Origin of the sequence: Sporocytophaga myxococcoides (assembly GCF_000775915.1) — a bacterium.
Taxonomy (GTDB): domain Bacteria; phylum Bacteroidota; class Bacteroidia; order Cytophagales; family Cytophagaceae; genus Sporocytophaga; species Sporocytophaga myxococcoides_A.
In genome coordinates, this window is sequence record NZ_BBLT01000002.1 from 115,343 (window position 1) to 173,013 (window position 57,671).

Annotated in this window: 49 protein-coding genes, 3 tRNA genes and 1 pseudogene; 40 read left to right on the forward strand and 13 right to left on the reverse strand. The window is 35.7% G+C overall.

The window, feature by feature from the left end:
• Positions 1-235: 235 nt before the first annotated feature.
• Both MYP_RS04740 and MYP_RS04745 read right to left on the reverse strand, forming a co-directional pair.
• Positions 236-309, reverse strand: a tRNA-Asn gene (locus MYP_RS04740).
• A 124-nt stretch (positions 310-433) separates the two neighbouring features.
• A tRNA-Asn gene (locus MYP_RS04745) sits at positions 434-507 on the reverse strand.
• Positions 508-697: 190 nt separating this feature from the next.
• On the opposite strand from MYP_RS04745, the gene MYP_RS04750 reads away from it, so the two are divergent.
• The 4 genes from MYP_RS04750 (at position 698) to MYP_RS04765 (ending at position 5,027) form a co-directional block, all read left to right on the forward strand.
• Positions 698-1,216: an Hsp20/alpha crystallin family protein gene (locus MYP_RS04750; RefSeq protein WP_197060011.1), complete on the forward strand. Its 519-nt coding sequence runs from the start codon at positions 698-700 to the stop codon at positions 1,214-1,216.
• Positions 1,217-1,323: 107 nt separating this feature from the next.
• Positions 1,324-2,835, forward strand: a complete 1,512-nt coding sequence (locus tag MYP_RS04755) for a Do family serine endopeptidase (protein WP_045459402.1) — start codon at positions 1,324-1,326, stop codon at positions 2,833-2,835.
• 130 nt (positions 2,836-2,965) lie between these two features.
• A complete protein-coding gene (gene amaB, locus MYP_RS04760) occupies positions 2,966-4,534 on the forward strand; it encodes an L-piperidine-6-carboxylate dehydrogenase (protein WP_045459403.1) in 1,569 nt (522 codons plus the stop codon).
• A 79-nt stretch (positions 4,535-4,613) separates the two neighbouring features.
• Positions 4,614-5,027: a response regulator gene (locus MYP_RS04765; RefSeq protein WP_028981213.1), complete on the forward strand. Its 414-nt coding sequence runs from the start codon at positions 4,614-4,616 to the stop codon at positions 5,025-5,027.
• Between the two features lie 6 nt (positions 5,028-5,033).
• Here MYP_RS04765 and MYP_RS04770 read toward each other — a convergent pair whose 3' ends face one another.
• From MYP_RS04770 to MYP_RS04780, 3 genes are all read right to left on the reverse strand, one after another.
• Positions 5,034-6,473: a hypothetical protein gene (locus tag MYP_RS04770; protein WP_045459404.1), complete on the reverse strand. Its 1,440-nt coding sequence runs from the start codon at positions 6,471-6,473 to the stop codon at positions 5,034-5,036.
• A gap of 470 nt (positions 6,474-6,943) precedes the next feature.
• A tRNA-Ala gene (locus tag MYP_RS04775) sits at positions 6,944-7,017 on the reverse strand.
• 46 nt (positions 7,018-7,063) lie between these two features.
• Positions 7,064-7,609 carry a C40 family peptidase gene (locus MYP_RS04780; protein ID WP_045459405.1) on the reverse strand — a complete coding sequence of 182 codons (546 nt, stop codon included), beginning with the start codon at positions 7,607-7,609 and terminating at the stop codon, positions 7,064-7,066.
• Between the two features lie 44 nt (positions 7,610-7,653).
• On the opposite strand from MYP_RS04780, the gene MYP_RS04785 reads away from it, so the two are divergent.
• The 5 genes from MYP_RS04785 (at position 7,654) to MYP_RS04805 (ending at position 14,343) form a co-directional block, all read left to right on the forward strand.
• Positions 7,654-9,051: an FAD-binding oxidoreductase gene (locus tag MYP_RS04785; RefSeq protein ID WP_045459406.1), complete on the forward strand. Its 1,398-nt coding sequence runs from the start codon at positions 7,654-7,656 to the stop codon at positions 9,049-9,051.
• A gap of 19 nt (positions 9,052-9,070) precedes the next feature.
• A complete protein-coding gene (gene asnB, locus MYP_RS04790; protein WP_045459407.1) occupies positions 9,071-10,972 on the forward strand; it encodes an asparagine synthase (glutamine-hydrolyzing) in 1,902 nt (633 codons plus the stop codon).
• A 130-nt stretch (positions 10,973-11,102) separates the two neighbouring features.
• Positions 11,103-12,215 carry a GDP-mannose 4,6-dehydratase gene (gmd, locus tag MYP_RS04795; protein ID WP_045459408.1) on the forward strand — a complete coding sequence of 371 codons (1,113 nt, stop codon included), beginning with the start codon at positions 11,103-11,105 and terminating at the stop codon, positions 12,213-12,215.
• A gap of 1 nt (position 12,216) precedes the next feature.
• Positions 12,217-13,143, forward strand: coding sequence for a GDP-L-fucose synthase (gene fcl, locus MYP_RS04800; RefSeq protein ID WP_045459409.1), 927 nt, complete (start codon positions 12,217-12,219; stop codon positions 13,141-13,143).
• 102 nt (positions 13,144-13,245) lie between these two features.
• Positions 13,246-14,343 (forward strand): DegT/DnrJ/EryC1/StrS family aminotransferase, encoded by a 1,098-nt coding sequence (locus tag MYP_RS04805; RefSeq protein WP_045459410.1) that lies wholly within the window; start codon positions 13,246-13,248, stop codon positions 14,341-14,343.
• A gap of 10 nt (positions 14,344-14,353) precedes the next feature.
• On the opposite strand, the gene MYP_RS04810 is transcribed toward MYP_RS04805, so the two are convergent.
• The 3 genes from MYP_RS04810 to MYP_RS04820 are packed head-to-tail and all read right to left on the reverse strand — an operon-like array spanning position 14,354 to position 17,104.
• A complete protein-coding gene (locus MYP_RS04810) occupies positions 14,354-15,391 on the reverse strand; it encodes a Gfo/Idh/MocA family protein (protein WP_045459411.1) in 1,038 nt (345 codons plus the stop codon).
• Positions 15,392-15,398: 7 nt separating this feature from the next.
• Positions 15,399-15,977: an acyltransferase gene (locus tag MYP_RS04815; RefSeq protein WP_045459413.1), complete on the reverse strand. Its 579-nt coding sequence runs from the start codon at positions 15,975-15,977 to the stop codon at positions 15,399-15,401.
• 5 nt (positions 15,978-15,982) lie between these two features.
• Positions 15,983-17,104: a DegT/DnrJ/EryC1/StrS family aminotransferase gene (locus MYP_RS04820; protein WP_045459415.1), complete on the reverse strand. Its 1,122-nt coding sequence runs from the start codon at positions 17,102-17,104 to the stop codon at positions 15,983-15,985.
• A 199-nt stretch (positions 17,105-17,303) separates the two neighbouring features.
• Here MYP_RS04820 and MYP_RS04825 point away from each other — a divergent pair, with 199 nt between their 5' ends.
• From MYP_RS04825 to MYP_RS04890, 14 genes are read left to right on the forward strand one after another with little or no spacing between them, the layout of a single operon-like run.
• Complete coding sequence (locus MYP_RS04825) at positions 17,304-18,083, forward strand: 2OG-Fe(II) oxygenase (RefSeq protein ID WP_045459417.1); 780 nt, start codon at positions 17,304-17,306, stop codon at positions 18,081-18,083.
• A 2-nt stretch (positions 18,084-18,085) separates the two neighbouring features.
• Positions 18,086-19,237 carry an acyltransferase family protein gene (locus MYP_RS04830; RefSeq protein WP_197060012.1) on the forward strand — a complete coding sequence of 384 codons (1,152 nt, stop codon included), beginning with the start codon at positions 18,086-18,088 and terminating at the stop codon, positions 19,235-19,237.
• A 4-nt stretch (positions 19,238-19,241) separates the two neighbouring features.
• Positions 19,242-20,087 carry an ABC transporter permease gene (locus tag MYP_RS04835; RefSeq protein WP_045459421.1) on the forward strand — a complete coding sequence of 282 codons (846 nt, stop codon included), beginning with the start codon at positions 19,242-19,244 and terminating at the stop codon, positions 20,085-20,087.
• A gap of 5 nt (positions 20,088-20,092) precedes the next feature.
• Complete coding sequence (locus MYP_RS04840) at positions 20,093-21,343, forward strand: ABC transporter ATP-binding protein (protein WP_045459423.1); 1,251 nt, start codon at positions 20,093-20,095, stop codon at positions 21,341-21,343.
• A gap of 44 nt (positions 21,344-21,387) precedes the next feature.
• Positions 21,388-22,122, forward strand: a complete 735-nt coding sequence (locus MYP_RS04845) for a DUF268 domain-containing protein (protein WP_052430020.1) — start codon at positions 21,388-21,390, stop codon at positions 22,120-22,122.
• A complete protein-coding gene (locus MYP_RS04850; RefSeq protein ID WP_045459427.1) occupies positions 22,119-23,003 on the forward strand; it encodes an alpha-1,2-fucosyltransferase in 885 nt (294 codons plus the stop codon). Before MYP_RS04845 ends, MYP_RS04850 begins: the two co-directional genes overlap by 4 nt.
• A gap of 5 nt (positions 23,004-23,008) precedes the next feature.
• Positions 23,009-24,025: a glycosyltransferase family 2 protein gene (locus MYP_RS04855; RefSeq protein ID WP_081990401.1), complete on the forward strand. Its 1,017-nt coding sequence runs from the start codon at positions 23,009-23,011 to the stop codon at positions 24,023-24,025.
• A complete protein-coding gene (locus tag MYP_RS24735) occupies positions 24,022-24,969 on the forward strand; it encodes a glycosyltransferase family 2 protein (RefSeq protein WP_052429953.1) in 948 nt (315 codons plus the stop codon). The genes MYP_RS04855 and MYP_RS24735 overlap by 4 nt, the downstream gene beginning before the upstream one ends.
• Positions 24,966-25,961, forward strand: coding sequence for a glycosyltransferase family 2 protein (locus tag MYP_RS04865; RefSeq protein ID WP_045459430.1), 996 nt, complete (start codon positions 24,966-24,968; stop codon positions 25,959-25,961). Before MYP_RS24735 ends, MYP_RS04865 begins: the two co-directional genes overlap by 4 nt.
• Positions 25,961-26,977 carry a glycosyltransferase family 2 protein gene (locus tag MYP_RS24740; protein ID WP_052429954.1) on the forward strand — a complete coding sequence of 339 codons (1,017 nt, stop codon included), beginning with the start codon at positions 25,961-25,963 and terminating at the stop codon, positions 26,975-26,977. The genes MYP_RS04865 and MYP_RS24740 overlap by 1 nt, the downstream gene beginning before the upstream one ends.
• On the forward strand, positions 26,974-28,134 hold the full coding sequence (locus MYP_RS04875) for a glycosyltransferase family 61 protein (protein ID WP_045459432.1): 1,161 nt from the start codon (positions 26,974-26,976) through the stop codon (positions 28,132-28,134). Before MYP_RS24740 ends, MYP_RS04875 begins: the two co-directional genes overlap by 4 nt.
• Positions 28,121-29,341 (forward strand): glycosyltransferase, encoded by a 1,221-nt coding sequence (locus MYP_RS04880; protein ID WP_045459434.1) that lies wholly within the window; start codon positions 28,121-28,123, stop codon positions 29,339-29,341. Before MYP_RS04875 ends, MYP_RS04880 begins: the two co-directional genes overlap by 14 nt.
• On the forward strand, positions 29,308-30,438 hold the full coding sequence (locus MYP_RS04885) for a glycosyltransferase family 4 protein (RefSeq protein ID WP_045459436.1): 1,131 nt from the start codon (positions 29,308-29,310) through the stop codon (positions 30,436-30,438). Before MYP_RS04880 ends, MYP_RS04885 begins: the two co-directional genes overlap by 34 nt.
• A gap of 14 nt (positions 30,439-30,452) precedes the next feature.
• On the forward strand, positions 30,453-31,400 hold the full coding sequence (locus tag MYP_RS04890; RefSeq protein ID WP_045459439.1) for an FkbM family methyltransferase: 948 nt from the start codon (positions 30,453-30,455) through the stop codon (positions 31,398-31,400).
• Here MYP_RS04890 and MYP_RS04895 read toward each other — a convergent pair.
• Positions 31,392-32,747: a hypothetical protein gene (locus MYP_RS04895; protein ID WP_052429955.1), complete on the reverse strand. Its 1,356-nt coding sequence runs from the start codon at positions 32,745-32,747 to the stop codon at positions 31,392-31,394. The two genes, MYP_RS04890 and MYP_RS04895, sit on opposite strands and share 9 nt — an antisense overlap.
• A 12-nt stretch (positions 32,748-32,759) precedes the next feature.
• Here MYP_RS04895 and MYP_RS04900 point away from each other — a divergent pair, with 12 nt between their 5' ends.
• From MYP_RS04900 to MYP_RS04915, 4 genes are all read left to right on the forward strand, one after another.
• Positions 32,760-33,824: a glycosyltransferase gene (locus MYP_RS04900; protein WP_045459442.1), complete on the forward strand. Its 1,065-nt coding sequence runs from the start codon at positions 32,760-32,762 to the stop codon at positions 33,822-33,824.
• A 9-nt stretch (positions 33,825-33,833) separates the two neighbouring features.
• On the forward strand, positions 33,834-34,820 hold the full coding sequence (locus MYP_RS04905) for a polysaccharide deacetylase family protein (protein ID WP_045459444.1): 987 nt from the start codon (positions 33,834-33,836) through the stop codon (positions 34,818-34,820).
• Entirely contained in the window at positions 34,817-35,590 is a 774-nt protein-coding gene (locus MYP_RS04910) for a formyl transferase (RefSeq protein WP_045459445.1), read from the forward strand. The genes MYP_RS04905 and MYP_RS04910 overlap by 4 nt, the downstream gene beginning before the upstream one ends.
• 161 nt (positions 35,591-35,751) lie before the next feature.
• Complete coding sequence (locus tag MYP_RS04915; RefSeq protein ID WP_045459447.1) at positions 35,752-36,225, forward strand: Lrp/AsnC family transcriptional regulator; 474 nt, start codon at positions 35,752-35,754, stop codon at positions 36,223-36,225.
• 50 nt (positions 36,226-36,275) lie between these two features.
• Here the strand turns inward: MYP_RS04915 and MYP_RS04920 are convergent, their stop codons facing one another.
• A complete protein-coding gene (locus MYP_RS04920; protein ID WP_045459450.1) occupies positions 36,276-37,469 on the reverse strand; it encodes a tetratricopeptide repeat protein in 1,194 nt (397 codons plus the stop codon).
• Positions 37,470-37,648: 179 nt separating this feature from the next.
• Between MYP_RS04920 and MYP_RS04925 the strand changes: the two genes are divergently transcribed.
• From MYP_RS04925 to dnaJ, 6 genes are all read left to right on the forward strand, one after another.
• Positions 37,649-38,566: an aminopeptidase gene (locus MYP_RS04925; RefSeq protein WP_045459452.1), complete on the forward strand. Its 918-nt coding sequence runs from the start codon at positions 37,649-37,651 to the stop codon at positions 38,564-38,566.
• 114 nt (positions 38,567-38,680) lie between these two features.
• The gene (gene hpt / locus MYP_RS04930) at positions 38,681-39,208 is read left to right on the forward strand and encodes a hypoxanthine phosphoribosyltransferase (RefSeq protein ID WP_045459454.1); all 528 of its coding nucleotides are present in this window, start codon (positions 38,681-38,683) and stop codon (positions 39,206-39,208) included.
• A gap of 49 nt (positions 39,209-39,257) precedes the next feature.
• On the forward strand, positions 39,258-39,836 hold the full coding sequence (locus MYP_RS04935) for an adenylate kinase (protein ID WP_045459457.1): 579 nt from the start codon (positions 39,258-39,260) through the stop codon (positions 39,834-39,836).
• 48 nt (positions 39,837-39,884) lie between these two features.
• Entirely contained in the window at positions 39,885-40,874 is a 990-nt protein-coding gene (gene obgE / locus MYP_RS04940) for a GTPase ObgE (RefSeq protein ID WP_045459460.1), read from the forward strand.
• A gap of 110 nt (positions 40,875-40,984) precedes the next feature.
• The gene (locus tag MYP_RS04945) at positions 40,985-41,548 is read left to right on the forward strand and encodes a nucleotide exchange factor GrpE (RefSeq protein WP_045459463.1); all 564 of its coding nucleotides are present in this window, start codon (positions 40,985-40,987) and stop codon (positions 41,546-41,548) included.
• Positions 41,549-41,552: 4 nt separating this feature from the next.
• On the forward strand, positions 41,553-42,695 hold the full coding sequence (dnaJ, locus tag MYP_RS04950) for a molecular chaperone DnaJ (protein ID WP_045459465.1): 1,143 nt from the start codon (positions 41,553-41,555) through the stop codon (positions 42,693-42,695).
• Positions 42,696-42,803: 108 nt separating this feature from the next.
• Here the strand turns inward: dnaJ and msrB are convergent, their stop codons facing one another.
• Positions 42,804-43,295: a peptide-methionine (R)-S-oxide reductase MsrB gene (gene msrB / locus MYP_RS04955; protein ID WP_081990402.1), complete on the reverse strand. Its 492-nt coding sequence runs from the start codon at positions 43,293-43,295 to the stop codon at positions 42,804-42,806.
• Between the two features lie 240 nt (positions 43,296-43,535).
• Here msrB and MYP_RS04960 point away from each other — a divergent pair, with 240 nt between their 5' ends.
• The 7 genes and pseudogenes from MYP_RS04960 (at position 43,536) to MYP_RS24745 (ending at position 56,539) form a co-directional block, all read left to right on the forward strand.
• On the forward strand, positions 43,536-49,889 hold the full coding sequence (locus MYP_RS04960) for a gliding motility-associated C-terminal domain-containing protein (RefSeq protein ID WP_045459468.1): 6,354 nt from the start codon (positions 43,536-43,538) through the stop codon (positions 49,887-49,889).
• Positions 49,890-50,048: 159 nt separating this feature from the next.
• The gene (locus MYP_RS04965) at positions 50,049-50,459 is read left to right on the forward strand and encodes a hypothetical protein (RefSeq protein WP_156140323.1); all 411 of its coding nucleotides are present in this window, start codon (positions 50,049-50,051) and stop codon (positions 50,457-50,459) included.
• Positions 50,460-50,972: 513 nt separating this feature from the next.
• Complete coding sequence (locus MYP_RS04970; RefSeq protein WP_045459473.1) at positions 50,973-53,285, forward strand: SBBP repeat-containing protein; 2,313 nt, start codon at positions 50,973-50,975, stop codon at positions 53,283-53,285.
• A 307-nt stretch (positions 53,286-53,592) separates the two neighbouring features.
• Positions 53,593-54,063 (forward strand): DUF4040 domain-containing protein, encoded by a 471-nt coding sequence (locus MYP_RS04975; RefSeq protein ID WP_045459475.1) that lies wholly within the window; start codon positions 53,593-53,595, stop codon positions 54,061-54,063.
• Positions 54,064-54,394: 331 nt separating this feature from the next.
• Positions 54,395-54,604 (forward strand): hypothetical protein, encoded by a 210-nt coding sequence (locus tag MYP_RS04980; RefSeq protein ID WP_045459477.1) that lies wholly within the window; start codon positions 54,395-54,397, stop codon positions 54,602-54,604.
• Positions 54,605-54,976: 372 nt separating this feature from the next.
• Positions 54,977-55,213, forward strand: a pseudogene (locus MYP_RS04990) (RHS repeat-associated core domain-containing protein); the annotation flags it as partial.
• Between the two features lie 144 nt (positions 55,214-55,357).
• A complete protein-coding gene (locus MYP_RS24745; protein ID WP_156140328.1) occupies positions 55,358-56,539 on the forward strand; it encodes an RHS repeat protein in 1,182 nt (393 codons plus the stop codon).
• 349 nt (positions 56,540-56,888) lie between these two features.
• On the opposite strand, the gene MYP_RS24750 is transcribed toward MYP_RS24745, so the two are convergent.
• Both MYP_RS24750 and MYP_RS26000 read right to left on the reverse strand, forming a co-directional pair.
• Positions 56,889-57,125 carry a hypothetical protein gene (locus tag MYP_RS24750; protein WP_052429958.1) on the reverse strand — a complete coding sequence of 79 codons (237 nt, stop codon included), beginning with the start codon at positions 57,123-57,125 and terminating at the stop codon, positions 56,889-56,891.
• On the reverse strand, positions 57,113-57,253 hold the full coding sequence (locus MYP_RS26000) for a hypothetical protein (RefSeq protein ID WP_156140330.1): 141 nt from the start codon (positions 57,251-57,253) through the stop codon (positions 57,113-57,115). Before MYP_RS26000 ends, MYP_RS24750 begins: the two co-directional genes overlap by 13 nt.
• Positions 57,254-57,671: the final 418 nt, after the last annotated feature.

Sequence of the window (57,671 nt, forward strand, 5' to 3'; positions counted from 1 at the left end):
TTTTAGGCTGAGCCGTCTTTAAGTTTATTCCGCAGGAAGATCAAATCATAATTCTTAAGGATTAAAAGAAGGGAAGACGAAGCGCTGTTAGATCAATTTTTAGGATCTGTTTGTAATAAGTATTACAGGTTAAACTTATCAAACCCTATTCTAGGGTGGTAGTAAACTAATTTGTCAGAATCAATATCGGCAGGGATAAAAATGAAAAAGCCCTCAGAATTTCTGAAGGCTTTTGCTCCCCCTGCTGGACTTGAACCAGCGACCCTCTGATTAACAGTCAGATGCTCTAACCAGCTGAGCTAAGGAGGAATATTATTGCTAAAGGATGCAGTTTTCGAGAAAATGTATCAAAATACCCTAATAATTTTTATTATTCAATTCTTTATTAGAATTGAATAATAAAAAGGCCTTCAGAATTTCTGAAGGCCTTTTGCTCCCCCTGCTGGACTTGAACCAGCGACCCTCTGATTAACAGTCAGATGCTCTAACCAGCTGAGCTAAGGAGGAATGTTATTCGCTAACGGAGTGCAATATTAGCCGATTGGATTTAATTATGCAATACCTGTTGAAATATTTTTTTAAATATTTTTTAACTTCTTAATAATGAGTATATATTTTTGGATGTTGAAAATTAAAAAAATACAGTTGTGTCATTTTGTCTTATCTGTAATAAGAGAAGATAGTCGAAATGGACAATTTGGCATTGATTTTTTTAGGAAAAAATGAGTGGCATATTTTTTTCTTATTGTCAATTAAATCAAAAATGGAAAAAATTATGACACTATTAGTAAAAGAAAACAGAGAAAAAGATTTCACTCCAAAATCATTTTCCGATTTTATCGATAGCTTTTTTAATGAAGCATCAGCAGTGCAAAGTAATCAGGCAAAATATTTTTCTCCCAAAGCTGATATATTAGAAGCTGATAAAGAATTTCAGATTCAGCTGGCATTACCAGGACTAAAAAAAGAAGAAATCAAAGTTGATTTTCATGATAAAAGATTAACGGTTAGTGGAGAGAGAAAAGCTGAATTTAAAGAGCAAGGCAAAAAAGTACATGCTTTGGGAACTGCCTATGGGCAATTTCACAGATCATTTGTCTTGCCTGATGAAATTGCGCATGAAAATATTCAGGCAGAGTTTAAAGATGGAATTTTATTCATTACAATTCCAAAAGCTGAAAAAATTGAAAAGAAGTCAGTGATTGAAGTGAAATAATTTGATCAAAATCCGGAGAAAAATTTTAAATCTCCGGATTTTTTTAGTTAAAATACTTGTTGCATTTTTTCGTTAACGTGAAATAACTCTCATTTTCTAAACTAAGTATGAAAGCAAAACACATTATTATTTTGGCTCTTATCACGTCTTTGCTTGGGGGAGCCGTATCTATTTTCGGATATAAATATCTGATCGGAGAAAAGTATATTTATTCTGTACAAAACAGACCGCCGGCTGTTCTTTCTAATTATACTGCTGATACAACCTCAGTAGTAGTGCCGGAAGGTCTTAACTTTATTCATGCTGCTGATGCTGCAAGGCCCGCAGTAGTTCACATTAAGACATCTTATGAACCCAAGAGTCAAGGACAGTCAAGAGTATATCCGGGAGGACCAATGGATCAGATGTTGAAGGAGTTTTTTGGAGACGGATTTTCAATGCCAGAAGGTAATTATCAAAATGGAGGAGCTCGGGAAGCATCCGGCTCAGGAGTGATCATTTCTGCAGATGGCTATATCATTACCAACAATCACGTTGTAGAAAATGCAGATAACATAGAGGTCGTTCTCAATGACAAAAGAAGCTTCACAGGAAAACTTATTGGAACAGATCCTTCAACAGATCTGGCTCTTGTGAAAATAGAAGAAAAAGATCTGCCAACTGTAATTTATGGTAATTCAGATAATGTAAAAATCGGTGAGTGGGTTTTAGCTGTAGGTAATCCGTTTAATCTTACTTCAACTGTTACAGCTGGTATCGTAAGTGCTAAAGCCAGAAATATCAATATTCTGAAGAGTAAAGATAATCTGGCAATAGAGTCCTTTATTCAGACAGATGCTGTTGTAAATCCGGGAAATAGCGGAGGTGCGCTTGTTAATCTTAGAGGTGAATTGATAGGTATCAATACTGCCATCGCATCTCCGACCGGTTCATATGCAGGTTATTCTTTTGCAGTGCCAGTCGCTTTGGTAAAGAAAGTTATAAAGGACCTTGCCGAATATGGAACTGTTCAAAGAGCCTTACTTGGAGTTAGTATAATGGAGATTAATTCAACTCTCGCCAAAGAGAAGGGGCTTAAAGGTGTTACGGGAGTTTATGTCGCCTCTGTAAATCAGTCAAGCGCTGCTGATAAAGCTGGTTTAAAAGAAGGAGATGTTATTACTCATGTTAACCAGATCCCTGTAAATTCATCGGCTTCATTGCAGGAAAATGTGGCAAGATTCCGCCCTGGAGATAAAATTAGAGTAAAGTATGTACGTGATGGAAAAGAGCAAGAAGTTGATGCTATACTTATGAATACCAAAGGAAATACTGCGCTTGTGAAGAAGGAAGATATCACTGCTTCAACAAAATCTGTGGGAGCCAGCCTGATTGATCTTTCAAAAGAAGAAATGAAAAAGTTAAGAATTGATGGAGGAGCAAAAGTAACTAAGCTGCTTCCTGGTAAATTCAAAGAAGCAGGTATTAAAGAAGGCTTCATCATTACTTCTATAGACAAACAGAAGGTTAAAAATGCCGAAGACCTGATGCACTATCTTGATAGCAATAAATCAGAAGGTACACTTATTGGAGGTATTTATCCGAACGGTCAAAAAGCATATTACGCAGTTGCGTGGTAAGAGTTTGGGTTGCTAATAAATAAATTTGAAAGGCGCCGAATAAGCGCCTTTCTTTTTTTGTTTTACTTTAAAATCAAAACAATTTTTTACAGATTAGCATTTATATTGGTCAATCGAAAATTCTTCATTAATGAAACTGAATTTAAAAGGAGCAGAAAAAATCGACTTTGCAGGTATCCTGTCAGAACTGGGTTTAAAAAATATTAATCCGGCCTTTAGTACAGGAAAGCTTGATGCTGGTAAAGGTAAAAGGACTATTAAAGAGATATTTTCCCCGGTAGATGGTGGTTCAATATCCAAAGTATATTTTGCAAATGATGAAGATTATGATCATGTAATTGTAACAGCGCAAAAGGCATTTGAAGAATGGAGGCAATGGCCTGCTCCAAAAAGAGGAGACATTGTAAGGCAGATAGGAAACAAACTAAGAGAGCATAAAGACGCTTTGGGCAAATTGGTTACCTGGGAAACTGGTAAAATAATGCAGGAAGGATGGGGAGAGGTGCAGGAGATGATAGATATCTGTGATCTAGCCGTCGGTTTGTCAAGACAGCTACATGGATTTACAATGCATTCAGAACGTCCGGAACACAGAATGTATGACCAGTATCATCCGCTTGGACTTGTTGGAATTATTTCTGCATTTAACTTTCCGGTGGCTGTATGGTCCTGGAATGCCATGCTGGCAGCAGTTTGCGGAGATGTATGTATATGGAAACCATCTGAGAAGACACCTCTTACAGCTGTGGCTTGTCAGAATATAATAAAGCAGGTGCTTAAGGAAAATCAGGTTCCTGAAGGTGTATTTAACTATATTATTGGAGGAGCGGAGATTGGAGCAAGGCTCTCTGAAGATTCAAGGATTCCTCTTATTTCAGCTACAGGTTCGACAAGAATGGGAAAAAAAGTTGGAGAAAAGGTTGGAGCAAGGCTTGGACGATCTTTGCTGGAACTAGGTGGAAATAATGCCATCATTGTTACTGAAAAAGCAGATCTTGATCTGGCAATCAGAGCAATTGTATTTGGAGCGGTTGGTACATGTGGCCAAAGATGCACAACAACCAGAAGAATAATCGTTCATGAAAATGTCTATGATGTTGTAAAAAGAAGGTTAAAGAAGATTTATAATGATCTGCCTATCGGTAATCCGTTTAAGCAAGGTATTTTAGTCGGACCACTGATTGATAAAGCTGCAACAGAAAATTATCTTGCTGCTCTTAAAAGAGTTGTAAAGGAAGGGGGAAAACTTATAACGGGAGGTACCGTAATTGAAAGCAGGGAATTCAAAACAGGAACTTATGTAAATCCTGCATTGGTAGAGGCAAAAAACGAGTTTTCTACAGTTCAGGAAGAAACTTTTGCTCCGATTTTATATATGATTAAATATTCAGGTCCGGTAATAGAGGCAATAAAAATCCAGAATGATGTTAAACAGGGATTATCTTCATCAATATTTTCAAATGATATAAGAGAAACTGAAACATTTCTTTCACATTTTGGTTCTGACTGTGGTATCGCCAACGTGAATATAGGGACCTCCGGCGCAGAAATTGGCGGAGCATTTGGAGGAGAGAAGGAGACAGGTGGAGGAAGAGAGTCTGGTTCAGATGCGTGGAAAGTTTATATGCGAAGACAAACAAATACTATCAATTTTAGCTCAAAACTTCCTCTGGCTCAGGGGATAAAGTTTGATTTATAAGTATTTTAATAAAATTATTATTTTGAAGTGTCTATTTTGTTTCTAATTTAGCGAGATATTTAAAAAGTTAAGATTTTTTATGGCTTCCAATGGAAAGAAGTATTACGCTGTAATGCTTGTTGATGACAACGAAATCGATAATCTAATCAATCAGAAGATGATTGAAGCTGCAAATATCTGTGAGCACATTTTCGTACATTCGGGAGCAAAAAGCGCGATAGAGTTTTTGAAAAATATTGAAAAGCTCGCAAAAGGCCCGCTGGATCTTTACCTTCCTGAAATTATTTTTCTGGATATTGATATGCCTCTTATGGATGGATTTCAATTTCTGGATGAATTCGAAAAATTGAGCGACAGTATTAAAGCACACAGCAAAGTGATCATGCTTACTTCATCTCTGAATCCACAGGATATGAATAAGGCTAAGAAAAATCAATATGTTTTAAAATATATCAATAAACCGCTAACTCAGGAGAATCTAAAAAAACTTTAGATTCTCTTAAGTTAATCTGTTTATAAAGTCCTCATCCAGCTTCAGATATTTCAATGGCGAGAAATACGGAGGATTGATGGCTTTAATTTTTTGTATATATCCATGAATCTTTCCTGACTTACTCTTCTTTACATCATTCAATGATGTCTTTAGTATTTTTGTAAATAACAGGATGTGAACGCAATTCCCTTTACCTAATAATCTTACCTGACGCTGAATACTATTTACAAGCTGATTGAATAAATCATAATCTTTCATCAGACAATATTGTAAAGCAAGGAACAGCTTTATTTCTAATTGTGTGTATGGATACTTTTTCAGACTCAAATCATTCAGCATGTTATTCACATATTTCGCTGCCTCATCATATTTGTCTCCATAGTAACAGGAAATAGCACGGTAAAGCACATAAATGATGTACTGAGGAACATTATTTTTGTCGATATCAAAATCTTCGAAAATGGATTTATTTTCTTCGTATAATAAATTCTCATTTTCAAGTCGCATGTGTCTTTCCAGTTTTGTGAGAAGAAACTGGGGGGTAAAAGTATACAGGTTGTAATTTGAAATAAAGATGGCTGCCGTCTCATTCACCTCTTCATAATATTTTTCCGCTTTTCTATATACTGCGACATTGGTGTAATATTCAAGCTTCAGATATTCAAAAACCAGCTTTAAATGATAATAAATCGGATCAAGGTAATACGAGTCGAAGATATTCTGAACCTTGTCAAATATATCTTCAATAGGGTCCTGCTGGCCTTCAGAATTTATGCTCTTTTCTACAAATAACCAATGGTAGATATTGAGACAGGACATGTATATATATAGACGGTGAGACTGATAAAGATTGGAAACATTCTCCAGCTCTTTTTTCAATAGTGTTAACCCAAGTTTCTCGGTCTCGTCATAAGTGAGGAAATATATTCCCAGTTTCTTAAAATACTCAGCAAGCAGGTCTTCCGCTTTGTCAACGGCAAGCATATAGGCAACGTGCCTGTTATATAGCTGAGAATAGTTAAATTGATCAGGACTGTTGATCTGAAGTTTTTTCAGAGTCTTATAAATGATCGTCAACTCGTTTGAAAGGTCATAATCGAGCAATTCTTTTTCGAGTTTTCTTAATGTCGCAAGCGCAATTGCTTTCTTTTTGGTAAAGACTATCTCATTGATCGTGGCTACTTTTTTCAAAAGAGTAGTCCTTGGACTTTCCATTTGATGAAGTAAATACTCCTCAATTTTTTGATTAAGTCTGGAGCGTAAAGTGTAATATGCATTAGTATTAACATCCAACTCCTCCATAATTTTTGTGTCAGATAATTGCTTTTCCCTCATAAATTTGAGGAGATAAGCCGACTTTTCCGCATTACTTTCGATCAAGGAATCATAAATAGAATTATAATCCTTGGGGGAAAGCTGTTTTATAATATTCTTGAGCTTTGACATTTGATTTTCCTAGGGGATAAGGATGTTATCACGCTTAAACTGGTCAAATCTACTAAAAAAAACATCGACTGGAAAGAGAAAAACCTTTAAAAGTTACATTTTTAAGGTTGAAGAGGAAAGTTCCAGGAAGAATGTAATTTTTAGAAAATGAAATAATAGAAATTAAAGTAAGAAAACATGGTGAAAATGAGTTATGTAAGATTGGTGTAATGGGATTTTTCACAAATAATCTCATAAAAATATTAACGTACAATAATTTAGATAATATTTTTTTTATACGCTTAAAAACGGAAAAAGGTAACAACGTCTGAAATTTTAATTTCAAATTAAGCTGAAAATGTCACTTTTTTTTAAGTAGAAACCAGGAAATCTAAAACGGCAATTATAAAAATAGTATAATTTAATGCAAAAACTGCCAGTTTTTTAGGGGGTAAAAAAAATAAAAGCCCCTGAACTTCAGGAGCTTTTTGTGGAGAATACCGGATTCGAACCGGTGGCCTCTTGCATGCCATGCAAGCGCTCTAGCCAGCTGAGCTAATCCCCCGTTTGCGCTGCAAATATATTAAAAAGGTAGAATAAACAAGAAAACTTTAGTTTATTATCCTGATCGCTTTTACAAAACGTGGATGATAATAATCGGAGTAAAGGTCATCTTCAATAACCCCCATCTTAGTTGTTGAATGAATGAATTTTACACTATTGCTCTTTACTTCAGTAACAAGACCAACATGGTTTATTTTATTGCCACCCTTATTATCGCTGAAGAATAATAGGTCGCCTTCCCTTACATCGCCTATTTTAACAGATTTTCCATATTCACTTTGAGCGGTTGAAGTTCTGGGCAGGGTAATGTCAATTGTTTTGAAGGAATTGCAGACAAGCCCTGAGCAATCAATGCCGGACTTTGTTGTTCCTCCATATTTATAGTGAGTGCCAAGATAAGACCTTGCTGAATTAATAACCTGTTGAGCTTTGTCTTCACTGGGCTTGCCTGTCTTTATTACCTTAGTTTCCGATTGACTATTTTTCCCGGATGTATTATGTTTTGATGGCTTACAAGAAACCATCGCAACAGCAAAAATCGTTGAGAATAAGATTGGTTTAACTATCGATTTGATAACTTTGAAGAAATGCATACCAAAGTTTTTGTAAATTTAATAGATTAAAATAAAGGGCTACAATGAATACGCAAACGCTTACGGAAAATTTTATTGACGAGTTGGTAAAAATTACCGGTCCTGAGTATGTGTTTACAGATTCTGAGTCATTGGAAAAATATGGTCAAGATGAAACAGAAGATCTAGTTTTCCTTCCTCATGTAGTTGTAAAGCCGGCAAATGCTCAGGAGATCAGCTTGATTATAAGACTCGCCAATAAACATAAAATTCCTGTTACACCCAGAGGGGCTGGCACAGGCCTGAGCGGTGGGGCATTGCCTGTTGAAAAAGGCATTCTACTTTCTACCGAAAGACTTAATAAAATCATTTCTATAGATGAGAAAAATTTCCAGGCAACAGTGGAAACAGGTGTAGTAACTCAGGTATTCCAGGAAGCTGCAATTGCTAAAGGTCTCTTTTATCCACCAGACCCATCAAGCAGAGGAAGCTGCTTCATTGGGGGAAACCTTGCAGAATCTTCTGGTGGTCCCAAAGCAGTGAAATATGGAGTAACCAGAGATTATGTTCTTAATCTTGAGGTCGTATTGCCCACAGGTGAAATTATCTGGACCGGTGCCAATGTCCTGAAAAATGCTACCGGATACAACCTTACACAACTGATGATTGGAAGTGAAGGGACTCTTGGTATTATCACTAAAGTTGTTTTCAGGCTTATTCCTCATCCTCCTAAAGATATTGTAATGCTAATTCCTTTTAAGTCTGCCGAACAGGCCTGTGAGGCAGTCAACAGCATATTACATACAGGTGTAAGGCCTTCTGCTCTTGAGTTTATGGAAAGGGATGCCATTGAGTGGAGTGCCCGATACCTTAATTTGGATTTAGATCTACCAAAAGATGTTGAAGCACATCTTCTGGTGGAAGTAGATGGAAATGATCTTGACCTTCTTTCCCGTGATGCTGAAAAGGTTTATGAGGCTGTAAGTGGATTTGATATTTATGAGCCTTTGTTTGCAGATTCTGCTCAGCAAAAGGAAGACCTATGGAAAATAAGAAGAAATGTGGGGCATGCTGTAAAGTCAAATTCAATTTATAAAGAAGAAGATACTGTAGTCCCGAGAGCTGAACTTCCTGCACTTATAACGGAAATTAAAAGGATATCGACTAAGTATAATTTTAAGTCTGTCTGCTATGGTCATGCAGGTGATGGAAATCTTCATGTAAATATTGTACGCGGTAATCTTAGTGAAAAAGAATGGAATGAAAATATTCAGGAAGGTATTAAAGAATTATTCAGATATACAGTTGCAGTGGGAGGCACTATTTCCGGTGAACATGGCATTGGCTATGTACAGCGCCCTTATATTGAAATCGCCATTGGAGAAAAACAGCTCGAGCTGATGAGACAGATCAAAACAGCTTTTGATCCTAATGGAATATTAAATCCGAATAAAATTTTTTAAGTCAAAGGAAATAATTTAAATGTGCGGAATAACAGGAATATTTGCCTATAATCAGATTGGAAGCCTATACATGATCAACCTTGTAAAGGCAATGAACAAGCTCGAAAACAGAGGCCCTGACTGGAGAGGCAGTTATATAGATGACAATTTCGGATTAGGTCACAGAAGGTTATCGATAATAGATACTAGCAGAAGCGGCGATCAGCCGATGAAAGATGAAACCGGCAGATTTATTCTGGTTTATAATGGAGAGATTTTTAACTATCAGGAGTTGAGGGCTGGACTTATTAATAAAGGTGTTTCATTTAATTCCAATTCCGATACTGAAGTTTTACTGAAACTTTTGATTTTTGAGGGGCCTGCATGTCTGGAAAAACTTATCGGTTTTTTTTCATTTGCCCTGATTGATACAGCAGAAAATTCAATATTGCTGGCAAGAGACAGGTTTGGAATAAAGCCTTTATACTATTATGAAGATGAAGATAAGTTCCTGTTTGCTTCTGAGTTAAAGTCTTTACTGGCTTATAATATTGAAAGAAATGTAGATAATACTGCTGTGCTGCAATATCTGCAGTTCGGTTTTATTCCCGCGCCGCATTCTATCATAAAAGGGGTTAGAAAACTTGAGCCTGGCACTTATCTTAATGTAAAGAAGAGGGATTTAAAGGTTTGTAGATATTATGACCTGACTGAAAAATCAATTCCTATAACCGACAATTATGATACGGCGAAGAGAAAGATTATTGAAATGTTAGACGATTCAGTGGAGAAAAGAATGATTTCAGATGTGCCTCTCGGAGCTTTTCTAAGTGGAGGAATAGATTCTTCTGTCATCGTTGCATTGGCAAGCAATTATAACAAATATCTGAATACCTTTTCAATTGGATTTAAAGATGAACCATTTTTTGATGAAACAAAGTATGCTAAACTAGTTGCAGATAAATTCCAGACAAACCATACTGTATTTACACTAACCAATGAAGACCTCCTTGAAGAGGTCTATAATGTGCTGGACTATATAGATGAGCCATTCTCTGACTCATCGGTGCTTCCATTTTATATTTTGAGCAAACGCACTTCTAAGAAGATGAAAGTAGCATTGTCCGGAGACGGTGGAGATGAGGTGTTTGGCGGCTATAATAAACATTTTGCAGATTACAAGATAAGGCAGGGCGGTTTTCTGATGAATGCTGCCACCGCATTGTTGCCGTTGCTTAAGCAATTACCCTCTTCCAGAAACTCTCCTTTTTATAATAAGGTTCGTCAGGCAATCAAGCTTGCAGAGGGAGCAAAGTTGAGAGAGGCAGATAGATATTTGCTTTGGTGTTCGTTAAATAATGCCAAAACATTGTCCGAAATATTTACCAAAAACTTTTGGGCAAATGCTGATGAGGGGGAATTGGAACAGAGAAATAAATACTATCAGAGGTTTTTCAAAGGAAAGCCAGATATTAATCAGGTGCTATTGTCTGACATAAATTTTGTACTTCCAAATGATATGCTGTTTAAAGCAGATATGATGTCTATGGCCAATAGTTTGGAAGTCAGAACTCCATTTCTTGATCATCGTCTGGTAGAATATGTAAACGGCTTGCCATCATCCTTTAAGATCGGCGAGTCTATGCAAAAAAGAATTTTGCAGGATGCCTTTAAGGACATTTTGCCTAAAGAATTGTATCGTAGACCGAAACAAGGGTTTGATGTCCCGATGATGAAATGGTTTAAATTTGAATTACGGCCATTGATTAAAGAACAACTTCTTGAAGACGAATTTATTAAGGAGCAGGGAATTTTCTCTCCTGAATACATCAAGGGCATTAAAGAGCAGCTATTTGGAGGAAAATCCATAGATCAGGATAAAGTTTGGAATTTACTAGTCTTCCAATATTGGTATCGAAAATACATTTTCAGATATAATTAATTAATTTACTATTTTTGACGATCATTAATTTAAATAGTAGCTTTTGACATCGTCAAAGCCAGAAAATAAATATTTTAAAACAGGAGAGGGATTTTCAGCGTAAGGTTGAAAGTTTCGATATTTTTAAAAAATGAAAAAAGCTTTAATTACTGGAATTACAGGTCAGGATGGTGCATATCTGGCAGAACTTCTTCTTAAAAAAGGTTATGAGGTTCATGGAATAAAGAGAAGAACATCTCTTTTTAATACAGACAGAATAGATCACCTTTACATGGATCCTCATGAAAAGAATGTCAATATGAAGCTTCATTATGGTGATTTGACAGATTCAACAAACATTATCAGAATTATCCAGGAAGTGCAACCTGATGAGATTTACAATCTTGGTGCAATGTCTCATGTGAAGGTTAGTTTTGAAACACCTGAATATACAGCAAATGTTGACGGGCTCGGAACATTGAGGATACTGGAAGCAGTTCGTTTGCTGGGGTTGACAGAGAAAACCAAGATTTATCAGGCATCTACTTCTGAGCTTTATGGTTTGGTGCAAGAAGTGCCCCAAAGTGAAAAAACTCCTTTCTATCCAAGATCTCCATATGCAGTAGCTAAAATGTATGGTTACTGGATTACTGTAAATTACAGAGAGGCTTACAATATGTTTGCGGTAAACGGAATTTTGTTTAATCACGAATCTCCGCTTAGGGGTGAAACTTTCGTAACAAGAAAAATCACAAGAGGGGTTGCGCGTATTGCACTTGGCCTTCAGGATAAATTGTATCTTGGTAACCTTGACGCGAAAAGAGATTGGGGACATGCTAAAGATTATGTGGAAGCAATGTGGCTGATGCTTCAGCAAACCAAACCTGAAGACTTTGTAATTGCAACGGGCATTACAACTACAGTTAGAGATTTTGTAATTCTTGCATTTAAAGAAGTGGGTATAGAGCTTGAGTTCAAAGGCAAAGGTGTTAAAGAAGTTGCGAAAGTAAAATCATGCTCTAACAAAGCATATCAGTTGAAAAAGGGAACAGAGGTTTTGGCAGTTGATCCAATGTACTTCCGGCCTACTGAAGTAGAGTTATTAATTGGAAACCCAGCCAAAGCTAAGAAAAAGCTTAAATGGAAGCCTCAGTACAATTTGAAATCTCTGGTTAAGGAGATGGTAAAGTCAGATGTTGAACTATTCAAGAGAGACGAATATCTGAAACAGGGTGGACATAAGATTCTGAATTATTTTGAATAGCATGCAGAAGGACAGTAAAATTTTTGTTGCCGGGTCTAGAGGAATGGTAGGATCTGCTATTGTGAGGAAATTGCAGAAGGAAGGTTTTACCAATCTGATCATTAGAACCTCTAAGGAACTGGATTTGAGAGATCAGAAACAGGTTCAGGATTTTTTTGAAAAGGAAAAGCCCGATTACGTATTCCTTGCTGCAGCCAAAGTAGGAGGAATATTAGCGAACAATACTTACCGTGCTGATTTTATTTATGAAAACCTGATGATCCAGAATAACGTGATCCATCAGGCTTATTTAAATAAAGTGAAAAAACTAATGTTCCTCGGCTCTTCCTGTATTTATCCTAAACTGGCGCCGCAGCCTTTAAAGGAAGAGAGCCTTTTAACAGGTTTGCTTGAGTATACCAACGAACCTTATGCTATTGCAAAAATTGCTGGTATTAAAATGTGTGAGGCCTACAGAGATCAGTATGGGTGCAATTTTATTTCTGTAATGCCTACTAATCTTTATGGTCCGAATGATAATTATGACCTGAAGAATTCTCACGTATTACCGGCATTGATCAGAAAGTTCCACACTGCTAAAAAAGAAGGACAAAAGACTGTTGAGATTTGGGGGACCGGCTCTCCAAAGAGAGAGTTCCTGCATGTAGATGACCTGGCGGATGCATGTTTCTTTCTGATGCAAAACTATAATGAAAAAGATTTTCTGAATATAGGTGTTGGGGATGATATCACTATCAAGGATCTGGCACTGCTTGTTAAAAAGATTGTTGGGTTTGAAGGTGAGTTGGTTTTTGATACTACTAAACCTGACGGAACTCCAAGGAAATTAATGGATGTGGGCCGCCTTAACCAACTAGGTTGGATGGCCAGAATTCCTCTTGAAGAAGGAATCGCTTCGGTTTATAATGAAGTTAAGTCAATCCTTTAAATAATTTGAATGCTGCCTGCGACCATAGAATTACAGGTCCAGGCAGCGTTTATTCTTCTGATATTTTTTATAATCATAAATCCATCTCAGTATCAAATATAAATGGACTTCATCCCTTTCCTTGATTTAAGCAGGCAATATCAAAAAATAAAGCAAGAACTGCTTAAGGCAAGTGAAGAGGTTTTTGAAGCTTCAGCATTTTCACTTGGATCCAGGGTTGAAAGATTCGAGAAACAGTTTGCTTCTTTTTGTCAGGTAAAACATGCTGTAGGTGTTGATAATGGTACATCAGCAATTGTTCTAGCGCTGAAGGCGTCAGGGATTAGTGAAAATGATGAAGTCTTAGTCCCTGCGAATTCATTTATAGCGACTGCTGCTGCCGTTTCCAACATTGGTGGAGTGCCTGTATTTGTAGACTGTACCCCAGACACATGGCAGATAAGTCCTGATGATGCAATGAGGAAAATTACTTCAAAGACAAAAGCGATTATCGGGGTGCATCTTTATGGAGCACCATTTGATGTCAACAGTATTTTGAAAATTGCCGAGGAAAACAATCTTATAGTCATCGAGGACTGTGCTCAGGCACAAGGTGCAACATACAACGGAGTGTCTGTAGGCAATTTCGGTAAAGCAGGTACCTTTAGTTTCTATCCTGTAAAAAACCTTGGTGCATATGGTGAAGCAGGAGCTCTGGTGACGAATGATGAAGAGGTTTCTGAAAGAGTAAGAAGACTAAGAAATCATGGCAGTATAGAAAAATATGTGCATGAAGAAATCGGTTTTAACATGAGGATGGATGCGCTTCAGGCAGCATTTTTATCAGTAAAATTAAATCACCTGGATGAATGGAATTTAAGAAGAAGGGAGATTGCGGCATTTTATAAAAGTGCAATCTGGAATCCTAAGCTTAATTTTCAGTATGTACCTGAAAATTGCCATTCAGTATATCATCTATATGTAGTAACTACTAAGGATAGAGATGGTTTCCGGGAATATTTAAATCAACACAAGATTGGAAGTGGGCTTCACTATCCAATACCTTGTCATCTTCAGAAAGCTTTCTCTTCTTTAGGTTATTTAAAAGGAGATCTGCCAAATTCAGAATATTTAGCAGAACATTGTCTTTCTCTCCCAATGTTTCCTGAGCTAAGGCAGTCAGAGATCGAGTATATTGCAGAGGTGATTAATAACTATTAAGATTGTTATTTTAGAAAGGCAGTAAATGTTTTTTACCGGCTTTAATCATTCTTTCAATCATATCAACAACCTGTAACCCTTCTTCAGCAGTAGTGGTAGCGTGGCCTCTGCCTTTTAATGTATCCACCACATTTTCTATAATGAAATGGTGATTTGCAGCAGAACCCTTGTAGGAACCATAATCATTAGGAGGGTTTGATGGTGCAAGTTCAGGCATATTATAACCTTTGATGTTGCAGTAAACCACTTCATTCATATATTGTCCGCCTACTTTTACTGTACCTTTTTCACCGATTATAGTAATACTGCTTTCAAGGTTTTTTTCATAAACGGAGGTGGTAAAATTAAAAGAACCTGTTCCTTCTCTCACAAAGTCAAAGTTGATATATCCGGAGTCTTCGAATTCTGTAAGACCATTATGTGAAAAATTATGAAAAGTAGAACGGATATTTTTGATGTCGCCGAAAAGCCAGAACATCATATCTATAAAGTGAGAAAATTGAGTGAATAGTGTTCCTCCATCAAGTTTTTTCGTCCCTTTCCAGGTGTGTTTATGGTAATAACGTTCATCTCTGTTCCAGAAGCAATTGATTTGCACCATGTATATTTTGCCAAGGCGATTTTCTTCCATGATATTTTTCAACCATACAGAGGGTGGACTATATCTGTTCTGCATGACACAGAATACCTGCTTGTTCATCCTCCTGCTTTCTAGGATCACCTCGCGGCATTTTTCAGAAGAAATGTCCATAGGCTTTTCTATTACTACAGATTTATTTGCCTGAAGAGCAATTAATGCCTGATCTGCATGAAGTGCATTAGGAGTGCAGATATTAATTACACGGGATTCCGGATGATTTTTTAAGAGAGCATTTATAGAGTTATAAAAAGGAAGACGACTAAAGCCGACCAGATCTAATTTTTCTTTAGGTTTTATATCGCAAAGGGCGACAACTTCAGCCTCAGGATGTTGCTCAATCATTGCAGCATGTCTTTTACCAATATGCCCGCAACCTACGATTGCAAATTTTATCGTTTCTTCCTTCACTATAATATTAACTAATTCTCTTAACTGTACTGTTTTTTAACTCGTATTGTTGTCCGCTTTCTTTGCAAACAGCAATTCCGGCATCATTAAACTGTAATTTATGGCCGTATTCACTCATCCAGCCCTTATGCCTACCTGGGTTTCCTGTAATCAGGGCAAAAGGCTGAACTGATTTTGTCACAACTGCACCTGCTCCGATAAAGGCAAATTCTCCTATTGTGATACCACAGATAATAGTTGCATTGGCACCAATCGTTGCACCTCTTTTAACAAGAGTCTTTTGGTATTCGCTTTTCCTGACAATAGCGCTTCTAGGATTTATTACGTTAGTAAAAACCATTGAAGGGCCCAGAAAAACATCATCTTCACATTCCACACCTGTAAATACGGACACATTATTCTGAACTTTTACATTATTGCCGAGAATTGTCCCTGGAGATATAACAACGTTTTGACCCAGCGAACAATTGTCCCCGATCTTGGAATTGGGCATAATATGACAGAAATGCCAGATTTTAGTGCCTTCACCAATAATACAACCAGGGTCTACAACTGCAGTTTCGTGTACAAAATATTTCTCAGACATAAAAATCAGGCTTTGAAGAACGCCAGTAATTTATTTGCAATATAAGATAATTCCTCGGTATTAAGATCCGGATGCATAGGAAGAGAAAGTACCTCCTCTGACAGCTGTTCGGCCACTGGAAAATCTCCTTTTTTGTATCCTAAATACGAATAAGCTTTCTGAAGGTGAAGGGGAACCGGATAATATATCATAGAAGGAATTCCATTTTCTTCAAGAAACTTCTTCAGGTCATTCCTTTTTTTCTTAATTCTTAATGTATATTGATGAAAAACATGGGTGGTTCCTGAAGAAATGACTGGAGTGACAATTTCTTCAATACCTACTAATTTTTCATTATAGAATTCTGCCGCTTTTTGTCTTTTTGAAATATCTTCGGTGAGATATTTCAACTTTACAGACAAAACTGCAGCCTGAAGTGTATCCAATCTTGAATTTACCCCGATGATCTCATGTTGATATTTCTGAGCCTGTCCATGATTAGCTATCATTTTGATTTTTTGAGCAAGGTTATTATCAGAAGTGAAGATTGCCCCTCCATCGCCGAAGCACCCTAAAACTTTAGATGGAAAAAAGGAAGTGGTACTGATTTCTCCAACAGAACCGGTTTTGATTTTTTTGTGATTTAAATTGTGTTCAGAACCAAAGGACTGGGCATTATCTTCTATAATTTTGATTCCTGCTTTTTCAGAAAGTTTTTTTATTGGTTCCATATTACATGCCTGACCAAACAGGTGAACCGGAATAATAGCTTTAGTCTGCGAAGTAATCAGTGATTGAATTTTTTCCGAATCTAAGTTAAATGAAGTCGGATCAGAATCTATAAGCACAGGCTTTAATTTCAATAGTGCCGCAGCTTCCAGAGGCGCAACATAGCTGAATGCAGGGATAATAATTTCAGCATTTTCCTGCAGTTCACAAGCCATCAAAGCGATCTGAAGTGCATCAGTACCATTTCCACAACTGATGCAGAAAGGAATATTTATAAATTTAGAAAGTTCAGATTCAAAAGCTCTTACCTCTGGTCCCTGAATGAAATTGGTAGCAGAGATAGTATTCTGAATAGATCTATCAATTTCATCTTTATACCTTAAGTACTGTCGTTCCAGGTCGACAAGTTTAATTTGCATAAAATAATGCTCCGGTTTTTCTGTTATTCCCCTAACTGTCCTCTCACAATCCTATTAATCGCGTTGGATTTTATTCTTTTTTTAAGAAAGAAAGAGTAATTTGTAAAGTTATCGAAAAGAATGATAATACAGATCCTAAATATTTGAACTCCGTTTAATCTAAAAAATGAGCAGAGTTTAAATTTAATAAATCTCTGAAATGAAATATATTGATATAGAAGGCATTAAGGGTGTGGCAAATGAGCTGAAAGAAAAATTCAGAGCACAAAAGCCATTTAAATATGTTGTTTTTGAAAATTTTTTTCTTGCGGAAAAAGCTGAGGAAATATATCAGAGTTATCCAACTATAAAAGAAGGGAAGTGGGATGGTACTACTTACATTGATCAAAAGAATAAGTTTCAAAAGACTGATTTTGAAAAAAATAGCACTTTTGACAAGGTCTTCAGAGAGCTCAATTCTGCCGAATTTCTTAAATCCATAGAAAATATCACAGGACTTGAGGGGTTGAAAGGTGATGATGAATTATTTGGCGGCGGACTGCATCAGTCAGTTAAGGGGGCATTTTTAAATGTCCATGTTGATTACAATATTCATCCAAAAACGAAGTATCACCGAAGACTTAATATTATCATTTACTTAAATAAAGATTGGAAAGATGAATATGAGGGGCACCTGGAACTTTGGGACTTTACTGAAGGCAATAAGATTTTACTGGACAGGATTGCTCCGACGTTTAACAGATGTGTAATATTCGAAACCAATGAAATTTCTTATCATGGTCATCCAAAGAAATTAAATACTCCTGAAGGTGTTAACCGGAAATCACTCGCTGCATACTATTATACAGAGACAAGGCCGGAAGTTGAAATAGCTGAGGAGCATAATACTGTATATATAAATACTGAAGGAGTAACAGGTTCTTTGAAAAGATTCAGGTCTGGAATTAAAGCTCTGATTGAAAGAATAAGAAGTAAATAGATTTGACAAATTTGTCTATAAAATCTTCCGAAAATTTAAGTAATCTCCATATTCTGAGAGGACTTACTGCTTTGTATGTTTTGATCTATCATGCAAAGTTTATCCTTTGGTGTGGGGGAAACGAATATATAAAGGCATACCCTATGCATAATTGGGGTATCGGGGATTATCTTGTATTTGCCTCTGATATATTCAGTAGTGCAGGATTTGAGATGGTTTTGGTCTTTTTTGTTTTGTCGGGTTTTTTTATTGCTAAAAGTTTTAATAAGAAAAGGTGGTCCCTTAGAGACTTTTATCTTAAGAGAATAGCTAGAATTTATCCACCTTACCTATTTTCATTATTATTTTCGGTCATTGTAATATTGCTGATAGGTCAAATAAATGCTGATTTATATTCCCTTGATATTCCTTTTGAAAGGAATCAAAGGTTAAAGGTCGCATACGAAAATCTGAATTTCAAATCAATAGCATATTCATTATTCTTCATATCTACCAAAGAGTATATAGGAATGAATATAGTTTATTGGTCCCTGTTAATTGAAGTTGTTTTTTATATAATAATACCTTTTGTCATTGTCAGACCAGTAATATACTTTATTTTGTCTCTCATTTGTGCAATCTTTATGAGATATACACCATTGGCTTATTTTACTTTTCTTTCTGAATATAGTATATACTTTGCTTTAGGGGTTTTAATTTTTAAATACAAAGACATAAGTGTTGTGACTATTATAGAAAAGTCTAAATATATATTTCTGATACTTATAATAACATTAATTTTTTCAGTGGTCATATTAAGTGCTTTGAAACTGAAATACTATAGTTCATTTACAGCTGCATTGTTAAGTCTGTTTTCGATTTTCTTTTTGTTGAAAGTTCAACTTCATGAAGGTTGGGTTTTAAAGAGACTTAAATTTCTTGGAGAGATAAGTTATAGTCTATATTTATTTCATTTTCCTGTGCTTCTATTAATATATGCATTGTTAACAAAATATACAGGATCATATAATTTTTATTCAAGAGTATATTGGGTTTCAATTCCTATAGCCTTATTGGTCGCTTATTGTTGTTATGGGTTCATAGAGAAAAGATCAAAGCTAATGATCGATGTTTTTAGAAATAGACGAAGTTTGAGAATGGAGATCGAAGAATAATAAGATGGAATCAACGAATTATCATAGTGATATTGAGTATGAAATAAAACCAGCTGGAAAGCTGGATTTAAATTTCAAGGAGCTTTGGCAGTATAAAGAGCTTTTTTATTTTTTCACATGGCGAGACATAAAGGTAAAGTACAAACAAGCCTATTTAGGAATACTTTGGGTTGTTCTTCAGCCATTGTTTATGATGATGGTCTTCTCCTTTTTCTTTGGGAAGGTATTACGAGTTCCTTCAGATGGAATACCATATCCCATATTTGTTTATTCAGGAATGATGTTTTGGAATATTTTCTCCTCTGGGCTATCAAGCTCCGGAGATTGTTTAGTTTCCAATGCTAATATCATTAAGAAGATATATTTCCCCCGGCTTGTAATCCCTATTTCTGTAATTTTTGTTTCTGTATTCGATTTTATAATCACCTTTGCGTTATTTATTGGGCTTATTCTGTTTCTTCAAATCAAGATCGATTATTTAAAATTTATAGAGCTATTTCCTTTGGCTTTTTTAATTACAATTGTGACCACATTTGGCTTGGGGACTCTATTGTCTGCTTTAAATGTAAAGTACAGGGATTTTAAATATATTATTCCTTTTCTAATTCAGGCAACCTTGTTTATAACTCCCGTTATTTATCCTATTTCAGTATTGCCATTCCCATGGATAAAATATGTTTTGGCACTAAACCCATTAACGGGAGCGATTGCCTTAAGCAGAGCGGCAATTGCAGGAAATGTAATTGATTGGAATATTATAATGATTAGTGTAGTAACTTCTTTGCTACTTTTAGTTGCAGGCCTTTTAGTTTTTAAACGAACGGAGGCATATTTTGCTGATTTGGCTTAAATACTATGAAACCAATACTTGAAATAAATAATATATCCAAAAAATATTATATAAACGATGATGGTGGTGCTCCATATCTCTCCTTGAGGGATACTATATCAGCCTATTTTAAAGGAAGCAATAAGAAAGTATCCAAAGAGGAATTTTGGGCGTTAAAGGATGTCTCTTTTACTGTAAACCCTGGTGAAAGCATTGGAATTATAGGAAGGAATGGAGCTGGTAAATCAACTTTACTAAAAATACTGTCTAAAATTACACCCCCAACTAATGGAAAAATACTTTCCAGAGGGAGAATTGCGAGTCTCCTTGAAGTCGGCACAGGCTTTCATGCAGAGCTCACAGGTAGAGAAAATATATTTTTAAATGGGTCAATCTTGGGACTTAAAAAACATGAGATCTTAAAGCAGTTTGACTCAATCGTTGAATTCAGCGGAATAGAAAAGTTTCTTGATACACAGCTAAAACATTATAGCAGTGGTATGCAACTTCGCTTAGCTTTTGCAGTTGCAGCACATTTGGAGCCAGAAATATTGATAATAGATGAAGTGCTGGCTGTTGGTGATGCGACATTTCAGAAGAAGTGTATGGGAAAGATGGGAGAGGTAAGCAAAAGCGGTAGAACTATATTATTTGTAAGCCATAATTTAAACGCTGTTGAGGAAATTTGTAATAAAGCTATTCTTCTTCAAAATGGACAGTTAAAAGCAGTAGACAGTGTTCCTAATATTGTAAGAAATTATTTGTCAAACAATGAAGAGATTAATTCATGTTGGGTAAATAAAGATAAAAAAGCATTTATAAATCCCTATTTTACTCCAACTTCTATTAAAATTGTAGATGAAGATTTTCAACTGATTTCAGGAGAAGTGCCTGCGGATAAAAAAGTGGGAGTCATGATTTCAGGAGAGGTAAATGAATTTAATAATTTGCTTACTGTAGGGTTTTGTGTAACAACTCTGAGCGGTACGGTCATTTATTGGGCTTACCAGACAGATGTAGCGGAAGAATCATGGCCCAAAATGCAAAAAGGAGAAAATCGATTTGTGGCTTGGTTGCCTACAAATTTTATTAACGAAGGAGATTACTATATTGAATTAATTGCTAGTATTCATTTTTCCCATTGGATTTGTGAACCACAAAAAAATTCTCCTTCTGTCAGATTATCAATTAGGGGAGGGTTGAGCAAGTCACCATATTGGATGATGGCCCGGCCGGGGCTTATGGCACCAATCATTAAGTTTGAATCATTACCTTAATAGCAAATCTTTTCTGAAATTTGGACTGATGTATTATGATAAATATGTTGAAGAGTATAGTAAAAAAACTATTGAGGATCGAAAAAAGAAAAGCATATAAACAATTTGACATCTTTAATGAAAAGATTGTCAACAGCCGATTTGAGATAAGAAAAGAGGATATTTATTTTTTCAGTGAAGGCACTTCGAAAACTGATTTTGACAGGCACTACGTATATCATACCGCCTGGGCAGCGCGAATGCTTGCAAAGACCAATCCTTCAAAGCATATAGATATATCGTCTTCCTTATACTTTTCAGCAATTGCTTCATCATTTGTTCCTATTGAGTTTTACGATTACCGCCCTGCAGACATTCATCTGCCAAATCTGAAATCAGCTTTTGGGGATTTACAGAAATTGCCCTTTCCTTCAGAATCAGTTCAATCTCTATCTTGCATGCATGTGATAGAACATATCGGTTTAGGTAGGTACGGAGATCTAATGGATTATGATGGCGATTTAAAGGCAATTAAAGAACTGATAAGAGTTCTGGCACCTGCAGGAAATTTGTTTTTTGTAACACCCATCGGACATAAAGCAAGAATAGTTTTCAATGCTCATAGAATTTATACTAAAGAACAAATTGTAAATTATTTTGATGAACTTGAATTAGAGGAATTCTCCTTGATCTCAGAGCATTGGGAAGATGGAGGTATAGTTATCAATCCTAATAAAGCTTTGATCGAACGTCAGAGTTATGGATGTGGTTGTTTTTGGTTTAAAAAAGGAGTGAAATGATAATTGTCCGGTTAATAGGAGGATTGGGTAATCAAATGTTTCAATATGCTGCTGCAAAGGGACTTGCAGAGATGAAAAAAGTACCACTAAAACTCGATATCACCGACTTTCTTACCCACTATAACTTGCGTAATTTCGAACTCGATAAATTTAATATTTCTTCAGAGGTTGCGCTGGAGAAAGAGATGCTCTATTATAAGTGCAACAGTAAGAGCTATCCCTTTAATCTGTATCTAAAAGTTTTAAAGAAGATTAAAGGAGTAAAATATCAAATGGAACCGCATTTTCATTATTGGGATGAAATAAAAGGTTTGCCTAAATCTTCTTATTTGGAAGGGTATTGGCAATCGGAAAAATATTTTTCAGGAATAGAGAATATTATTAGAGAAGAATTTACTTTAAAAGAAGGGCTTTCGGAAGAAAGAATAGGCCTTTTGAAAGAAATTAGTAATTCTAATTCTGTTAGCATCCATGTCAGAAGAGGAGACTATATATCTAATCCTGAAGCAAATAAAGTTCATGGAATTTGTAGCACAAATTATTATATAAATGCCTGCAACTATATAATAAGAAATATAAACGCCCCAAAGTTTTATGTTTTTTCTGACGACATTGAATATGTTAAAAAATCAGGAATATTTGGCCGTCTAAATGATGTCTTTTTTGTGAAAGCTCTTGAAAATGAAAAACGTAATGATGTAGAAGAAATGTTTTTGATGAGTTCTTGCGCTCACAATATAATTGCTAACAGCAGCTTTAGTTGGTGGGGAGCCTGGTTAAATGGAAATGCAGAAAAGATTGTAATTGCACCAAAAGTTTGGTTTGCTGATAGTACGATTAATACAAAGGATATTATTCCGGAAAGATGGATTAAATTGTAATAGGGATGGTTAAAGTTTCTGTTTTAATGGCAGCGTATAATTCAGCTAAATTTATTGGAGAAGCTATAGAAAGCATCTTAACACAATCATTTAAATCCTTCGAATTGATAATTGTAAATGACGGTTCTACAGATTTAACAGAAGGCGTCATTCAAAGATATTTACATGATGAACGTATAAGATACCATAAAAATGATCATAATAAGGGCTTGGTTTATACCAGAAACAGACTGCTTGAATTAGCCTCTGCAGAATACATTGCAATAATGGACAGTGATGATATTGCTCATCAGGAAAGACTCTTAAGGCAATATAAATATTTATTAAATAATCCTTCTGTTGGTATAGTTGGATCCTGGGTTCAACCTGTTGATGAGAATGGACAGCTAATAGGTATGCCCTGGTGTTCTTATGATAACCCTGAAGGTGTTTATTGCTCATTATTATTCCAAAATTTCTTTGCAAATTCTTCGGTTCTAATGAAGAAAGCTTCTATACCAAAGGAAGGATATAGGGAAGAATATCCTCCAGCAGAAGATTTTGACTTGTGGTCAAGAATGCTAAAGCAAACTAAAGGATACAACTTACCTGAAACGTTAGTTTACTACAGGATTCATAATGACAACACTTCACTTGTTAATGAATGCCTCACAAGGTCCAATGCTCAAAAGGTAATTAAAAATCAATTGGCTGAGCTGGGCATTTTTCCAGATCAGAGCGGGCTAGAACTACATATGGCTATTGCAAAGTTTGAACCTAATGAAATAAAAGAAAATAGAATATTTGAAATAAAGACCTGGTTGGAATACTTATATGAAACCAATAAGGTTGTTAGGAAATATGATGATAATGCTTTTTTAAATGTACTTGGTAAATATTGGTTTAGGGTTTGTGAGACCAGAAAAGCCCCATCCCTTGGTACCTATTTTAAATCAGGGATTTTAAGGTCCAAATATGACCCAGGATTTAAGAACTATTTCAAATTTCTAATTAAAGAAATAAAAATGTTGAAGTGGAGATGAATAACCCTGTTATATCAGTAATAATTCCTTGCTTCAACTACGGTCAATATCTGACGGAAGCAGTAGAATCTGTCTTGATACAGTCAGAAACGAATTGGGAGTGCATAATTGTAAATGATGGGTCTACAGATTTAACAGAGGAGATCGCGATACATTTAACTGAAATTGATCAAAGGATAAAATATTTTGCTCAGACTAATAAGGGGCCGTCAGCCGCTAGAAATTTGGGTTTATCAAAGGCTTCTGGAAAGTATATTCAGTTTCTTGATGCGGATGATATATTAAGTAAGGATAAATTGAGACATCATGCAGATATTTTAAATAAGCATGAGGAAATAGACTTGGTCTATGGAGATGTAAAAGTCTTTCATACATCTATAAAAGAGAATGGTGTAAGGGATTTTAAATACTTTACCAGACAACTAAGTGGGAATAAAATGACCATAATTAAAGAGCTTGTTATGGATTCAATGTTTTTGATCAATACAGCTTTTTTTAGAAAATCACTACTTGAAAAAGCTGGTGATTTTCATAATTATATAACCAGACACGAAGACTGGCATTTATGGCTACGTTGTGCAATGAAAGGAGCTTATTATTATTACGACAGCAAAGAGTCTGGTAGGGTTTGGGTAAGGGCACATGAAGATAGCCTAACTGGAGATAGAAAGAAAATGTGGGAGGAGAAGATAAAAGCTCGCAAAGATTTGAATGTTTTTGTTGAAACGAACAAGAATGATATAGATTCGACACTAAAGGAATATTTTGAAAGAAAAAATACTTATTTACTTCTAGTTGACTCATATAAATGTGAGCTTCTTTATGGAAGTCTGATTACTGGATTTTATCTATGCTTCAAGTCCATATTGATTTCTGGAAAAGCTTATCACCATCTGTATGAAGCTTTACACTGGGTTAAAGAAAGGTATCAAAGAACAGCATGAACAAGCTCGTTTCAGTTATCATTCCAGCATATAACTCGGCCTTATGGATACGGGATGCAATTGAGTGTATAATTTCTCAATCGTATCAGTTTATTGAAATAATAATTGTTGATGATGGTTCTTCAGATAATACTTCAGATATTGTCAGACCATATATATCAGATAAAGTAATATACTATTTCCAGGAAAATAAGGGAGCATCTGCTGCAAGGAACAAAGGGATTGAATTAGCCTCTGGTTATTTTATACAATTTTTAGACGCAGATGATATCCTGGATAGGCAGAAAATAAAGGAGCAGGTAGATGCTTATGAAAGAGCAAGCGATAGAGATTCAATTATTTCATCGTCTTGGTATACTTTTTCTGTAAACATAAATGCAGCAATAGAAAGAAGGAACTCTATATGGAAGGATTTTATTCCTGCACGAGGTTTTTTGATTGAAGCTTGGAGCAAAGGATTGTGGATGCCAATTTTTTCATGGCTAATACCTAAACATTTAATTGAAAAATCAGGGTATTGGGATGAACGTATATCCTTCCAGGATGATGGAGAGTTTTTTTCAAGGGTAGTCTTAAGCAGCAGCAGAGTATTATTTTGCGATAAAGCTAAAGGATATTATAGAACTGGAATCACGGGATCTTTAAGCTCCCAATTAGATAGAAAGGCAGCAATGTCGCACTTTTTAGTTTGCCAGCTATATGAAGAAAATTTGTTAAAATATAGCAATGATGAAGAGGCCAGAGAGGCTGTAGCTTCCAACTTTAAAAATTTTGTTTATTTCCATTATCCCAACTATACGGATCTTATCACGAAGGCAGAGGTTAGAGTAAATGAACTGGGCGGAAGCTCTGTTAAACCTCAAGGAACACACTTGTTTAAATTAATCTATAGTTTCCTCGGTTGGAAGATTGCCAGAAGGATAGAAAAATTCTATTATGGTAAAGGATTAAATTATTCTTCATTTAAAAGCAAAATATTGGGAAAAATTTGATGAAAGAATTGGTTTCAGTGATATTGCCGGTGTATAATTCAGAAAAGTATGTGAAGGAAGCCATACAAAGCATCCTTAATCAAACATACAGGTGTCTTGAATTGATAATTATCGATGATTATTCTACTGATAAGAGTTTGCAGGTAATTGAGTCTATTGAAGATTCTAGAATCAAAATTATAAGAAATTCCAGAAATGTGGGAAGAGCAGGATGCGACAATCTTGGATTAGTCTTTGCCAATGGACGATATATCGCAAAAATGGATTCTGATGATATTGCACATCCTATGAGACTCAGCAAGCAGATTGAATTTCTTTTCCAAAATAAGAATGTCAATACAGTAGGTTGTTTTATGCAGAATTTTGGGTATAGTAACTATCTCAATAAATATCCTGCAACTGTACAAGAAAATAAGGCATATACTTTATTTGGCCTTCCCTGTGGTAATCCATCACTAACATTTAAAAGGGAAGTTTTTGATGGCGGACATAAATATAATGAGCATTTAAGGCAAACGGAAGATTATGATTTTTTTGCAAGATATTATGATGTTTTAAATGTATGCAATATACAAGAACCGTTAATGTTTTATAGAACTTATCCTGAAGATAAAAGAAAGGAGATATTATCTGATAGGTTTGAGACAGCTATGCGCGTTAGAAAGGAGTTTTTGTTGAGCATTGGTTTGCCGTTTGATAAAGAAGAACTGCAGATCCATCACTGCTTATATCATTACCAGCTTCCTGCCAATAATATCTATTTGCAAAATGTTGAAAAGTGGTTAAAGAAATTGGAATCTTTTAATAATCAGAAGTTAATTTTTGACCCTAAAGCGTTAACAAGTGTCCTCGCAAGAAAATATTTTGAGTTTTGTTATCTTCACACATTTCCTTATTTAAAAAGTTTCCGAGCTTTTCAGCACTCTGATTACAGTAGAATATTGAATCCTGAGTTATCTCTGAAAATTAAATTCATAATGAAAGGGGTGATGAATTTTAATAAATACAATCAATGAGTTTTGTAAAAAGAATATTGAAGAAGTTATTTCCAATAGTTTTTCTAAAAGAATGTTTTCTTTGGTATAATAAAATAAAGTTAAGAACTCTTGATGCATTGTTTTATCCTCATTATAAAATATCAGAAGATTCTTTTTTGAGAGATTTTTATTTGATTCCTGTCCAGGAATATAAAATATCTTTAATAAAAGAATTGTCATCGTCCGTTACTCCCTATTTTAAATTTTGGGAATTGTGGAAAGATCATGAGTACATTGTGCATTTACAGAAACCTTGCGTTATTGAACCTGCAACAGGCTGGGCTTTTGTTGAAGGAAATAAACTGGTGTCAGAATCCTTAGGCCTTGGGCATGCGCCTCATGTTAGGAAACCTGGCTTATTTAGTTTTTTTATAAAGAAAAGAAGAACGACAAAGTTTTCTAAGATTGTTTCCCTGAGAGATACAGGTGAGGATAATTATTTTCACTTTTATAATGATGTCATAGGCAAAATTTTCTTTCTGAAGAATGAGGGGATTGATTTGAATGACTATACTTTTATAGTGCATGAAAAGCTTTGGGAAAAGAATTATTTTCAAAGTATTTATAATTCTTCGACTTTTCTAAAAAGCCTTAAATGGCATGTACAGAAAGATGATTTTGTAGAAGCTAATGAAAGCATTTTTTGCAAACCATTGACACATAAGCCAGAGATTTTCCAAGAAATAAGTTCACAGGTTTTAAGGGAATTTAGTCAAGCTGGCAGAAGGATATATTTAAAGAGAAGCAGGAGCCGATTGAGGTTTGTTGAGAATGAGGAGGAAATTGAAAATGTGTTAATAAACCTTGGTTTTCAAGTGGTAGATGCAGCTTTGCTGAATCTTGAAGAACAGGTCCGCTTATTTTCTTCTGTCAGATTTCTGGTGGCAATTCATGGAGCAGGGTTAACGAATATATTCTTTAGACAAGGACAACCATTGAGTATGCTTGAGATATTTCCATATCCGGAGAATGGCTGTCTACCCTTTCATTACATTATGCTTGCTCAGCAAAATAAATTCAGGTATAATGCAATGATTGGTGAAAGATCTTCTAGAAATTTTTCCGGAGGTTTCAACGTTAATCCTGTTAAGTTAAAGGAAGAAGTAATACGAATTTTAGAATATGATGAAACCTAGAGTTATTATGGTTATACCATATTTGGGATTTGGAGGAGCTCAAAAGGTATTTTACAATCTTAGTAAGGAGTTAAAAAGGAATTATAACATCATTGAATGCGGGTTCAATGAAACGGATGGCTATGCTTATCCCTCAGGAAATAAACTGATATATTTAAATGTGTATGGAGCAAATACTTTTTGGGGGAAATTAGTGAATTTTATAAAGCGCTGTCATAGATTGAGACGTGTTAAAGAAAAGTTACAACCAATAGTAACTATAAGCCATCTTGAAGGAGCAGATTATATAAATGTATTGTCAGGAAATACCGGAAAAAAGATCCTTTGTGTTCACGGTACTAAGAATCATGATGAAAAAATAAAAGGAGTTTTAGGGTTCTTTCGAAAGAAAATTTTTATTCCTATTTTATACAATAGAGCTGATAAAATAGTGGCAGTAAGCGCTGAAATTAAGAGGGAGCTTTGCAAGGATTATAAACTTGACCAAAATAAAATAGAAGTTATATACAATTGGTTTAATCAGGCTGAGATCAATGAATTGACTAATGAACCTCTTGAAGATGAGCATAGAAGTCTTTTTGATAGAAAATGTATAATACTCTCTGGAAGGTTTGATATTCAAAAGAATTTTATTCTTTTTCTCAAAGTAGTAAAGGAAGTTTCGAAAGATAATAATTGTAGATTTATTTTTTTGGGTGATGGGACATTAAGAAATCAGATGATTGAAACATCAAAGGAACTCGGATTATCTTACTTCTCAAAATGGGGGGCAAATGCCTCCTATAGAGATGCCTCTGTCATCTTTCTTGGATACCAAAGGAATCCTTTTAAGTTTTTAAAAAAGGCAAATCTCTTTGTATTGCCATCGAATTGGGAGGGATTTCCATTAGCTTTGGGTGAGGCGATGTGTTGTGGACTCCCTGTTATGTCATCTAATTGTCCTACTGGTCCTTCAGAAATGTTGGATTATTTAAACGGAAAAGGAAAAATCGAGAGCCCTTTGTATACGAGTTATGGCGTTCTTATGCCTTTGCTAAGAAATGAAACCTCGTGTATCAGCTTATGGAGCAAGGAGATAACAAATGTTATAAATAATAAGGAATTATTGAGTAAGTATTCCGAAGCATCTAGGCAGCGCATGCAATCTTACGATAAGGATAAAATAATTAAACAATGGGAATACCTGATAAAAGAACTATCATCGTAGTTGAAAATTGTCTGGGTTATACCGGTGCTTTTAAAGCAATTTTACAGGTTGTAGAAAATTTAAGTGATCAATATCGTTTTGTTTTTGTATTAACCCAAGGATCTAGTGTTGGTGAGATTTTAAGGCAAAAGGGAATCTTTGTATATCATTTGCCATTTTTCCCATTGCAGAGAAAAATCAAAAGTATTATACTTTATATTCCTAAACTGATTTCGAACAGTCTCCGGTTACGGGCAATTGTTAAAAAAGAGAAAGCTGTAGTTATACATGCAAATGATATCTATAATTTATCCCCCCTGTTAGTTAAATTATCATTGCCTGGGATAAAACTTGTAACTCACATTAGGATACTGCAGAATTCCTTTCCTAAAGTAATTTATAAAACCTGGGTTGGTTTGGCTGAACTATGCTCAGATGTAATAATTGGTGTTTCGAAAGCCTCTTTACAGCCCTTTTCTCCTTCTAAAAGGCTAACTCTAATTCATGATGGTATTTCACGGGATGAAGCTTATAATTATAGTTATGAGCCAGAGCCTTTAAATTACAATTTGCTTTACCTTGCAAATTATATACAAGGGAAAGGTCATGAGTTAGCTATTGAAACTTTTGCGCTGGTGTTGAAAGAAAAACCAAATGCCAGATTGACGTTTGTAGGAGATACATTTGGCTTACCTAATAATGAATTGTATAAAAAAGTTTTAATTGATAAAGCCAGGGATCTGAAAATTGAAAGTTCAGTAATATTTAAAAGCTTTACAAATGATATTGAAAAGGAGTTTAAGGAAAGTCATGTATTTTTAAATTTATCCGAAGCAGAATCGTTTTCGTTTACTTGTCTTGAAGCACTTTATTATGGCGTCCCGTGTATTGCCACAGCTTCCGGAGGCCCCCAGGAGATCCTTGATAATGGTACTTATGGTATTTTAATTTATGAACGGAACAAACACAAAGTTGCAAACGAAATTTTAAAACTCTTGAATAATCCAGATCAACGATTGTTATTCAGCAATAGGGGAAGATTGTACGTTAGAAAAGTATTTTCCCCTCAAAGTACATCATATAAGGTAAATGCAATTTATTCAAGGTTAATTTCGTAACACAACATCTCTTAATGAGCATCATACTGAGAAAAATAAGGTCTTTTAAACCCATAAACCTGATAGGAAGAAATATAATAGTAAAAACTAAATATCTTATTGATAGAATAAGCCTTAGATGGAGGGTGTATGGAATAGTTACATTAAATTTAGCTGGCAGTTCTCTTAAGTACTATTCCGAAGCTGATGATCCGAATGCAGATTCATTGTTTTATGGATATAACGATGAGCCGTCAGAACTTGAGCTGTTTGCCCTATTAGCAAAAAGGGCAACTGTTATTTTTGATATAGGTGCCAATACAGGACTGTTTAGTGTTTTATCAGGAATTAAAAATAGAAATGCTCAGGTTTATGCATTTGAACCGTATACAACCAATTTTAACAGATTAAAAAAGAATATAAGGTTAAATGAATTAAAATTAATTAATTCATTTAAGTGTGCTATTGGATCAGAAAATGGTTCATTAGTATTTTATGTGCCAAATGATTCCAGGATTTCCTTGGTGGCCAGTGCCAATAAGGGCTTTTCAGATAAATTTACTTTTAATAACGAAGTAACTTATAGAGAAGAGATTGTCTCTCAGAAAACACTTGATTCATTTGTTGAAGAAAATGCCATATCTCAAATAGATCTTATTAAAATTGATGTGGAGTCTCATGAATTGGAAGTATTAAAAGGAGGGACCGCTACAATAAAGAAATTTCACCCATTAATTTTATGTGAAATTTTCCTTGAAGACGATGAAGAAAGGACCGCATTTTTTGAAAGATTTGTTCAGGAAAACAACTATTATATTTATTGGATAATAGACTCAGGAATTGTTTTTACAGATAGAATAATAAAAAATCCTTCCGGTCGATCATTTCTCTTTTCAAAAAAGAAAGCTTCTAAAAATTATTATTCTATAAAAGAATATGATTCTTTTATAGAAGAAATTGACAATAACTCTTTGTTATTTTAATGTATTTACCCCTTTTTTCCGTCGGAATGATAGTTTTGTTTTTTGGGGTGTATTGGATAATACATAAATGCTGGAAAGGTAAAATGGCATCATGGGAATCTTATAGCGAACAAGACTACCGAAATTATAAGTAGAAATGCCTACTGCAAAGGAAAATGAGAGTGAAAATAATAGTGAAAATTGTACATAAGGAATGCTTTTAATCTCTTTGTATAACCTGACGAATCCAAGTTTATATATGGCTTTAAGCGTAAGAAAGAGGAAAAAAAAGCTTTCAAATGCAGAGAGTAGCATGATTATGTTTTTGGATTCCCAGATGTAAGGCCGAAACAAAGTAACCCAAATCGCTTCTGGTGCTTTCATAAGAATACCACTTAATGTTGCATCATAATTTCCCAGAGAATATGAAGACCCTCCTTGCTGTTCACTCACATAATTAATCCATCCGGCGGTAGTCCTAGCAGTTTCGGCCAATTTGTCAAGACGATAAAGAGAGTTTTCTTTGGACAGTTCGGCAATGGTATAATAGGAAAGGCCAGTTAACATAATCAAAAGTAGTGGCTTAATAAGTATTCTTAATGCTCTAGATGTTATACGATTATAGTATACTACATATAAATAAAGCATCAATGATGGAATGAGGCAAAGGGCGATATATATTTTAACAGTTTTAAGAATATAGATTCCAATGACCAAGAGAAAAATATCTGTAATTTTTTTCTTTTTTTCGAGAAAGAATCTATGAAAGGCAAAAAATGTTATTGCTACAGCTCCAAAGGTTATACTATCTTTCATTAGACCAGACCCCCAAAAAAAAATGGAGGGAATGAAAAAGATGGATATCGCAAACTCTTTTTTTAAATCAGGAAACAACTTTGTTGAAGCAGTATAGAATAGCCAGATCGAGATAAAGCTTAATATTGCAAATCCTAATGATATGATTGTATAGGTGCCAAAACTGAATAGTGCTAAAATTGCACCTAGCCTGACTACAAAATAGCTGGGAGCATCCTTTGCAAAAATCATATTACTCAGGTATGGATACAGTTCTGGTTTATATTCTGTATTGTTATAAGTAATGAGTTTTAATGCAATACTCGGGTCCTTAAAAAAGGAATTATATATTACAGATATATCATTAAAGTAGTTAGCAGTATCTCCACCGTTATAATAAAACTGATATATAAGACCCAGAAATATCGCTCCTATGAGCTTCAACGTAAGCCCGTAAATAAAATATTTTTTATCCTCCTTATTTTTTACAAACTTACTTCTGTAAATAAAGGCTATTATATAGATGGTAAATAAATAGACAGGCGTAAGTAATAAATCCTTTATTCCGAGCATTTTAATCGTATTATGAAAGTCCTCTTCTTAATCCCTTATCCCTTAAATTCTGCACCTTCTCAAAGATTCCGATTTGAACAGTACATAAATTTATTAAAAATAAACAACATAGAGCCTGTTTTCCAATCTTTTATTGGAGTAAAAACCTGGAAGGTTCTGTATCTCAACGGAAACTTATACCTGAAAATTGCGGGTTTACTTTCAGGATTTTTCAAACGATTGAGCTTATTATTTGGGGTTTCTAAGTACCAATATGTTTTCATTCATAGAGAAGCTTCACCTGTCGGACCACCTATCTTCGAATGGGTTCTTGCTAAAGTACTAAAGAAAAAGATCATTTATGATTTCGATGATGCCATCTGGATAGCTCAGACAGGCAAGGAAAACTTTCTTACTAAAGTGGTGAAAAACCCCGGAAAGGTTAATAAAATTATTAAATGGTCCTATAAGGTTAGTTGTGGCAATTCTTATCTGAAAAATCATTCACTTAAGTTCAATAAAAATGTCGTACTTAATCCTACAACCATAGATTGCGAAAGCCTTCACTTTAAAATAAAGGACCAAAATACAAACAAGGTTGTAATCGGCTGGACTGGTACGCATTCTACAATGATGTATCTAGAACATGCCATTCCTTTTCTGAGAAAATTATATGTAGCCCAAAACTTTAAATTGATAGTCATATCTAACCTAAAGCCAAATTTTGCATTTCCGGAGATGGAGTTCGTTAAATGGAATGAGCACACAGAACAGGAGGACCTGCTTAGAATGAATATAGGCATTATGCCCCTTGCTGACAATGAGTGGACAAAAGGCAAATGTGGATTTAAAGCCTTGCAGTATATGGCGCTTGGAATTCCTGCTGTGGTTTCTTCAGTTGGCGTAAATGCAGAAATTGTAGACCAAGGGATTAACGGGTTCCTGTGTGAATCTGAAACAGATTGGCTGAACTATCTTACCGACCTTATCAATAATGCTCAGTTACGTTCTGAAATGGGTAAAAAAGCAAGAGAAAAAGTTGTTAATAATTATTCTGTAAAATCAAATCAGGAGAATTTCTTAAGTTTATTTTCTTAATTAAACATCATGCCTGGTTACTTTGTCATATCACTGGATTTTGAATTACTATGGGGTGTAAAAGATCATCGTACTAAGGAAGATTATGGTGAAAATATTTTAGGTGCTCGTAAGGCTATCCCTTTAATGCTTGATCTTTTTGAAAGAAAAGAAATTCATGTATCCTGGGCCACTGTTGGCTTTTTATTTTATGATAAAAAGAAAGAGTTGCTTGAATCGTTTCCTCTGGTGAAGCCAGAATACCAGAATACGAAGTTATCTAACTATAACCAATTATCGGATCTTGGTGACGATGAACAAAGTGATCCATACCATTATGGGAAATCATTGATTCGTCTTATTCAATCTAAAAAATGTCAGGACATAGAGACACATACATTCTCCCATTATTATTGCCAGGAACCCTATAAAAAGGAACGAGCATTCGAAGCAGATATCAAAGCTGCAGTCAGTGCTGGGGAAGGTTTGGGGGTAAAAGTTAAATCTATAGTGTTCCCGAGAAATCAGGTGAATAAAGAATATTTACAAATCCTTGCAGAGAATGGCATAATAGCTTATCGCGGCAATCCTGATTCATATTATTACAATGCAAGAAGTCAGAGAGAAAATACAAAATTTAAAAGAATTGTAAGATTGCTGGATGCATATATTCCATTAATTAAAATTTCTAATCCTTCTCTTCAGGAAATGGTTCCTATAGCTCCCGTTAATATTGCTGCCAGCAGGTTTCTAAGGCCATACTCTTCTAACCTTTTCTTTCTGGAAAGATTGAAAATGAAAAGGATAAAAAGAGAGATGTATCAAGCAGCAGTAGCAAATACAATTTACCATCTCTGGTGGCATCCTCATAATTTTGGAAAATCTACAAATCAGAATATTGAACAATTGGAGGAGTTATTGAATTGGTACACTTATCTGAACAAACAGTTCGGGATGGTATCAGCAAGCATGACGGAGATGGCAACCCAGGTTTTAAACAACCATAAGACGATATGATGAATCAAAAGATCATATTGCTTGCTGTTGATTGTGATTTCACAAAAATGATTTATCATGCTTTGAAAAAAGCATATCCTAATATTGAAGTGATCTTTGAAGAGCCTGTATCAAAAGGAAAACTTATTCGAGGTCGAATAAAAAAATTAGGAGTGTTCAAAGTATTAGGACAACTGATTTTTCAGATCGGAATTTACCCTTTTTTAAAGATGAGATCTGAAGCGAGAATTAAAACGATACTTCAAACCACCGGTTTGTCATCAGAACCTATTCCTCTTGAAGTTGTTCATAAGATTGAATCAGCAAATGACATGAAGTCAATCGATCTGATTAAATACAAAGCTCCTGCTCTTGTTATTATCAATGGGACCAGAATTTTATCAAAAGAATTTGTTCAGACCTTTCATGGAAGGATAATCAATATTCATGCAGGTATAACACCTGCTTACCGAGGAGTACATGGTGCATATTGGGCTCTTGTCAACAATGATCCGGAAAATTGTGGCACTACTGTTCATTTTGTAGATAGCGGTATTGATACTGGAAATATTCTTGCTCAGGCGAAAATCGAGATTGAACAGAGCGATAATTTTGCAACATATCCGTATTTACAATTTGCTAAAGGAATCAACCTTCTGATGGATGCAGTTCAGAAATTTTTCGATGGCAGCCTGAAAGTCATTCCTGTGCGCTCTGAAAGATCCGCATTATGGTTTCACCCGACATTCATAGAGTACTTTTATAATCGGAAAACAAAAAAAGTTAAATAGTTTTAAGAAAAGTCTTAGTTTTAAACCCAGAATAATTCATTAGCCTTTGGAAAATCTTGCTAATCATTATGATCTGTAACGGTATTATAAATTTTAATGTATTGATTCAATGGTAAGTTTTATAACGCTTAATCCCGGTTTAACTTCGGCTCATATTTAATATGCAAAATATTTCTAAACTGGATCCTATCGACAGACAGATACTGGAAAAGCTGCAGGCAAATGCAAAAATCACCAATTCTCAGCTTGCTCAGGAAATCGGACTTTCTCCTGCCCCCACTCTGGAAAGGGTAAGAAAGCTTGAAAACGCAGGGCTTATCAAAAGTTATCACGCTCAGGTGGATACTGAAAAACTTGGACTTGGTGTAGGTATATTTATTCTTATCTCGCTTTCAAGTCATAAAAAAAATCAGATTAAATCTTTTGTGGAGAAAATAAATAACATTCCAGAAGTTATTGAGTGCCATCATATTACCGGCTCAGGTGATTTTCTTTTAAAAGTATTGACCCACAATATTTCCAGTTATCAGGAATTGATTCTAGAAAAGCTTGTGGATATTGAAGAAATCGGGAATATGCAGTCAATGGTAATTCTTTCTACATACAAAGATTCTAAAGTAATGCCGATTCTTTAAACCGCTTGAAAATAAAAAACACGCATTAGTTAAATGCGTGTTTGTAAAATTTATTTTTTCTTTTTGTCTTTCTTCTTCGGTGGATCAAGGTATTCTTTCGCCTCTTTATACAAAGGATCTTTCTTCTCAGCCCTTTTCATCAAAGTTTTATAATACCTCTTAGCAGTTTCATAATCCTTTTCTTCATGAGCTATCTGTGCCAGATTGGACAGAGAACTCAAGTAGTAATAGGAATCAGTGAGATTGGTTTTCTCTGAAAAGATAAGCATCTTCTGAAAATATTCTTTTGCCTTTTTATTATCTCTGTAATTGTACTTGTTGATATATCCAAGAAAATAAGAAGCATATCTTCCCGCTCTTTCCTCATATCCCGGATATTTTTGATCAAGCTTGTCAAGGATCGATTGTGAAGCGACTTCGGCCTCACTTCTCTGGCCATTTACGAAAGCCAGCATTGCGTACATCCTCTGAAAGTAAGGATTATCAGGGAAAGTCGTTGATAAATACCTTGCAATTGGAAATGCTTTCGCATAATTCTCTTCTTCCAGGTAATGTATTCTCATTAAGAAATACTGAGCTTCAATCCTTGTATAGAAGGCGTTGTATGAAACTTCTTTTAGCTGCTTCATTCCCAGCTCTTTGTTGCCGTTTGGAAAAAATGCAAGGATAGGCCGTAGAAGAGGATATTCTTCTTTTATCCAGACTTCATAGTAATTGAAAAGTGCTTTTCCGAATAAGAATTCAGCACTAAGAGTATTGTTGTCAGAGTATTTGCTTAGGTAGTACAGAGCCTCCTTTCCGGCAAAAGCAGCTTTACTGTATTTCTTCCTTTCTCCATAAAGCCTGCCCTTAAACCCATAAGCTCCTGATAGAAAAAAGGCAGCTTCGTAATTCTCGGAATTTTGCTCAAAAAGCCCTTTGGCAATTGTGATGGAAGAATCCATATATGCCTCAAATGTTGCATCATAAGCTTCATTATCAATATTAGGCATGATTTTCCACCAGGTGCTTAGCCCCATAAGAAAATAAGGCATGGGGTGCCAAGGCCATTTTTCTTTAAATTCCCTGAATTTTTTTTCAGCAAAATCAAATTTGAAATTATACATCGCATTCACTGCATCAGTTGCTTCCAGCTGCAGCATTTCATCAGACAATAGCATGTTTGAATTCTGCTTTGGCTGGGCAATGAGAGTAGTTCCCGTAGAGGAAAAGATAAATAGAAAGAATAAAAGTGCTTTACGCATTATCAAAAGGTCCCTTCAATTTTTTTACAAAATGGCTAATAAGGATTTAACCTATTCCTCCATTAAACGAGGAGGCGTGCAATTTAACGCTTTAAATTATGAATATTTTTATTGAAACAATAACTATTCATGAAACGTGCCATTTTTTGGCATATATTTAAGCTCATTCAATTCTTTTTATGAATTTTAATTTGCTTAAAGAACTTTGCTCTGTTCATGCACCCTCTGGAAATGAGATTGCTATGAAGGAATTTCTTATTGAATATATCAGGTCTAACCAGCATGACTGGAGAGTTAAACCCTTAATTATTGAAGGAGATGGGTTTCAGGATGGTTTTTTACTTGTTTTCGGAAATCCAATTACGGCAGTGTTTGCCCACATGGATTCAATAGGATTTACAGTAAGGTATGGTCACCAGCTCGTTCCTATTGGTGGTCCAGAACAGAAGTCGGGATATAAACTCAGAGGAAGTGACAGTCAGGGAGAGATTCTCTGTGAATTGGAGGTTAGCAGAGAAGAAGAAATATCCTATAAATTTTCTCGTCAGATAGAACGGGGCACTGAGCTTGTTTTCGATTGTAATTTCAGAGAGGATCAGCATTTTGTTCAATCATGTTATCTTGACAACAGGCTCGGTGTCTTTAATGCTTTGAAACTGGCAGAAACACTTGAAAATGGAATTATCGCATTTTCATGTTGGGAAGAACATGGAGGTGGATCGGTGTCAGTACTTGCAAAATATATATATGAAAACTTCAAAGTTCGTCAGGCACTGATTTCCGATATTACATGGATCACGGAAGGTGTTCGGCATGGACAAGGTGTTGTTATTTCCATGAGAGACAGGAGCATTCCTCGAAGAGGTTATTTAAATAAGATTATAAATCTGGCTAAAACCTCCGGAATACCATTTCAGCTTGAAGTAGAAGCCTTTGGGGGGAGTGATGGAAAGGAATTGCAGGCTTCTCCATATCCTTTTGATTGGGTCTTCATAGGCGCTGCAGAAGATAATGTTCATTCTCCGGATGAAAAGGTTCATAAAGAGGATATTTCTTCAATGATTAATATGTATAAATTTTTAATGGAAAACCTCTGAAATGACAGGAGGAAAATGCTTTTTCCGTATCATTTAATACTTAATGAGGAAAGGAAATTTTTGTACCTTTAGGATAATTGAGCGTTTAACCTTTTTAGCTTTTAGTAAGGGCCAATGAAAATATTAGATAAGGAGTTTGAAATTTTTATCCCGAAGGAAAAAATTCAACAGAGAATTCAGGAGTTGGCCTATGATCTTTCATACAAACTGGATGGGAAGGACCCCCTGTTTGTTGCCATTCTGAATGGAGCGTTTATGTTTGCTTCGGATTTATTCAAGGAAATTTCTATTCCTGCGAGAATCACTTTTATTAAAACTGCTTCCTATGCTGGAACAGAAACTACAGGAAGTGTGCAAAAACTTATCGGTTTAAAGGAAAATGTGAATGGGCAACATATAGTCCTTGTAGATGATATTTTTGATACCGGCCTTACCATGAAGGCAGTTTGTGAAGAAATGTGGAAGCAAAATCCGGCATCCATATCAGTTTTGACTTTGCTTGATAAGGTTTCTAAACATAAAACGGATTTAAAGATTGATTTTAAAGGATTTGAAATTCCTGATAAATTTGTACTAGGTTACGGTCTGGATTATAATGGTTATGGAAGAAATTTAAAGGATATTTATGCATTAGCAGACTGAATAAAGATTTAAATCATTAATTTTAGCCCCTCAAAAAGAAAACGAAACTATGTTGAACATCATTCTATTTGGACCTCCTTATGCAGGAAAAGGCACTCAAAGCCAGAATATCATTGAAAAGTATGGTTTAATTCACCTTTCTACAGGAGATTTGCTGAGAGCCGAAATGAAAGAAGGTACTGAATTAGGTAAAAGTGCTCAGAAATTGATAAATGACGGTTTTCTCGTTCCTGATGAAGTCGTTATAGGAATGATTAATAACAAGATAAAAAGCAATAAACACAGTAAGGGGTTCATATTTGATGGTTTTCCAAGAACCGTACCTCAGGCTGGTGCCTTAGATCATCTTTGTAAAGAAAACGGAATTTCAATTAATGTGGTGATCGGTCTTACAGTGGAGAAAGATGAATTGACGAAGAGAGCTGTATTAAGAGGGCAAACTTCTAACAGAGCTGATGATAAAGATCCTGTGGTGATTGGTAAAAGAATAGTTGTTTATCAGGAGGAAACCGCACCTGTAGCGAATTACTATCAGAAAAAAGGAATTTATGAGGAAGTTGATGGCATGAATACTATTGAACAGGTATTCAGAGATATATCAGTTATCCTTGATTCTGTAAAAAAATAAATTCGGGAAGCAAATTCCCATTTCTCATTTCTCTAAAGCTAAAACTAATTGGCTTCTTCAAATTTTATTGATTACGTAAAGATCTGCTGCAAATCGGGGGCAGGTGGTGCCGGTTCTATTCATTTTCGACACGAAAAGTTTGTCGATATGGGAGGGCCGGACGGTGGAAATGGCGGCAGAGGCGGTCATATTATCCTTAGGGGCAATAGCCAGCTTTGGACATTGCTCCATCTTAAATATAGAAAACATGTCATTGCTCCTAGCGGACAAAAGGGTGAAGGAGGCAGACGCACCGGGGCGAGTGGTGAAGATATTATTCTAGAGGTTCCTCTGGGAACAGTAGCTCGTGATGCTGAAACAGACGAGTTTATGGTGGAAATCAGCGAACATGGCCAGGAAGTAATTCTGATTCCAGGAGGAAGAGGAGGATTGGGCAACGATCATTTCAAAACTCCTACCAATCAGGCTCCAAGAACTGCACAGCCAGGAGAGCCAAGTATTGAACAATGGGTAATTCTTGAATTGAAGCTTCTGGCAGACGTTGGTCTCGTCGGATTTCCAAATGCAGGAAAATCTACTTTATTGTCTAAGGTTTCTGCTGCAAAACCGGAAATTGCAGATTATCCTTTCACAACTCTGACTCCCAATCTTGGTGTTGTAAGCTATAGGGATGACAAATCATTTGTCATGGCCGATATACCGGGAATTATTGAAGGGGCATCTGAAGGAAGAGGATTGGGACTGCGTTTTTTAAGGCACATAGAAAGAAATTCTATTTTACTTTTTCTTGTTCCTTCAGATAGCAAGGACATAAAAGCAGATTATAATGTTCTGTTAAATGAATTGAAAGAGTTTAACCCAGAACTGCTTGATAAAAAGAGAATTTTGGGAATTTCCAAAACAGATCTGCTGGATGAGGAACTTCAGAGTCTTATTGAAAAAGAACTGCCGAATGTACCTTTCGTCATGTTTTCTTCCTATACGGGCAATGGCCTGATGCAGTTGAAGGATCTGATATGGCGTACTTTAAATGAATAAATGTCAACTTGTCAGTGAAAATTTTTTGGCAAGAGAATTGAATCTCCACTGCCAATGTCTTTTCCAGATATGGAATTTTAATAATAATTGAAAACCTAGCGATATAAGTAATGATACCGGAAGAAAAGAACGAACAAAAAGATTTTCAGACAGAAAATGCGGATCAGGAGACTGTAACTTCGGAAGGAAAAGAAAATACTGAAGGAACTTCTCAGGGTGTAAATGAGGTTGAAAGCTTGAAAAAGGAAAACGAGGAATTAAAAGATAAATATCTGAGACTATATTCCGAGTTTGACAACTTCAGAAGAAGAACCTCAAAAGAACGCGTTGAGCTTTTGAAAACTGCAGGGGAGGATGTTCTTTTAAGCTTACTGCCAGTATTGGATGACTTTGAAAGAGCGTCTTCTTCAATGGAAAAAGCTACTGAAGTTTCCGCAATAAAAGAAGGGGTTACTCTTATTCAGAATAAAATATTAAAAACCCTTGAGCAAAAAGGGCTTAAAGCAATGGAAGATCAGAGGGGAAAAGAGTTTAACAGCGAAATTCATGAAGCTATTACTCAAATTCCGGCTCCTACACCTGAGCTTAAAGGCAAAATTGTTGACGTTGTGGAAAACGGATATTATCTTAATGATAAGGTGATTCGTTTTGCAAAAGTTGTTATGGGAGCATAAAAAAATGGCTAAAAGAGATTACTACGAAATTCTTGGTGTTTCTAAATCTTCAAGTGCTGAAGAAATAAAGAAGGCCTACAGAAAAATCGCAATTAAGTACCATCCTGACAAAAATCCAGATGATCCTTCTGCTGAAGAGAAGTTCAAGGAAGCTGCAGAAGCCTATGAGGTATTAAGCAGTCCTGAGAAAAGGCAAAGGTATGACCAGTTTGGTCATCAGGGAGTAGGCGGCGGCTTTGGCGGTGGCGGTGGCATGAACATGGACGATATCTTCTCTCAATTCGGAGATATTTTCGGGGGCGGAAGTCCTTTCGAGAGTTTCTTCGGTGGAGGAGGAGGGAGAGGTGGCCGTGCTCAACGCAGAGGAAGTAATCTCAGAATAAAACTGAAGCTTACCCTTCAGGAAATTGCACAAGGTGCTGAAAAGAAAATTAAGGTAAAGCGCTATGTTGCCTGTGATGACTGTGGAGGAAACGGATCAAAGAACGGTGCGTCCCTTCAAAATTGCCCTGTATGTCAGGGAACTGGGCAGACTAGAAAAGTTGTAAATACGATGCTTGGACAGATGGTGAGTACGTCTACCTGTCATGCATGTCATGGAGAAGGAACAACGATCTCTCAAAAATGTCCTACTTGTGAGGGAGAAGGAAGAGTTCTGAAGGAAGAGGTCATCAGTATAAAAGTACCTGCCGGTGTAGCTGAAGGTATGCAATTGAGCATGTCTGGTAAAGGGAATGCCCCAAATCGCGGAGGAATACCTGGAGATCTTCTTATATTAATAGAAGAAGTTGAAGACGAGTTGTTGAAGAGAGATGGCCAAAATATCATTTATGAGTTGTACATCAGCTTTATAGATGCAGTTTTAGGAACTTCTCTGGAGGTGCCAACCATTGAAGGCAAAGTGAAGATCAAAATAGACCCAGGAACACAGAGCGGTAAGATATTGAGATTAAAAGAAAAAGGATTGCGTGAAGTGAACGGTTATTCTAAAGGAGATCAGCTGATTTATGTAAATGTCTGGACGCCACAGACTTTATCCAAAGAAGAAAAAAATCTACTGAATACCCTCAAAGACTCAGAGAACTTCAAGCCTAATCCCGGAAAGCACGATAAAGGCTTCTTTGAGAAGATGAAAGAGTTTTTTTAAGCATAAAGTAAAAGGTTGAAATTGTCCCATGGACAATTTCAACCTTTTTTAGTTTGGAAATACCTGACTGTTTTTACTTTTAGCTTTTTACTTTTGGCTTTCAGCTTTTCACTTTTTAGCCATTTTCTTCCTTTTCACAAAATCCAGAGAAGCTGAGTTCATACAATATCTCAGCCCTGTCGGTTTGGGACCATCATCAAACACATGTCCCAGGTGAGCATCACAGCGATTGCACCTGACTTCTACCCTATCACCATCTTCCAGATATTTTATATGTGTTTTATCAATTGGTTGCCAGAAGCTTGGCCAACCTGTTCCAGAGTCAAATTTCTGGTAGGAGCTGAATAAACTGTTTCCGCAGCAGACGCATTTGTAAACCCCTTTTTCGTTATTTTTGTCATACTTGTTGTTAAATGGAGGTTCGGTGCCTTGCTCACGTGTAATGGCGTATTGTTCAGGTGTTAATTGCCTTTTCCATTCCTCATCTGACTTAATGACGGTATCCGTTTGATTGAAGTTCTGAAATTTCGGAAACTGACTTGTATGAGAGCATGCTGTAAATAGACGAAGTACGATGGTTACCAAAACCAGATTTTTCATATTAATAAAGTGATCTTTGATAAGATCAACTATTCATAAATGCTTAAGTTTGAATTTAGAACGAGAGTAAAAAAGCCGATAATTTTAACAAAAGCATGTCTTTTTTAGTTTGGTACGTCTAAAATAATATAACTTTCCAATAAAAATTTGTATATTTCTGACTGGTATTATTTCTTAGATAAGAATAGTCATATTTAGCAACATAAAAATCCCATTTGAATTAACTTTAACCTATCTAATATGAAAAAAGTTATACTTTTTCTCCTGTTCCTGATTGCTACAATTACAGGTTCTATGGCTGGAACTGTATTTGTGGTAGATAATAATGGAGATGGTGACAATTTCCAAGGCTATACGGATAATGATGGTACAAATACATTGAGAAAATGTATTCGACTTGCCAACAGTACCGGAAATGGCGGAACTCCACATCAGATTGTATTCAAGCTGGCAGCTGGAACAGTAATTCAGGTAAATTCTGATTTACCTGCTATCAATAACAATGGTAATGCAGGAGGTTTGGTTATAGATGCTTCTATTGCTCCTATGGCTGGTTATAATGGGACACCTCTTATAGGAATTTTTAGGGGTAATGGTCAGAATGGTAACGGTTTTAATATTGATGGGGCGAACAATGTAACAATTAGGGGTTTGGCAATTCAGAATTTTGTTGTAGGTATTAGAGTAAACAATTCAACAGGGTCAACTCTGGATAAAAACTTTATTGGAACAAACTTAGCAGGTACCTCAATTGCCGGAACTGCAATAAGAACAAGTGGTATTTTGATTGATGCAAATGCAACTAATACCAATATTACCAACAACGTAATTTCAGGTTGTATGTCTGCGGGAGATGGTAATTTTTATGGGGCAATCAATATTAGACCAGGTTCTCACGGAATTAAAATTACCTCAAATTTTATAGGTACAGATGCAAGCAGTTCTAATTTCCTTGGAAATGGAACAAATCAGCCATACAGACAACAAGGAATTTATATTGATGGATCTTCAACTGTAGCAAACCCAATAGTAATTAGTAATAACGTAATCTCAGGTAATATTGGTAATGGTATTTGGGCTACGAATACAGCAGGTTTGAAAATTGTGGGAAACCATATTGGTACTGACTTAGGTGGTACGAAGGCAATCGGAAATAAAGCGGCAGGTATAAGAGTTGACAGATCAAACAATGTAACAATCGGAGGATCTACTGCTGCAGATAGGAACGTAATTTCCGGTAACGGTGGTGCAGTTGATAGCAGACCTTGTGGCCCTGATTACTGTGGAGAGCCTTGTAATTTTAATGCTTGTCCTACAGGATATGATGCAACTTTGCAGACGGGAATTTATTTTTCAGAAGTCACATCTTCTAGAATTTCAGGTAACTATGTAGGTACGAATAATACAGGAACATCTACTGGAACAAATAATTCTCTTGGGAACTTTTATGCAGGTATAAAACTGGAGACAAATTCTTCAAATGTAACAATAGGGGGAAATACAGCTGCTGAAGGTAACGTAATCGGAGGCAATGGCTTTGGTATATATCCTAACAATGGAAAGGGTTATAGAGGTCATGGTATTCAGCTAAATGGAGGATCAGTAAGCAACATATTTGTTTATAACAACAGAGTAGGAGTAGGTCCCAACAACGAAGAGATCGGAAACCGTCAGGATGGTATTTCATTATTAGGTGCTCATGACTGTAAGATTGGAGATGCGGCTTCAATAGGAGATCCTGCAGGAAAGGGGAATATTGTCGGAAACAATTCATGGGGTATTTTCCTTCAGTCTGATTTCAGTAATAATAATAATAGCAACCAGGCTAGAAACAATTCAATCAAAGGAAATTACCTTGGAAATGACGGAACTGTTGTATTAGGCAATGGAACTAGAGCATTAGATGATGAGGGGGCAGGTATTGGTATTCAGCATGGAAGTAATAATAACATAGTTGAGCTTAATGTCATTTCAGGCAACAGAGATGGAATAACTTTCAGAGGACAAGGTTTCGGGGCGGGAGTTGCGAATAATTCAGAGGCGACTTCTAACATAATCAGATCAAATTATATTGGTACTGATAAAACAGGTAAAACTGCCATGGCTAATAAAAACAATGGTATATTGGTGACTGAAGGCGCACAATACATTACCATTGGTGGGGTAGTTGCAGGGCAAGGAAATATTATTTCAGGGAATACTGCCGATGGTATTCACATGGAAGATGGAGACCGAATAAAAATATTCAATAACAAAATTGGGGTTGAAAAAGACGGACTGGCCTTAGCAAACGGAGGAGATGGTATTGAGTTGAAGCAAAGTACAGGGACAACAGGTGGAAGTTCCAATAATATTATTGGTGGTGTTAATGCCGGTGAACCTAACACAATCGCAAATAATGGCGGAAATGGAGTTGTAGTTGATGGTACTACCTCAATCAACAACTCAATTCATCATAACTCCTTCTCTTGTAATGCTCTGAGAGGTATTGTATTATCCAATGGAGGTAATAACTCTTATGCAACTCCTACCTTTACAGGAACTCCTGAAGCATTTACCGTTACGGGGCCTGCAGGTTCATTTATAGAATTATATGCTTTGGATAATTGTAACAATTGTGCTTCAGGAACAAATAATAAATTACAGGGATTAACGCTTATCGCGTCAGGATTGTCGCCACTTACCCCAACAGCTGCTCAACTTGCAGGAAGAACGAATAATGGAGTTACAGCAACAGCTTCTGCCGGAAGCACGACGGCTGCTCATAACACTTCTGAATTCTCAGCTTGTACTACGCTTTGTGCAAAGCCAACACCGGTAATAACCAGTAATGATGGTTTTGCAATCTGCGCGAATACTAAAAATGTTACGTATAAAACAGCTTTAGTAGCAGGTAATAAATATGCATGGTCTGTAAGCGGAGGATTGACAATTGTAGGGTCTGCTACTAATGAATCAATTACAGTAAACGTGGGAGCCACGGGTGGTACAATTACACTGACAGAAACTTCTGGAGCTTGCAGTACAACCGTTACTCAGGTTATTACTTTAAAGCCAAGACCAACTATAAGCATATCCGTTGATACGGCAGTGATTTGTAATGATGCTCGCCCGACCCTGACTGCTAATGCAGTACCATCAACTGCAACTTACCAGTGGAAAAACGCAGCAGGCACTAATATTGCCAATCAAACAGCAAGTACATTCACTCCTTCAGCACCAGGCTGGTATAAAGTTGAAGCAACACTTGATGGTTGTGTCTCTGCTTTAGACAGCGCTTATGTGGAAGACAAATCAATTACTGTTGATTTAAATCCAAAAGGTTCCGTTTTTATTTGCGACGACAAACCTGTTGATCTTAAAGCTTTAGTAACCCCGTCGACGCCACTTGTAGGTTCTTATAAGTTTGACTGGTATCAAGGAGCAACAAAGATCCAGTCAGGAACAAGCAACACTTATTCTACTAAAACTAACGGTGATTATACCGTGACTGTTTCAAATGATAAATGTTCTGCGACTTCTCCAGTTGCCACCATCTCCAACAGTACACTTGAGGCTAATATTGATTTATCAGGTACACAAACCATCTGTGATAACAATGCACTTGAACTAACAGCTAGTCCAATGATTACAGGTACCTATATTTGGAAAAGAAACGGTGTGGAAGTTCAAAACGGTCCTTCAAATAAGTATAGCACTTCAATGAGCGGAAAATATACAGTTACTGTTATTGCTGGTTCAGCAGCAGCATGTTCAGATGAATCTGATACACTAACAATTGAGAATAAAACAGTTGAAGTGTCTGCTAAAATAAGTGGAAATGGTGTGATCTGCGACGATACTGCTATTTTGATTACAGCTGATACGAGTGGAACTAATGCAGGAACAATTGAGTGGTATAAAAACGGAGTGCTTATTTCTAATACGGGATTAACCTATAGCACAAAAGAAACAGGAAAGTATACTGTAAAATTAATAAATGGTCTTTGTTCTGATGTATCTAATGAAATTGAAATTATAAATAATACAGTTACAATAGTTGCATCAATCACTGGTGGGAATATCATATGTGATAATAAGCCGATTCAAGTGAAGGCTGATACCACTGGAACTAATGCAGGTACAATTAAGTGGTACAGAAATGGAGTGCTTATCCCAAATGCTTCTGGACTTTCAGTTGATGCTTTAGCTTCGGGACAGTATTCCGTATCTATTCATTATGGTTTGTGCTCTGATTCGGCAGATGGAGTTGCAATCATTAATAATACTAAAAAGATAACTGCCGCACTTTCAGGAAGTGATCTGATTTGTGATAACCTTCCGATAGTTATTACAGCGGATACAACGGGTGGTGGGAAAGGAACACTAAAGTGGTATAAAAACGGAGTATTAATATCCGGAGAATCAGGTTTAACACTTTCTACAAATGAGACAGGTGAGTATACTGTTTCTATCAATGATGGAATTTGCTCAGATTCGTCATTAAGTGTTAAGGTTACAAACAACTCAAAAGAAATCAGTGCAAATATTGTAGGAGATACAATCATCTGTGATGATAAGGAAATCACAATTGTTGCAGATACTACTTTAGGTAATGGTACTATCGTTTGGTATAAAAACGGCCAGGTTATCAATGGACAGTCTGGTCTTGAGTATACTACAAAAGAGACAGGTGACTACAAAGTTGTGGTAATAGGAGGAGGATGCTCTGACACATCTGCTACAGTTTCAATTAAAAACAACACAATTATTTCAAGTGCTACCCTTGCAGGATCCGGATTAATATGCGATGATCAGCCTATCACAATTACTGCTTCTGCAACTCCGACGAAAAATAATTACAACTTCGAATGGTTGAAAAATGAAGTAAAGATTTCAAGTGCAAGTTCAAGTACATATAGTACCGCCGAAACCGGTAAATATAGAGTGATAATTTCTGGTGATGGTTGTACTGATACTTCAGCTGTTGCTTCAATATTTAACGGAACAATTCTGATTTCTCTAAAGGCTCAGTCGGATACGATTTGTAAAGGTCTGGATACTGACGTGTCGGTTGCAATAACTAAAGGAGGTATTCCTCAGATCAATTATGTGTGGAAGGCATCTCTGGGAACTAATCCGGTTGCAAACAACGATACAATTAATGTACAGCCGGAAAGAACAACAACCTATACTGTGACAGTAAGTGATTCTACAACATGTTCTGTTACCGGGTCGGTTGAGGTTGCGGTGATAGATGTGCCAGAAGGGCCATTGTCAGCATCTACACCAGATCCTGTTATTTGTAGTTCAGATACTGATAATATCACGCTTGAGGCTACGGGTGAAACTGCCAAAGCAAAACTTGTTTGGTATAAAACATCTTGCGGAGTTGATTCTGTAGGAAATGGTCCTCGTGTAGAGCTCCCTCATCCGGAAAAGACAATTACTTATTATGTTTCACTTAAAAACATATGCGGAAACTCAATCTGTAAACCAGTAACAGTAAAAGTAAATAAGGACCCTAAAGATGATTTATTAGGTGTTCTACCAAAGGATACCGCAATTTGTAAGGTATATAATGGAAATATTGAGTTTAAAATAGATTCTGTTTATAATCCGGATGCGAGAGTTGCCTGGTATATGAAAGGTTGTGGTGATAGCCTTATAGCATCGAACAACAATCCATTTGTTTTATCCACTATGCCTAAAGTTTCAACTTATTATTATGTTAGGTTAGAGGTTGAGGCATGTCCTTCATCAGCTTGCGATTCTTCAAGAATAAATATCATTGATCCTGAAATTTTTGCAGATAATCAGAAGTTTTGTAAGAATACTGATTTCAATACAATTAGTGCTGATGTTCAACCTGCAAATGTGAAGTGGAGATGGATGCCAAAAGATCCTAGCTATCCTGTACTATTTGATACAACCAAATTGGTTTCAGAGGTTAACGTAAAAAATCCTGCAGAACCACAGACTTGGTATCTGATAGCAGATAATGAAATTTGTCCGCCAGTAATTGATACAATTTCAATAGTTGTTCATGACCTCCCTGTAGTAACACTTGACATACCTCTGGACACCCTTTGTTCCAAAGTGGAGTTTGATGCAGTTGCAACAGTAGTAAAGGGAATACCTAATGCTTATGTATGGTTAACCCCAAATTCAAGTATTCCTGATACAATAATAGTTGCACATCACACTAACCCATTGACGAAGAAATTTATTGGAGAGGTAGTCGGAAGAAATTACTTCCTGGTTACAGTTGTAGATACAAATGGTTGTTGGGCAGAATTACCTGCTATAGATTCTATAGAGATCTTTGATCACCAGGAGCTGGTTATTCCAAACCTGATAACGCCTAACCATGATGGTAAAAATGAAACATACATCATCAGAGATGTAAACAACTATGACATTCTTCCAGGAGCTAAACTTGAAGTTTATAATCGTTGGGGTGAGAGAGTTTATAGAAATTCAAGCTATGATAACAGCTGGAATGCAGCTAATATTAGTGATGGTATATACTACTATTATCTGAAGACCGGTTGCGCTAAAGAAGAATATAAAGGCTGGCTGCATATTATAAGTAATAATAACAGAAATGAGTAATTAAAAATTATTCTTAAAATATAAGAGGCCGGTCAGAGTTGATCGGCCTCTTGCTTTTATATCTCAGAAGATGATGAAAATATATTGAAAACCGTTTAAAGTATAGGAGATGGTACAAAGTCATCTTCACAAATCACATAATGTATCATGGATAAATTTATGTTTAAGCATTCAGGAAGATTCCAACTAATAGATTTTCAGTTGAGCCATAATGAAATGCTTTTGAGAAGTTATGCTAATGCAGAAAGAGACTATAATATTGATATTTTATTTAAAGGCGTAACTAGTTTGAATATTAAAACTACGTTTTATGGTGAGATAAATATTGAGGTGACAACTAAAAAACAATCTCAGTTAGCCGAGATAATCATGCCCAATGAAGCTTTTATATTTAAAATTTTTGATAAGTATAAAATTGATAACTTCATTGAGGCTGCAGCCTTTGGTGCATTTAAAAATAAGCTAGACTTCGGATATACAAGCCTGGGGGAATTTATGTGGTCTCCAAGCAATGAATGTATATACTGGTCTCATGATGATGAAGAATTTAAACGGATGTTTCTTTTATAAAGGCACTGGTTAGTATCTGAATTGCTTGGTCAGCTTTTTCGTATGTATTAAAAAATCATGCAGCAGATAAACGTTCTCTGATATGATATTACTTTTAGATCAGAGTCGAAGATCGTTTTCAGTATAATAGATGTATGGTTAAAGAACATGATCACTGTTTGCTGCAATTCCTGCGAAGGTCGATTGGCTGAACAGTAACTTCCTTCAGAGCATTTGTCTGTAATTTTTTCTGATTTTTTCTCTCTGAACTAAGTCTGTTTACTGAAGAAGTTGAAAGTTGAGACTGGAAACTTAAGATTTACACATAAAATGAGTTTAGGTGGTTCCAAAACTTTTCTAAGAAGATTGGGAACGATTTGGGAAGGGGAAGTCTACTTTATATAACCATGATTTAAGAAGATTTTTAAGACGATTATTTTTATCTTAATAATTCTGTTCATCTTTATGTACAATGGTTATTGTCAGACGCTAACACTTTGTATTGTTCAGGTAATTCACTCTTGAATTTTTACTATGAAAACCCAGGCACGATTAATATTTATTTTCTTTTTTACAATTATTAATGTAAAAGCCCAAAATTTTATATGGTCTAATAGGATAAAGGTGACGTTGGATCCAACATCGCCAAAATCAATAGCCTGTGATGATTCGGGCAATGTTTATGTAGCAGGCATTTCTCATGGTATAGTTTCATTTGATAGCGTTAAGTTTTCCGGGTCATTGTTTTTTGCAAAATACAATTCAGAGGGCAATTTGGTTTGGGGGAAAACGATTAAAGGAGGTGAGGTGAACACAATAAAAGTATTTCTGGACTCTAAAGGGAATATTTACATGTCTGGGAACTTTACAGGACCTGTACTATTTGGTCAACATCAGTTGTCGACACCCTATTCTAAATATGTCAACTTTCTGGTTAAATGTGATTACAATGGAAATTTTTTATGGGCAAAGAAAGTTTATTCAGGGGGATATGGTTCAAATCCGCGTATTTCAACCGACAATAGTGGTAATATATACCTCTTAGGAGGAAACTTTGAATCTGATTTGCCAATCTCAGGAGAGGGAAGTATTACAATTTCAAAGCTTGATGATTCTGGAGAATTTCAATGGATCAAAAGAACAGGAGTATCCGATGGAAAGCTTGAGGTGAATGATTTCTCAGTGGATGCAGTAGGTAATATCTATATGACCGGTAGCTTTGGAAGGTATTATAGTACTTTTAGTGGAAGCCTTTCCTTTGGTACTAATACTTTGGTGTCAGATGGGGAAATAAATATTTTTTTGGCGAGGTTGGATATGCATGGGAATCCAGTTTGGGCTAAAAGGGCAGGAGGGGAAAGTGCTCCATATGTAAATTATTATAATGATAAAGGACAATTTCTTGCTTTAGATAATTTAGGCAATGTTTATATGAGTGGGACTTTTGGGGATTCTGCCGTTTTTGAAGGCGTAAAAATAAAACGCAATCAAGATGATTACGTGGGAATGTTTTATTGTAAGTATGACACTTCTGGGAGTTTTAAATGGGTTAAATCTGGAGCCAAAGGTGATATTATTTGTGATAATCAGGGAAATATATTTGTTGTATCACAAAAAGATTTGTTAATAAAGTGTAATCCGGATGGCGAAAAAATTTGGTCAATCAGCGCTCCAGCAGAAGCAATTGACTTCTTAGATGGACCTCGAAATTTACTTGCCACAGATTCAAGAGGAAATTGTTATATGATTGGTAGGTTTTACAAAAAAATTACCTTAGGTCATAGTACTATTGTTTCTTACGAGGGTGAGTCAGCTTTATATGTTTCATGTATCAACGATGGTACCTATGTGCCTAAACGCGTTAATACTATAAAAGGAAAAGTTTTCACGGACAAAAACGGAAATTGCACCTTTGATTCCGGAGAAGAGGTATTATCCAATGTAGCAGTTACTGCAACACCTGGGGGGTATTATTCCATTACTGATCAAAATGGAAATTATGAGCTCAAGGTTGATTCAGGTCCTTATCATGTTTCTTTGGTAAAAGTGAAATCTGATGTAGCACTGTGGAAGGAGAACTGTTTGCAAAATAGTTATGAGGTAAAGTTTACAGGAGAGGATCAGAATATGGAGGGATTAGATTTGGAATTAAAAATAGAAAACTGTCCATTGCTTGAAATAAGATTAAGAGAATCGTATTCGGAATTTTTAGGGACAAGTTTTAATTCTTGTGACTATCCTGATTCTACGTATATTTTCTATTGTAATTATGGAGATGTGCCGGTAAACAATGTGCAAATAAAATTGGAATATCCTCAGGGTTTTTCACCAATAGCTAGTACTATTCCATGGGATAATATTTCGAATAACGTAATTACCTTTGATTTTCCAACTTTAGGCCCAAAAGAATATGGTTATATTGGAATAAAAGATTTAATAGAGCCTTGCGATTACTTAGGACCTTTTACTTATTCTGGATCCATAACTCCATTTCTCTCTTGTAAAAGTAAGGATACCATTTTTTACAAATCTTCTTTGGTTAAATCAAAGTTTCTTCCCTTGAGTTTAACAGGTTCAATTGGTTCGGAAAGTTCAAAGATTTTGACTTACCCCAATCCATTCACAGAAGATGCGACATTTTCAATAAAAGGTTTGGATAGAATAGAAAATGTAATTTTAAGTTTGATTGATTCTCAAGGAAACATAAAATATAAAGAGGACGTGGAAGTCTCTTCCATGGATGTCAGTATAACATTAAAGAATCTTAACCTGGATCAGGGAATATACTTTTATAAAATAGAATCGAAAGATAGAATGATAGGAAAAGGAAAACTTATAAAAATGTAAATGCTATTTTAGTATCAAATATAATGTTCAGCTGATGCGCAGTGTGTTAAGAATGATAGACGGTCCTACAGGCCAAAGTCTTTTACCCTGGCCTAAACCAGATAGACATCAAAGAACGGCCCGAAAGATTATATATATTCAAGTGCAATCAATTAATCAGGAAAGAAAGGGTTGAATGAGGTAGAGGTTTATCTGGTAACATCTCCGCAAGTCAATAGACTTGCTCTCATTTGAAGGTTGAAGTCAGATAGACTTCAACCAGAGCTGGATAAGGCTGAAAAGTTGGAAAGAATAAATTGAAAGAACTATGAATATAAAAGAGATGTTTTTACTTTTAATAATTGTACTTTCAGTGATAGGTTTTGGCTACGCCGTCTATTATTCGTTTTTTAGTGCTCCAGATTTTAATGCTGTGGGGAAGAATACTGTTGTAACTTTAGTAAAAATCATACCTGATAAGAATGGAGTTAAAGGAGATTATACCTTTAATTGCAATGGTGAATTTAGAACCGTAGGAGGTGGTGTGATATGGGGAGCAATCTGTGGTGATAAGTATGAGGCTCTATATGATAGCTCAAGCTGTCGTCATGTGAAAATATTGTTTTACCGTCCAGTGTTTTCTGACACAGAAATAGTTGGAGTCACAACAGGAGAAATTTATGAAGTTGCTCCCCCTTTTATTTTCAAACCTTATGTAAAGTTTAAATACTCAGCTGATGCGCAGTGTGTTAAGAATGATAGACGGTCCTACAGGCCAAAGTCTTTTACCCTGGCCTAAACCAGATAGACATCAAAGAACGGCCCGAAAGATTATATATATTCAAGTGAAATCAATTAATCAGGAAAGAAAGGGTTGAATGATTAGAGTTATTGGGTAATATCCGGGCAAGTCAATAGACTTGCTTTCATTTGAAGGTTGAAGTCAGATAGACTTCAATTAGAAAGGGATGGACCTGTTGATGGACATTTGATAGGTAAATGATTGGATATTTAAAATTCCCTCAGGTAAGCCTGAATTTATTGCGCCGAGAAAAGATACACCTAAGGAATAATAAGACATTATGGGCAAGGTTATACAAATTTCTATAGTATTCATTTTATTTTCGTGTATGAATGTGAATAAGAAGACGGATTGTTTGAATAATTATTTGGAAGAGGGAAAACTTACTGAGCAGTCAAAAATAATAGAGACTGCTTTAAAAGATAGCATAAATAAGTGGATTAAAGAAAAGGTGAGTTTAATGCAGGCTTATAAGGATAGTAAATGGATTGTGGATGGTATCGTTTTAAATAAAAATAATGACAGATTTTTAGGGTAAATATTGCAGGTGGATACTTGTCGCATAAATCCATTTAATAATGTTCAGGTATTTATTGGTGAAGTTGAGAATAACAATTTAAATTTTTATTTCACAGGGATGCCAACACTTTATTATTCAAAAGTTCCCAATAGGATGACATATGATACTTTTAATGAATTGTCAATTAAAGCCAGACGAGAATTGATTAATGGTGGAATTATTAACTTTAGGTGTCAAATCAATAATAATTATATAAATGATTGGTTTGTTGAAAAGGATTTGTTAATAGAAAAACATAAAAGATTTTTAAATAAGAAGGATTGATAGTTCAGCTTTCATTTGGTGTGCAAAGAATGAAAGACGGCACTTAATAAAGTTTACTATCCGTTTGGTATGGTGATGGCAGGCAGAGGAAGTGGCAATAATCTCACGGATTATCGTTATGGATTTAATGGTAAGGAGATGGATAATGAAATGCATAATGTTGCTGGTGCAGAGTATGATTATGGGGCAAGGATATATGATGCAAGGATTGGACGATTTTTAAGTACAGATCCATTAGCAAATGTATATTGGGCTGTCGCGCGATTGCATCGCGTGAAATCTGTGATAGAGATAGTAATTTGAATGTTAAATCGTCATTTAAAATAAAGCGCACTCGCATTTGCAATGCGAGTGTTGGGAAAGTTTTTAAAGACATATTCAGTTTTTGCAGCTGGCTATTTATATTTTAATAAAGATTAAATGGATGTGTTGTAGGGGATAGTTCAGTTGGGCACGCGTTTTGAAAACGCGCGCCAGCCAAATATAACAAATTACTACATTCGTGATGCAAGCGGGAATATCATGGCGGTATATGAGGAGTCTTCAGAAGTACAAACACTTGAAGAACTGCCGATTTATGGATCAGATCGGGTAGGAAACCTGGAGCCAGGGTTGAATCTAGCCCTTGTGAATCGTGCAAAACGTATCGCAGGGCGTAGGAGCTACGAGCTCAAAGATCATTTAGGCAACGTTAGGGTTGTGATCAATGACTTTAAAATGGGCTATGACAATACAGGAGATTCCAAAGCAGATTATTATCTTGCCAAAATAAGTTCATTCTCAGATTACGGTCCTTTCGGGGAGTTCTTGGAAGCAAGGACATTGAATTCGAATAAGTATAGGTACGGGTTCAATGGCAAGGAGAATGATAACGAAATACATGGTGTGAATGGAAGTGTTCAGGATTATGGTATGAGAATGTATGACACGAGATTAGGCAGGTTCTTTTCAGCCGATCCTCTGATCGTACAAAAACAAATGTATCCCGAACTTAGTCCTTATCAATTCTCAAGCAATACACCAATCTGGGCTGTTGATTGGGACGGTTTAGAAGCAAGATTATATATTGATACAAAGGGTGTAGGGCATGCTTTTCTTTCAGTAACGGATGATCAAGGTGTTTTACATATATATACTTATGGTCAATATGGACAAGGAACGAAAGACGGAGAATCAAAGGCATATGGAGAAGGAGCATTAATTCATCTAGTGGGTAAAGATGCCGAAGCATATTTAAAGAGAGGTTTTAATGATGACCATTATAGACTTAGCGTTTACGATCTGACCAAGAAAGAAGTGGATCGCGATAAAGTGATGCAACATTTTGATAAAATCTTAAATGATCCAAACGCAACACCAGCAGAGAAAGTTAATGATGTTCAATTTGTAAAAGATGATCCAAATAGTAAAGCAGTAAAATATAGTAAATATGGTGGTGTTCCGGCTGGCATGTGTCATGATAATTGTGTGACTGTGGCAGATAAGGGATTAGAAGCAGGAGGATCGAATATATTATTATGGAATGATAATCCTCACGTAGCAGTTCCAGATATAGAAGTTCAATCTTGGTTTAGTAGTGAAATTAATGAGATTACTGATCAGGTAAGAACAGAGTATGTAACCAAGTAATTATTAGTGATAAATGGCTAAAAGGATTATTATATTTATAGTTGGATGCGTTTTGCTCATGTATATTATTAATAATCTATACATAGCAGATAGTAAAAGGAAGTCATGTAGTACCAAGATTTTTTTAGAGAAAAAAGATCAAGTGGATGCAAAGGAGATTTTTAAACAAGCATCAATTGAGTGTAAAGACCTGGACGAACAATACACAATGTGGCGATGGGCTTTTATATTAAATGTGGTATTTGTTTTGGTTATTACGATTGAGGGAATCTATAGATTAGTTAAGAAGTGAATTTTTATATAAGCAAAGAAATAAAAAAAGCCCGGCGAAGAGTACCGGGCTTTTGTTTTATAGACCAGCGACATTATTGTAAAAGAAGTCCTTGAACTTCTTTTTTGTCAGCATACAATCAATCATGCTATAGATAATAGATTTTTCTTTTTCATCCAGTTCCGAAAGTAACCTTAATTGCTCGGACGCTGTTTTATCCTCTACGGTTATCTCTTTAGGTACTTCTTTACCCATGTGAACAATCTGATCAATAGTAATACCATAGAACTTGGCAAGCTTATCTAAAATCTCCACGGAAGCTTCTCTTTGTCCATTCTCAATTTATTGTAATGAGAAATCCCCAGACCTATTTCAGTAGCTAACTGTTTTTGTAAAACTCCACTTTCTTCTCTTAATCGCTTGATATTGTTGGCTAAACTCATGGTTGCATATTTTTAAGATAAGCCAAAGATAGCCATATAGTATATTTTTAGCAAAAATTATCCATTTAGTCATACTAATAGTTGCCAATTAGTACATTTTATTTTGTCCCAGCTGGCCCAGATCTCCCTCTTTGTAGGCTGTCGCTCGATTGCATCGAGTGAAATTTGTGATAGAGGGAGTGTTTAGAAATTAAAAGATAAATTTTGGATAATGCGTATTCGCATTTGTAATGCGAGTATTTGAGAAAAGAATAAGAGTAGCCAGTTATTGCAGAACGGGCTATTTTAATTGCAACAAATCTCCCGTAGAGACGCCATGCTGGCGTCTCCCTTTCGTTAACAGGTAGCAATAGATTTTAACAAGTAATAAAATTGATATACGGTGTTTCTGTTAAATAATAACGTTCAAATGCCGGAC

Excerpts from the sequence above, each read along its gene's own strand:
- gmd (WP_045459408.1), top strand. The coding sequence starts at position 11,103 with ATGAAAAAAGCTTTAATTACTGGAATTACAGGTCAGGATGGTGCATAT.
- MYP_RS04755 (WP_045459402.1), top strand. The coding sequence starts at position 1,324 with ATGAAAGCAAAACACATTATTATTTTGGCTCTTATCACGTCTTTGCTT.
- MYP_RS04875 (WP_045459432.1), top strand. The coding sequence starts at position 26,974 with ATGAGTTTTGTAAAAAGAATATTGAAGAAGTTATTTCCAATAGTTTTT.
- msrB (WP_081990402.1), bottom strand. The coding sequence starts at position 43,295 with ATGAAAAATCTGGTTTTGGTAACCATCGTACTTCGTCTATTTACAGCA.
- MYP_RS04935 (WP_045459457.1), top strand. The coding sequence starts at position 39,258 with ATGTTGAACATCATTCTATTTGGACCTCCTTATGCAGGAAAAGGCACT.
- MYP_RS24740 (WP_052429954.1), top strand. The coding sequence starts at position 25,961 with ATGAAAGAATTGGTTTCAGTGATATTGCCGGTGTATAATTCAGAAAAG.
- MYP_RS04980 (WP_045459477.1), top strand. The coding sequence starts at position 54,395 with ATGAATGTGAATAAGAAGACGGATTGTTTGAATAATTATTTGGAAGAG.
- MYP_RS04785 (WP_045459406.1), top strand. The coding sequence starts at position 7,654 with ATGAATACGCAAACGCTTACGGAAAATTTTATTGACGAGTTGGTAAAA.
- MYP_RS04820 (WP_045459415.1), bottom strand. The coding sequence starts at position 17,104 with ATGCAAATTAAACTTGTCGACCTGGAACGACAGTACTTAAGGTATAAA.
- MYP_RS04845 (WP_052430020.1), top strand. The coding sequence starts at position 21,388 with ATGTTGAAGAGTATAGTAAAAAAACTATTGAGGATCGAAAAAAGAAAA.
- amaB (WP_045459403.1), top strand. The coding sequence starts at position 2,966 with ATGAAACTGAATTTAAAAGGAGCAGAAAAAATCGACTTTGCAGGTATC.
- MYP_RS04835 (WP_045459421.1), top strand. The coding sequence starts at position 19,242 with ATGGAATCAACGAATTATCATAGTGATATTGAGTATGAAATAAAACCA.
- MYP_RS04770 (WP_045459404.1), bottom strand. The coding sequence starts at position 6,473 with ATGTCAAAGCTCAAGAATATTATAAAACAGCTTTCCCCCAAGGATTAT.
- MYP_RS04855 (WP_081990401.1), top strand. The coding sequence starts at position 23,009 with ATGGTTAAAGTTTCTGTTTTAATGGCAGCGTATAATTCAGCTAAATTT.
- MYP_RS04890 (WP_045459439.1), top strand. The coding sequence starts at position 30,453 with ATGAGCATCATACTGAGAAAAATAAGGTCTTTTAAACCCATAAACCTG.
- MYP_RS04865 (WP_045459430.1), top strand. The coding sequence starts at position 24,966 with ATGAACAAGCTCGTTTCAGTTATCATTCCAGCATATAACTCGGCCTTA.
- MYP_RS04965 (WP_156140323.1), top strand. The coding sequence starts at position 50,049 with ATGTTTAAGCATTCAGGAAGATTCCAACTAATAGATTTTCAGTTGAGC.
- MYP_RS26000 (WP_156140330.1), bottom strand. The coding sequence starts at position 57,253 with ATGAGTTTAGCCAACAATATCAAGCGATTAAGAGAAGAAAGTGGAGTT.
- hpt (WP_045459454.1), top strand. The coding sequence starts at position 38,681 with ATGAAAATATTAGATAAGGAGTTTGAAATTTTTATCCCGAAGGAAAAA.
- MYP_RS04880 (WP_045459434.1), top strand. The coding sequence starts at position 28,121 with ATGATGAAACCTAGAGTTATTATGGTTATACCATATTTGGGATTTGGA.
- MYP_RS04945 (WP_045459463.1), top strand. The coding sequence starts at position 40,985 with ATGATACCGGAAGAAAAGAACGAACAAAAAGATTTTCAGACAGAAAAT.
- MYP_RS04900 (WP_045459442.1), top strand. The coding sequence starts at position 32,760 with ATGAAAGTCCTCTTCTTAATCCCTTATCCCTTAAATTCTGCACCTTCT.
- MYP_RS04915 (WP_045459447.1), top strand. The coding sequence starts at position 35,752 with ATGCAAAATATTTCTAAACTGGATCCTATCGACAGACAGATACTGGAA.
- dnaJ (WP_045459465.1), top strand. The coding sequence starts at position 41,553 with ATGGCTAAAAGAGATTACTACGAAATTCTTGGTGTTTCTAAATCTTCA.
- MYP_RS04970 (WP_045459473.1), top strand. The coding sequence starts at position 50,973 with ATGAAAACCCAGGCACGATTAATATTTATTTTCTTTTTTACAATTATT.
- MYP_RS04975 (WP_045459475.1), top strand. The coding sequence starts at position 53,593 with ATGAATATAAAAGAGATGTTTTTACTTTTAATAATTGTACTTTCAGTG.
- MYP_RS04825 (WP_045459417.1), top strand. The coding sequence starts at position 17,304 with ATGAAATATATTGATATAGAAGGCATTAAGGGTGTGGCAAATGAGCTG.
- asnB (WP_045459407.1), top strand. The coding sequence starts at position 9,071 with ATGTGCGGAATAACAGGAATATTTGCCTATAATCAGATTGGAAGCCTA.
- MYP_RS04805 (WP_045459410.1), top strand. The coding sequence starts at position 13,246 with ATGGACTTCATCCCTTTCCTTGATTTAAGCAGGCAATATCAAAAAATA.
- MYP_RS24735 (WP_052429953.1), top strand. The coding sequence starts at position 24,022 with ATGAATAACCCTGTTATATCAGTAATAATTCCTTGCTTCAACTACGGT.
- MYP_RS04960 (WP_045459468.1), top strand. The coding sequence starts at position 43,536 with ATGAAAAAAGTTATACTTTTTCTCCTGTTCCTGATTGCTACAATTACA.
- MYP_RS04780 (WP_045459405.1), bottom strand. The coding sequence starts at position 7,609 with ATGCATTTCTTCAAAGTTATCAAATCGATAGTTAAACCAATCTTATTC.
- MYP_RS04850 (WP_045459427.1), top strand. The coding sequence starts at position 22,119 with ATGATAATTGTCCGGTTAATAGGAGGATTGGGTAATCAAATGTTTCAA.
- MYP_RS04905 (WP_045459444.1), top strand. The coding sequence starts at position 33,834 with ATGCCTGGTTACTTTGTCATATCACTGGATTTTGAATTACTATGGGGT.
- MYP_RS04910 (WP_045459445.1), top strand. The coding sequence starts at position 34,817 with ATGATGAATCAAAAGATCATATTGCTTGCTGTTGATTGTGATTTCACA.
- MYP_RS04920 (WP_045459450.1), bottom strand. The coding sequence starts at position 37,469 with ATGCGTAAAGCACTTTTATTCTTTCTATTTATCTTTTCCTCTACGGGA.
- MYP_RS04895 (WP_052429955.1), bottom strand. The coding sequence starts at position 32,747 with ATGCTCGGAATAAAGGATTTATTACTTACGCCTGTCTATTTATTTACC.
- MYP_RS04765 (WP_028981213.1), top strand. The coding sequence starts at position 4,614 with ATGGCTTCCAATGGAAAGAAGTATTACGCTGTAATGCTTGTTGATGAC.
- MYP_RS04885 (WP_045459436.1), top strand. The coding sequence starts at position 29,308 with ATGGGAATACCTGATAAAAGAACTATCATCGTAGTTGAAAATTGTCTG.
- MYP_RS04815 (WP_045459413.1), bottom strand. The coding sequence starts at position 15,977 with ATGTCTGAGAAATATTTTGTACACGAAACTGCAGTTGTAGACCCTGGT.
- MYP_RS04925 (WP_045459452.1), top strand. The coding sequence starts at position 37,649 with ATGAATTTTAATTTGCTTAAAGAACTTTGCTCTGTTCATGCACCCTCT.
- MYP_RS04840 (WP_045459423.1), top strand. The coding sequence starts at position 20,093 with ATGAAACCAATACTTGAAATAAATAATATATCCAAAAAATATTATATA.
- fcl (WP_045459409.1), top strand. The coding sequence starts at position 12,217 with ATGCAGAAGGACAGTAAAATTTTTGTTGCCGGGTCTAGAGGAATGGTA.